The organism is Rickettsiella endosymbiont of Aleochara curtula (assembly GCF_964030935.1).
Lineage (GTDB): Bacteria > Pseudomonadota > Gammaproteobacteria > Diplorickettsiales > Diplorickettsiaceae > Aquirickettsiella.
Genome location: NZ_OZ034990.1, coordinates 288,357 through 346,027, shown reverse-complemented (window position 1 = coordinate 346,027; position 57,671 = coordinate 288,357). Strand labels below are relative to the sequence as shown.

At 38.6% G+C, this 57,671-nt stretch carries 42 protein-coding genes (2 of these 42 cut by a window edge); 15 read left to right on the top strand and 27 right to left on the bottom strand.

Annotated elements, in window-relative coordinates:
- The 6 genes from AAHF87_RS01440 to AAHF87_RS01415 form a co-directional block, all read left to right on the top strand.
- A protein-coding gene (locus tag AAHF87_RS01440) for an ankyrin repeat domain-containing protein (RefSeq protein ID WP_342146507.1) crosses the window boundary here: on the top strand, positions 1–6,534 show its 3' portion. Its footprint begins 702 nt before the window's first position; the window shows 6,534 of its 7,236 coding nt (coding positions 703–7,236); its start codon lies beyond the left edge, outside the window; the stop codon is at positions 6,532–6,534.
- Positions 6,535–6,688: 154 nt separating this feature from the next.
- On the top strand, positions 6,689–7,345 hold the full coding sequence (gene tmk, locus AAHF87_RS01435; protein WP_342146506.1) for a dTMP kinase: 657 nt from the start codon (positions 6,689–6,691) through the stop codon (positions 7,343–7,345).
- A gap of 2 nt (positions 7,346–7,347) precedes the next feature.
- Positions 7,348–8,328, top strand: coding sequence for a DNA polymerase III subunit delta' (gene holB / locus AAHF87_RS01430; protein WP_342146505.1), 981 nt, complete (start codon positions 7,348–7,350; stop codon positions 8,326–8,328).
- Positions 8,322–9,107 carry a TatD family hydrolase gene (locus AAHF87_RS01425; RefSeq protein ID WP_342146503.1) on the top strand — a complete coding sequence of 262 codons (786 nt, stop codon included), beginning with the start codon at positions 8,322–8,324 and terminating at the stop codon, positions 9,105–9,107. The genes holB and AAHF87_RS01425 overlap by 7 nt, the downstream gene beginning before the upstream one ends.
- 42 nt (positions 9,108–9,149) lie before the next feature.
- The gene (locus AAHF87_RS01420; protein WP_342146501.1) at positions 9,150–10,658 is read left to right on the top strand and encodes an adenosine deaminase; all 1,509 of its coding nucleotides are present in this window, start codon (positions 9,150–9,152) and stop codon (positions 10,656–10,658) included.
- Between the two features lie 141 nt (positions 10,659–10,799).
- Positions 10,800–11,111: a CopG family antitoxin gene (locus AAHF87_RS01415; protein WP_342146499.1), complete on the top strand. Its 312-nt coding sequence runs from the start codon at positions 10,800–10,802 to the stop codon at positions 11,109–11,111.
- A 23-nt stretch (positions 11,112–11,134) separates the two neighbouring features.
- Here AAHF87_RS01415 and lpxO read toward each other — a convergent pair whose 3' ends face one another.
- Positions 11,135–12,127, bottom strand: coding sequence for a lipid A hydroxylase LpxO (lpxO, locus tag AAHF87_RS01410; RefSeq protein ID WP_342146498.1), 993 nt, complete (start codon positions 12,125–12,127; stop codon positions 11,135–11,137).
- A gap of 205 nt (positions 12,128–12,332) precedes the next feature.
- On the opposite strand from lpxO, the gene AAHF87_RS01405 reads away from it, so the two are divergent.
- Together AAHF87_RS01405 and AAHF87_RS01400 are read left to right on the top strand one after the other, a co-directional pair.
- A complete protein-coding gene (locus AAHF87_RS01405) occupies positions 12,333–16,013 on the top strand; it encodes a pentapeptide repeat-containing protein (RefSeq protein ID WP_342146497.1) in 3,681 nt (1,226 codons plus the stop codon).
- Between the two features lie 82 nt (positions 16,014–16,095).
- The gene (locus AAHF87_RS01400; protein ID WP_342146496.1) at positions 16,096–17,598 is read left to right on the top strand and encodes an ArnT family glycosyltransferase; all 1,503 of its coding nucleotides are present in this window, start codon (positions 16,096–16,098) and stop codon (positions 17,596–17,598) included.
- Positions 17,599–17,734: 136 nt separating this feature from the next.
- Here the strand turns inward: AAHF87_RS01400 and folE are convergent, their stop codons facing one another.
- From folE to AAHF87_RS01380, 4 genes are all read right to left on the bottom strand, one after another.
- Positions 17,735–18,274, bottom strand: coding sequence for a GTP cyclohydrolase I FolE (folE, locus tag AAHF87_RS01395; RefSeq protein WP_342146494.1), 540 nt, complete (start codon positions 18,272–18,274; stop codon positions 17,735–17,737).
- Between the two features lie 33 nt (positions 18,275–18,307).
- Entirely contained in the window at positions 18,308–19,210 is a 903-nt protein-coding gene (locus AAHF87_RS01390) for a MetQ/NlpA family ABC transporter substrate-binding protein (protein ID WP_342146493.1), read from the bottom strand.
- 85 nt (positions 19,211–19,295) lie between these two features.
- A complete protein-coding gene (locus AAHF87_RS01385; RefSeq protein ID WP_342146492.1) occupies positions 19,296–19,949 on the bottom strand; it encodes a methionine ABC transporter permease in 654 nt (217 codons plus the stop codon).
- Positions 19,927–20,973 carry a methionine ABC transporter ATP-binding protein gene (locus AAHF87_RS01380; protein WP_342146490.1) on the bottom strand — a complete coding sequence of 349 codons (1,047 nt, stop codon included), beginning with the start codon at positions 20,971–20,973 and terminating at the stop codon, positions 19,927–19,929. The genes AAHF87_RS01385 and AAHF87_RS01380 overlap by 23 nt, the downstream gene beginning before the upstream one ends.
- Positions 20,974–21,461: 488 nt before the next feature.
- On the opposite strand from AAHF87_RS01380, the gene AAHF87_RS01375 reads away from it, so the two are divergent.
- The 4 genes from AAHF87_RS01375 to AAHF87_RS01360 all read left to right on the top strand — a co-directional run bounded on the left by AAHF87_RS01375 (position 21,462) and on the right by AAHF87_RS01360 (position 26,411).
- Positions 21,462–21,884, top strand: a complete 423-nt coding sequence (locus AAHF87_RS01375; protein WP_342146488.1) for a response regulator — start codon at positions 21,462–21,464, stop codon at positions 21,882–21,884.
- A gap of 301 nt (positions 21,885–22,185) precedes the next feature.
- Positions 22,186–23,025, top strand: coding sequence for a DNA replication terminus site-binding protein (locus tag AAHF87_RS01370; RefSeq protein WP_342146487.1), 840 nt, complete (start codon positions 22,186–22,188; stop codon positions 23,023–23,025).
- Positions 23,026–23,181: 156 nt separating this feature from the next.
- Positions 23,182–23,958 carry a hypothetical protein gene (locus AAHF87_RS01365; protein WP_342146486.1) on the top strand — a complete coding sequence of 259 codons (777 nt, stop codon included), beginning with the start codon at positions 23,182–23,184 and terminating at the stop codon, positions 23,956–23,958.
- 185 nt (positions 23,959–24,143) lie between these two features.
- Positions 24,144–26,411: a hypothetical protein gene (locus AAHF87_RS01360; RefSeq protein WP_342146485.1), complete on the top strand. Its 2,268-nt coding sequence runs from the start codon at positions 24,144–24,146 to the stop codon at positions 26,409–26,411.
- A 27-nt stretch (positions 26,412–26,438) separates the two neighbouring features.
- Here AAHF87_RS01360 and mutM read toward each other — a convergent pair whose 3' ends face one another.
- The 3 genes from mutM to AAHF87_RS01345 all read right to left on the bottom strand — a co-directional run bounded on the left by mutM (position 26,439) and on the right by AAHF87_RS01345 (position 29,581).
- The gene (gene mutM / locus AAHF87_RS01355) at positions 26,439–27,254 is read right to left on the bottom strand and encodes a bifunctional DNA-formamidopyrimidine glycosylase/DNA-(apurinic or apyrimidinic site) lyase (protein WP_342146483.1); all 816 of its coding nucleotides are present in this window, start codon (positions 27,252–27,254) and stop codon (positions 26,439–26,441) included.
- A 69-nt stretch (positions 27,255–27,323) separates the two neighbouring features.
- Positions 27,324–27,914, bottom strand: coding sequence for a hypothetical protein (locus tag AAHF87_RS01350; protein WP_342146482.1), 591 nt, complete (start codon positions 27,912–27,914; stop codon positions 27,324–27,326).
- Between the two features lie 47 nt (positions 27,915–27,961).
- The gene (locus AAHF87_RS01345) at positions 27,962–29,581 is read right to left on the bottom strand and encodes an anthrax toxin-like adenylyl cyclase domain-containing protein (protein ID WP_342146480.1); all 1,620 of its coding nucleotides are present in this window, start codon (positions 29,579–29,581) and stop codon (positions 27,962–27,964) included.
- Between the two features lie 365 nt (positions 29,582–29,946).
- Here AAHF87_RS01345 and AAHF87_RS01340 point away from each other — a divergent pair, with 365 nt between their 5' ends.
- A complete protein-coding gene (locus tag AAHF87_RS01340; RefSeq protein ID WP_342146479.1) occupies positions 29,947–30,156 on the top strand; it encodes a hypothetical protein in 210 nt (69 codons plus the stop codon).
- A gap of 150 nt (positions 30,157–30,306) precedes the next feature.
- Positions 30,307–34,113: a hypothetical protein gene (locus tag AAHF87_RS01335; protein ID WP_342146477.1), complete on the top strand. Its 3,807-nt coding sequence runs from the start codon at positions 30,307–30,309 to the stop codon at positions 34,111–34,113.
- Positions 34,114–34,350: 237 nt separating this feature from the next.
- On the opposite strand, the gene AAHF87_RS01330 is transcribed toward AAHF87_RS01335, so the two are convergent.
- The 3 genes from AAHF87_RS01330 to AAHF87_RS01320 form a co-directional block, all read right to left on the bottom strand.
- Positions 34,351–35,451 (bottom strand): ankyrin repeat domain-containing protein, encoded by a 1,101-nt coding sequence (locus AAHF87_RS01330; RefSeq protein ID WP_342146475.1) that lies wholly within the window; start codon positions 35,449–35,451, stop codon positions 34,351–34,353.
- Positions 35,452–35,576: 125 nt separating this feature from the next.
- Positions 35,577–37,628: a hypothetical protein gene (locus AAHF87_RS01325; protein WP_342146473.1), complete on the bottom strand. Its 2,052-nt coding sequence runs from the start codon at positions 37,626–37,628 to the stop codon at positions 35,577–35,579.
- 322 nt (positions 37,629–37,950) lie between these two features.
- Positions 37,951–38,646: a hypothetical protein gene (locus AAHF87_RS01320; protein WP_342146471.1), complete on the bottom strand. Its 696-nt coding sequence runs from the start codon at positions 38,644–38,646 to the stop codon at positions 37,951–37,953.
- A 174-nt stretch (positions 38,647–38,820) separates the two neighbouring features.
- On the opposite strand from AAHF87_RS01320, the gene AAHF87_RS01315 reads away from it, so the two are divergent.
- On the top strand, positions 38,821–40,401 hold the full coding sequence (locus tag AAHF87_RS01315; protein WP_342146470.1) for an ABC-F family ATP-binding cassette domain-containing protein: 1,581 nt from the start codon (positions 38,821–38,823) through the stop codon (positions 40,399–40,401).
- On the opposite strand, the gene AAHF87_RS01310 is transcribed toward AAHF87_RS01315, so the two are convergent.
- The 16 genes from AAHF87_RS01310 to potA all read right to left on the bottom strand — a co-directional run.
- Positions 40,388–40,870 carry a GNAT family N-acetyltransferase gene (locus AAHF87_RS01310; RefSeq protein WP_342146468.1) on the bottom strand — a complete coding sequence of 161 codons (483 nt, stop codon included), beginning with the start codon at positions 40,868–40,870 and terminating at the stop codon, positions 40,388–40,390. The two genes, AAHF87_RS01315 and AAHF87_RS01310, sit on opposite strands and share 14 nt — an antisense overlap.
- 15 nt (positions 40,871–40,885) lie before the next feature.
- On the bottom strand, positions 40,886–42,046 hold the full coding sequence (gene lapB, locus AAHF87_RS01305; protein WP_342146466.1) for a lipopolysaccharide assembly protein LapB: 1,161 nt from the start codon (positions 42,044–42,046) through the stop codon (positions 40,886–40,888).
- 150 nt (positions 42,047–42,196) lie between these two features.
- Positions 42,197–42,487, bottom strand: coding sequence for a LapA family protein (locus AAHF87_RS01300; protein ID WP_342146464.1), 291 nt, complete (start codon positions 42,485–42,487; stop codon positions 42,197–42,199).
- Positions 42,488–42,564: 77 nt separating this feature from the next.
- A complete protein-coding gene (rpsA, locus tag AAHF87_RS01295; RefSeq protein WP_342146462.1) occupies positions 42,565–44,184 on the bottom strand; it encodes a 30S ribosomal protein S1 in 1,620 nt (539 codons plus the stop codon).
- Between the two features lie 75 nt (positions 44,185–44,259).
- Complete coding sequence (cmk, locus tag AAHF87_RS01290) at positions 44,260–44,982, bottom strand: (d)CMP kinase (RefSeq protein WP_342146460.1); 723 nt, start codon at positions 44,980–44,982, stop codon at positions 44,260–44,262.
- Positions 44,973–45,761: an orotidine-5'-phosphate decarboxylase gene (pyrF, locus tag AAHF87_RS01285; protein ID WP_342146457.1), complete on the bottom strand. Its 789-nt coding sequence runs from the start codon at positions 45,759–45,761 to the stop codon at positions 44,973–44,975. The genes cmk and pyrF overlap by 10 nt, the downstream gene beginning before the upstream one ends.
- Complete coding sequence (locus tag AAHF87_RS01280; RefSeq protein ID WP_342146456.1) at positions 45,762–46,229, bottom strand: SPOR domain-containing protein; 468 nt, start codon at positions 46,227–46,229, stop codon at positions 45,762–45,764.
- Positions 46,230–46,322: 93 nt separating this feature from the next.
- Positions 46,323–48,680, bottom strand: coding sequence for a multicopper oxidase domain-containing protein (locus tag AAHF87_RS01275; RefSeq protein WP_342146454.1), 2,358 nt, complete (start codon positions 48,678–48,680; stop codon positions 46,323–46,325).
- 125 nt (positions 48,681–48,805) lie between these two features.
- On the bottom strand, positions 48,806–50,557 hold the full coding sequence (locus tag AAHF87_RS01270; RefSeq protein ID WP_342146453.1) for an ABC transporter ATP-binding protein/permease: 1,752 nt from the start codon (positions 50,555–50,557) through the stop codon (positions 48,806–48,808).
- Between the two features lie 179 nt (positions 50,558–50,736).
- A complete protein-coding gene (locus tag AAHF87_RS01265) occupies positions 50,737–52,077 on the bottom strand; it encodes an NCS2 family permease (RefSeq protein WP_342146452.1) in 1,341 nt (446 codons plus the stop codon).
- 219 nt (positions 52,078–52,296) lie between these two features.
- Positions 52,297–53,577, bottom strand: a complete 1,281-nt coding sequence (gene folC, locus AAHF87_RS01260) for a bifunctional tetrahydrofolate synthase/dihydrofolate synthase (protein WP_342146450.1) — start codon at positions 53,575–53,577, stop codon at positions 52,297–52,299.
- On the bottom strand, positions 53,564–54,457 hold the full coding sequence (accD, locus tag AAHF87_RS01255) for an acetyl-CoA carboxylase, carboxyltransferase subunit beta (protein WP_342146449.1): 894 nt from the start codon (positions 54,455–54,457) through the stop codon (positions 53,564–53,566). Before accD ends, folC begins: the two co-directional genes overlap by 14 nt.
- A gap of 194 nt (positions 54,458–54,651) precedes the next feature.
- Positions 54,652–55,686 (bottom strand): spermidine/putrescine ABC transporter substrate-binding protein, encoded by a 1,035-nt coding sequence (locus AAHF87_RS01250; protein ID WP_342146448.1) that lies wholly within the window; start codon positions 55,684–55,686, stop codon positions 54,652–54,654.
- Positions 55,687–55,688: 2 nt separating this feature from the next.
- Positions 55,689–56,462 (bottom strand): spermidine/putrescine ABC transporter permease PotC, encoded by a 774-nt coding sequence (potC, locus tag AAHF87_RS01245; protein WP_342146447.1) that lies wholly within the window; start codon positions 56,460–56,462, stop codon positions 55,689–55,691.
- Positions 56,440–57,306, bottom strand: coding sequence for a spermidine/putrescine ABC transporter permease PotB (potB, locus tag AAHF87_RS01240; protein WP_342146445.1), 867 nt, complete (start codon positions 57,304–57,306; stop codon positions 56,440–56,442). Before potB ends, potC begins: the two co-directional genes overlap by 23 nt.
- A protein-coding gene (potA, locus tag AAHF87_RS01235) for a spermidine/putrescine ABC transporter ATP-binding protein PotA (RefSeq protein WP_342146443.1) crosses the window boundary here: on the bottom strand, positions 57,296–57,671 show its final stretch. Its footprint extends 722 nt past the window's final position; 376 of the gene's 1,098 nt are visible here — the last part of the coding sequence; its start codon lies off the right edge, out of view; it ends in the stop codon at positions 57,296–57,298. The genes potB and potA overlap by 11 nt, the downstream gene beginning before the upstream one ends.

Here is a 57,671-nt window from a genome sequence, read left to right as displayed (position 1 = left end):
GATGGGGAAGCTGCACTCAACTTAGCGGTTAGTTATTGGGAAAAAGATGAAAAAGAAGATCCAAAAGTCCAAGTCGAAATGGAGATAGAAGAAGAGATTACGGATATGATTATTGAGCATGCAGAAGCTAAACTACCCAGTCTGCTTGCAATAGAGGAGCTCAAATTTGGAAATACCGCGATCCATACCGCAGTTATTTGCAGTAATTATAAGGTTTTGAAAAAAATTTTAATAAAAGGCTATAAATTTGATAGTTTAAAAAACTTAAGTCGTCAAAATTATAAGGGCAATACCCCCATCCACGAAGCGATTAACGAAGCTTGGCGAGGACCTAAGATTTTAGGGCTTTTAATGAGCATAGCGATGCCAGATGATTTAGTCATAGTTAATTATGGGGATTTATCCGCCAATCGTCCATGCGAAACTGCAGAGCAAATGGCAGAACGTTTATTTCAAGAGGCAAACTCAGTCAAGACTTTAGTAGAAAAAGTCGAAAAAGCAACGACAGACCTAGAGCAGTTTATCGATGAGTCGAATGAAATTATTGAATTGGATGAAATAGATGTACCGGCAGAAATTGGACTATTACTGAAAGCGATGCGTGATTTAAGTAATAGTGATCCACTGGATGACAAGCTTTCGTCAGAAAATGGCGAACAAGCACTGGCTTTATCTCTAGAGATAGATAATTTTATTATTGAATTAGAAAAGTACGACGTGGAGGGATTGGTTGAAAAGGCACGTGAACAAATAGAAAAATACGAGCGCGACGCAAGTTGGTCAATACAGGATGCAAAGGAATTAGTTACTATGGCAACCATGTTGGGTATAGGAAATTTACATATCCCCAAAGAACAGGATGTCAATCAAGCGAATTTATTGGAAAACGATGCTAATAAGTTGGCGGCTAGCGCACGAAAGCTATTCGAAAGGTACGATCAGGGTGAGCGTTTGTTGAATTTTTCTTTAGATAAAGCAGATGAGTTGGTTTCAAGTGCTCGTACCTTAATTGCACCTATTAAACGATTGGAATTCTTTCAGAAAAGTTATCTTGATTCATTAAACAATATCAAACAAGAAAAATTTCTTGCTTGGCAAGCCCAACAAGAACAATTACCCCGGAGTTTTCCAGATTTAAAAATCGTCGATACTAATTTATTAAATCGTCCTAATCCTGCAGAACAAACTTATACTCACCCGGAATGGTGGTACAACGATGGAGTAACTAAGTATAACGATAGGAATTATTTAGGGGCGATACAGAGTTTAGAAAAATCAGTCAGGCTATTTAAATTGAATAATTACAATCAGCATTTTTCACTCGCTCAAGCTCATTTTCAGTTAGCCTATGCGTATCTTAATGCAAATAATGATCTTAATGTTCAAACCAACGCAATACAAATTGAAAATAATAATATAAATGCACAAATAAATTTAGAAAAAGCCATCGACATTTATTTTTCTTTAGAACAATATAAATGGCTTGAATCTGCCTTTCAGGTTTTAGCAAAGACTTATATTATAAGTGAATTCAATGTTGCGAATTACGAGCAGCAAAATCGCAATAAATTGTCATTGTTTTCGGATAGTTCGGAAGAATTACATGGACATTTGGCATTAGCTGGGCTTTATAAAGAGCTTCGAGAACAAAATTTTGCATCGAGCTCTTTTTCGGTGGATGATTTATCGATACGAGAATCTTATCATTATCATCAAGCCTATAAACTCACGCAAGGTAAGTTGGATAATTCTGCTCATGTGGTTTTACAACGTGAAATTGGCATTGCTAACAATGCTAATTTAGGTACGTATAACATTCAACAATGTATCGCTGTTGTAGCTTTTGAGCCACAGAGTAAAAAAGTGGTTTTGTCGCATTTTGACAAATTTTCTGGACCTGCTAGTTTTATTGAGCAACTTGCCAATCAATTTCCAGATCAGGCCCCAATCCATTTATACATTAGCGGCGGCAGAGATCGCCAGTCTCCGGCTAAAACCACCATTCCAAGTTTTATTTCAGATAATAATAAGGAACTCGTTTTAAAACAAATATACCGAGCAAATATCGAGACTTCATTAGACGGTAATCCTGAAAATGGCCGTTATAAGATTAAAGCCTGTGATGTAGGCGATAGACCATCACCTCAAGGTATTGTTTTTGATGTGCAATCCCAACGTTTGCTCCATGCTACGCCTAATTTTGCGGATAACAGTATTGAATCAAGAGCGGTTAACTTTATGTTGCAAAGGGCTAACGAAGATTACATACGTCCATTAAATCCGGTTGATTTTACTCAAAGCGAAGCTGAACGAACCATAATATTTTCACCAGAAGATCAGGATAGAATACGTAGTCAACTCAGGGACTCCACTATTTATTATGCTAACTATCCTCAGAGCAAAGCGTGGGAACACGATCAAGTATTTTATCCATTAAAAATGGTGAATAACAAGATAGCGGCAGTCACACCCACGGATTTTACTACGGGTGTGTTAACAGAATATCGAACTCAGTTCATCAATTCTCTGTATGGTAATTCATTATTATCGAATACTCTGCAGGTAGCTTTAAGATCGAATACGCTTGATCTTGAGGAAAGTTTGAACGCGCTGCAGGTGGCTGATCCTAACAACTTTTTGGATGATGAAGACATGAGTCAAGTGTTGCGATGTCTTGGCAACCGACGCAGACGCGATGCGGGTCTTTGCACATTAGATAGTGAATATTTGCTTGAAGGCTTAAAAGAGTTATCCGAAAGCAAGCAAGCTGAAATTTTAGATCACATAGCTACGCGTAAGGTGGCTGGCGTTAAGCAGGAAGAAATAGCAACATTAGTGCGTAACTATAAATGGTTGCAGCACGTGCAAAAAGTAAGCGATATTTCTTCGAAAACGATGGAGATTTTTTTTGCTGGAGATGCAGCAATCGATTTTTTTGAAGGCGACAAAAGCAAAACTGCGATATATGTTAATTTAAAAGCGCTAGAGGTTATCTCAAAAAGAGCTTCACGCGGTGCAGGCGTGGCATTGAACATGTTTAATGCCTATGAGGATTTCAGTAATTTGTTAAAGCATAGTAATAATACCGCTGCGTGGCTAAGGTTTGCGAATAGTGGAATGCAAACCGTTGTGGATCTCGGTAGCTCGGGTTTAAAGGCGGCTGAAGGAGTTTCTGAGACCTTTGCAGCACTGGAAGTTTCTGCGGCATTTGAAGCAATTGGCGGCACTGTGGTGACTGTACTTATACTGGCTGATAGGTTCTATGAAGCAGGAACAGCGGTGGAAGATGAAGAAGATCTTTTACGAAAAAATTTTTCTTTTGGAACAAAAATTACAGAATTTGTACGTGCTGTTTTTGGTAGATTTTCCGAGTACCAAGAAAAAATAGATGATATAGCCGAATACCAAAATCTCATCCCGCAACTGCAGGAGTTTTTAAAAAATCATACAGAGGTTAGGCACTTTGTATTCCCAGCTATTGTGAAAACAGGTGAGAAGTATTCATGTAGAAGAACCAGAATGCTACAAAGACATTGCAAATCAATATACACGCCAATTTTTGATCTGTTTAAAGATCAGAGGGTAAATTTTTCAGCCAAGCAAAGCGGATTTAAATTAAATAACGAAGTACAGAATGCCCTTCCAAGCGGTGAATTTGCTTGCTTACCCACCGGGAATGATATCTCGCTTGCGATTGAAGGCGCTTATCGTTGTGATGGCGCCTTTGCGTTGAATAACGTAAATGGATCCATCGCCTATTTTAATCTAATGGAGGGAAATGATCGGGTGATAGGATTTAAAAATCTTTCCAATATTTTTATTATTAATGATGGTTCGAAAGCTTATCAAGGAGGAGATTTAGAGGATCAATTTGTATTGGTTGGAAAACACATCGTCACGGCTATTCAGCCAAATACTGAAATCGAAGGTATAAACGGGGGCAAAGGTCTCGATACTTTACTTTTGCAGCAGTTTAAACCCGAAGTGGATTACATTGAATTAAATTTAGCGGGGTATATGAAATATGCGGATAGCGAATTACGCGTGAGGAGTATTGAACGCGTTGTTGGTGGTGCTATTCCTCTTGGCGTTACTGTGGCTTGTGATACTAAAGAGATTGATACAGCAGCAACAGGTGTAGCCAAAAGTCCAGATTCTATTTTTATTCCCAGCAATCCGAGTTGCGATTATGACTTGAAAATGGATTTACGTCCCTATATGAGCGTTACGAATGAAGCAGAAAGGGGTCATTTTGTTTATACCGTTACACCGGGGCAGGGGAATGTTTTAGTTAACTTAGCGGCAAATACACAAGCGCTTGCAGCAAGCAGCATACATCAAATTGAGTTTAATGCGACGCTGGCAGAAGTGAGCGCTATAAGCTTTCCTGCTCATTTAAGTGAAGGGTCAGCACGAGCTTTACAAATACAGATAAACAAATCCTTGCCAGATCAGTCTACAGAAAATTTCATCTTTGTATTACATACTCAACAATTTGAAACCGTATTTATTCGCTTTATTGATCAAGGTAGGCTTAAAATTGGCCATAAAAATTCCTATTATGTTCGTCTTGGTTTAAACCAGTTTCCCAGCGAGATCATTGATTATTACGCGCCGTTGATGAGAAGGCTTAATCTTGTCGGTTTTTTCGTCACAGGTACGAATGAACATATTTTGATAGGCCATAATAAACATGCAGTGATGCAAAATAATCCTAACGTATTTCGAACGCATCTGTGCGGAAACGGAGGTGAAGGAATATTTAAGATCAAGTCAGGAATGTCTAACTTACGCTTATCCAATTTACCTATCCCTCAAGTCGATATTTATGACATTGGAGATGGAAATATTAATATCTTGGACTTTAGCTCGGTTGCGCAACAAGTAGAAGCGCAAATGAATCGAACTGTCCAATTATTTTTGGTGACGCCAAATGCTCAAAATAATTTGGGTGATGATTTGCTATTAGTACTTGGCATCCCTTCCAGCAAACCTCATCAAATAACCCCAATTGCTACGGTAAATATACCCAAGGCTTTTCATCACTCCCAGCATCATTGGTTTAAAAAACGTCTTCATATTATTTTAGGGGATAAAAATAAATTGCTACAAATAGATGGTCGACATAAGCATCTTTTCTTAAAACCCGTTCCACGTGTTTCACCTGTTCCATTAGTCCTGGATAAAAAATTAGAAATAGTTAGGGTGAATGTTAGCAAGATTGAAACCAACAGCACAGTTTTTATTCCTCAAGCCTACACAGCGGGTGCTTTTTTCCAACAGAATAAAACTAGTTTAATATGGACGAATATATTCACTAATACGATTAGCGCAAATTATACGGCGCCTTTTACATTGATAATCGATAAATTTTTCCAAGAGCTTATGGAAACTTTATCTTTGCAGTTTACGGATAAGAGACTAGCGTTAACCAATTCATCAGCGGAGATTAATAGGTTAGCAAGTTTTGAAGAGGCGAAGAATGCGTGTCTCGGTAGCAAACGCCAAGAATCCTTAGCGATTATAAATTCTAAGCAACTTGCTTCACATTCAACTCAACCGACTAATGTAAGTGCGATTGAAGTAAGTTCGGATCAGGAGCTTTATCTAGATAATGATATTGATGGTAGTAATGCAACTTCCATAGAAGATCATACCGAAGACTATTCAAATGAAGAAAGGAATGATATTGATTTCGAAATTAGACAGCGTCGTTCCATCGAGCATTTAAATGGACATAGCACAAACAATGCGGGTGCGAGGCAGTCGGGTATTCTCCAGACTATGGTTAATACGTTTAAAAATTCGCTGCCTAATCTTTTTTCAAATAATGCGCAGAGAAATAGTCGAGATAAAGCCTTAGAGATGGCCGCTGACTTTTACGATAAACAGGATCAAAAAAAGATACCCGTTCTAAAAAAAGTGCCTAAGAAATCTAAAAAGACTGTTGAACCGATACAAATTAAGCCCATCCAAGCGGATAAAACTAAACATTTTGCACCAACTAGGAAGTTAGCAAAAAATTCGGCGTTACTTAACAAATCCCATAAAAAGCTTGAGCCTTTACAAGTTTCTACTAATACAGCAAAACCGCGTTCATTTTTTCCTGATAAACAAGAGCAAATTCAGCCAAGGCATGCTCTGCGAAATAGTAGAGGCAATAATCAAACTTTCTATGTTAATCAAACAAGTAAAAATAACGTGTCTGGCGCGAATTTAGTTAAAGCTATAGGAAATAAACCGGAGAATTTCTCACGCTCACTATCTTTAGCTCAAGCTAGGTTAGCAGATAATCAATACCGACATCAGCAACATAATCATCAGCAGCATAGTCGTCAGCAGACAGGGAAATCGGGTATATCCAAAGTTACAGCGATTGGCGATATACCTGGCTTACTGTTGTTGGGTCATTGTATGTTTATAAGTAAACCGCAAACATCTTTAAACCCTAAAATAGTACGTTTTCATCAGCAGAAGGAAAGAAGAATCTGTAAACAACAAGGACCTCAAAAATTGTATATACCGACCAGATAAACTACAAAGCAGGAATCCCAGCGTTGCGTCGCAGCGCTGGGATTCATAGATTGCCGCGCGGTATTCACTCGCCATGACGGAGCTTTTCTAAGCACTATTCGCGATATTCCTACGATTATGCGTATAATTGCTGAAATATTTTATCGGAAGTGTTATGCAAATCACTCAGGCGCGTTTTATCACCTTAGAAGGTATAGAAGGGGTAGGGAAGTCCACGCAACTTAAGTTTGTTGCTGATTATTTACAGCAAGCCGGCATCGCACTGACCGTCACGCGTGAACCAGGCGGCACAGAAGTGGCCGAAGCCATCCGCGCTTTAGTGTTACAATCCGATTTTGCACCGGAAACCATCATTCCTGAAACAGAACTATTATTATTTTTTGCTGCACGCGCACAACACATACACTATGTGATTAAACCGGCCTTACAGCGTGGTGATTGGGTGCTGTGTGATAGATTTACCGAAACCAGTTATGCTTATCAAGGCGGCGGTAGAGGCATCGATCTCGCCTTTATTCGGAGTTTACAGTTGTGGGTACAACAAGATTTAAAAGTGGATACGGTGTTATTACTCGATGCGCCGGTCGATATTGCTTTACGGCGTACGCATCATCGAAAAGCCGTGGATCGCATTGAAGCAGAAAAACAAGATTTCTTTTCGCGTGCGCGTGCCAGCTATCTAGAACGCGCCAAACAAATGCCTGACTGTTATCATGTGATAGATGCGAGTCGTTCATTAAAGGATGTGCAAAAACAAATTAAGCAAGTCTTGGATCAACGCTTAGTACTATGGGTAAAATCGGATGAATAACGATGCTGGCTAACTATTCGACGCCTTTACCATGGCATATTCCACAATGGCAACAGCTTTATCGTTGTCATCAAGAGCGTCGTTTACCGCATGCCTTGTTGCTGGTAGGGCAAAGCGGCTTAGGTAAAGCTTTGTTTGCGACAAATTTTGCCAAAACCTTATTATGTAAACAGCCTGTGCAGCAGTTTGCATGTCAGCTTTGTTGCGATTGTGCCTGGGTGGCAGCGGGTACACATCCGGATCTGTGTCTGTTGGCTACAGAAAAATCTAGTCAGGGGATTAAAATTGATCAAATACGTACAGTGATCGAAAAATTAAATCACACCAGTCAAGCGGCCTATAAAATTATTCTGATTAATCCAGCAGATAGTTTATTGGTGGCTGCTAGTCACGCCTTATTAAAAAGTTTAGAAGAGCCCAGCGAACGTACCTTATTTATTTTACTGACTGAAAAAATTGAAGGTTTATTACCCACTATCCGCAGCCGTTGCCAAGTGATACGTTTTGCGACACCCGAAAAATCGCTAGCGACGGCTTGGTTAGCACAGCAACTCCCGGCGTCAACACCACTGGATAAACTACATCATTTATCGTCCGGAGCACCGTTACTCGCATTAACGTATGCGCAGCAGAATTATTATCTGTTTTATACCGAATTATTGGCATCATTAGCACATTTATTCGATCAAAAACTGGATCCGATACTCTGTGCTGCGCGTTATGTGAAAACCGATGTGCAGCAATTATTGTCTACCTTATTGAATGTCGTTAGCGAATTGCTAAAATGCCAGTTACTGAATGGATATACAGCCATAGAAGACGCGCTGGCGCAGTTAGCGACGTGTTTGTCGACGGATTTTTTGCTACAGTATTATGAGGGCTTAGTGCTATTACGCGCGCACACGGCTAAAATTACGCTGAATCTATCTTTAATGTTAGAAGATCTGTTTGCTCGTTGGGCTATACAAGGTAAATCATGTTAGTTGACTCACATTGCCACCTGGATCGCTTGGATCTAAATTATTTTAAAAAAGACTTAGGTGCCTGTCTGGACTTTGCTAGAGAGCAAGGCGTCGGCCATTTTCTGTGTGTATGTATTGATTTAGCCAATTTTCCAGCGGTGTTAGCGATTGCTGAGCAATTTAAAGATGTTTCTGCTTCAGTGGGTGTCCATCCCACCGAACAAGTTGCTGAAGAAGCGACATTAGATGAATTGATTAAGCTTGCACAACACCCTAAGGTGGTGGCTATTGGTGAAACCGGTTTGGATTATTATCGGGAAAATACGCAACAAGAATGTCAACAGCAGCGTTTTCGTCAACATATTCGTGCTGCCATTGCCGTGAATAAGCCGCTTATCGTGCATACACGGCAGGCGCGCGAAGATACGCTACGACTCTTAAAAGAAGAGGGCGCCGAGCAAGTGGGAGGTGTATTACATTGTTTCACTGAAGATTTAGCTATGGCTGAAGTGGCTATTAAAGAGAATAATTTTTATGTTTCTTTTTCCGGAATTTTAACCTTCAAAAATGCAGCGGATTTAAAATCTATCGCGCAAAAATTGCCTTTGGAACGTCTGTTAATTGAAACCGATGCGCCTTATTTAGCGCCGCATCCGTTTCGTGGTAAGCCGAATCAACCTGCGTATGTGCGTTATGTTGCCGAATTTTTAGCCGAATTGCGTGAATGTTCCTTAGATGAAATTGCCGAACAAACCACCATTAATTTTTTTAATTTATTTAAGCAAGCACAACGAAATTAGCTCGTCACTGGATAGACGTTTATTTTTTAAGAGAGACGTTTAATGATGCGCATACTTACTTTTGTCATATTGTTATTTAGTTTTAGTCTATGCGTGGCACAAACCGATGCGTCACTGGCAACGGCTGCGTATTTTGATTCAATACAGACACAGCCAAAAAAATTAAGCGTTTTTTTGCAGGCGATGCCAAAAGGCGGTGATCTACATAATCATCTTGGTGGTGTGAGTATGGCAGAAAATATGCTGCGTTATGCGAAACACGATGCTTTGTGTGTTAACGCCAACAGTTTTGCTGTGCATAGCGATCTGAATTGCCCGAAACAATACTCAGTAGCTCAGATCCAAAAATTTCCTTCTTTATACAATCAAACCATTGACGCCTGGTCGATGCGACATTTTCGACCCGGGAAAGAATCGGGGCACGATCATTTTTTTGCGACGTTTGAAAAATATTTACCTATTTTAATGAAGCATCGTGCCGAGATGGTGGATGAAGCGGTGCAAAGGGCCTGCCGAGAAAATCTGTTGTATCTGGAACTCATGATCATGCCAGATGATGATAAATCGGGATTATTAGGCAGTAAGTTTGCCTGGGATGATAATTTAACTTGCTTACGTGAAAAACTTTTAAAAACAGGAGTTATCCCTATCGTGTCGGATATTTCCAAGCAATTCGATGCTTACCAAAAGCACATACAAGGATTTTTGACGGGGCCCGGTAAGCAGCTGTGTCCCGATTTTAAATTACGTTATTTATATCAAGTGTTACGCGAACAGCCACCAACACAAGTGTTTGCGCAGCTATTAACCGGTTTCGAATTGGCGAACCGCGATCCACGTGTCGTGGGTATTAATTTAGTGCAAGCGGAAGATGGAAAAATATCCATGCGTGATTACACCTTGCAAATGCAGATGCTAGGATTTTTACATCATATCTATCCCCACGTAAAAATTAGTTTACACGCCGGTGAATTGGTGCCTGGTTTGGTGCCTATGAGTGGTTTACGCTTTCATATTCGGCAAGCAGTAGAGCTTGCACACGCAAATCGTATTGGTCATGGTGTAGATATTCGGCATGAAGATAACTTCATGCAATTACTGCAGGAAATGGCTAAAAAACAGATACTGGTCGAAATCAACCTCAGTAGTAATGCCGCGCTATTAAACGTCAAAGGGCGACAGCATCCGATATTGCTATATAGACAACATCACATACCGGTCGCTTTATCCACGGATGATGAAGGCGTATTAAGAACCAATCTGACCGAACAATTCCAATTAGCCGTGTCAAACTACCATTTTTCCTATTCAAGCTTAAAGCAATTAGTGCGTAATAGTATTCAGTATAGTTTTTTACCGGGAGCGAGTTTTTGGCAAGATGCCAATTATCAGCATCCGGTTTCGCCGTGTAGAGATAGCTTAAGCACCGGTAAGTTGTCTGCATGTTGTCAACGTTTTTTGGCTAGCAATGAAAAAGCTGATAGCCAATGGAAATTAGAACAACAATTTTTAAAATTTGAGCAAGCATTTATGAAATCGCATTGTCAGTAACTGCTTTATTTTATGCCAATATAAATATCAACCACGGCATGATTAACATCACTCGCCCTTTGATCGTATACTTCAAAATCAGCAATATAGTTACGCTTTCCACCCAGAACTTCTTCTGACATTATTTACAAGGTAAAAAGCATGAAAAAGACAAAGAGTAACAGGCTTGATAGTAAGCTAGATAAAGAAGAACAAGCCATGAGTGATGCTATTGATAAGGCTCTTGACCGCGGAAAACTAAAAAGTATTAAAAATCTCAAAAAAGAAATGAATTTAGCTAGAGAAGCTGCTGCTAACTTTCAGCGTAAGGATGCTCGGGTAACACTTCGTCTTTCAAGTGGTGATTTGGAACGTCTGAAACAAAAAGCAGCTTATAAAGGCTTGCCTTATCAAACCTTTATTGCCAGTGTTTTACATGAATACGCCGCAGGACATTTCATAGAAGCGGCTTAAAACTTAGATACAATTTAGTCCGATTACAGTGCAAAAAAGAGGGCAGAAGCGATGCCACCAAATAAGGTCCATTTAATCAAATAATAAGTAGGTTTATTCCATTGTTTAATGCGTTTGCCGACGCGGCGGATAAAATAAACATATTTAAAGATGCGATTCACACCACCCGTATCATCGGTTTCATCATTCGGTGCGGCGGCAGCGCTCATTAAATAACGGCCCATTAAATAATTAAACTTTTGTGCCCAGCGATATTTTAAGGGTCGTTCAATATCGCAAAATAAGATTAAACGATTTTGACCGCTGGTGTTTTCAGCATAATGAATATAGGTTTCATCAAAGATGACGCCTTCGCCATCGCGCCAACTATATAATGTGCCGTCAACATTGATATGGCAACGATCATCATTGGGTGTCATGAGACCTAAATGATAACGTAAGGAACCGGCGTAGGGGTCGCGATGTCTGGGTAAACGACTTTTATCGGGTAATTCCGCAAACATGGCGGCTTTAACTGAGGGCAGGGTTTTTAATAACGCGGTGGTTTTCGGGCAGTGAATCGCGGCCGAAGGATGATGGCTGCTATACCACTTCAGATAAAAACGTTTCCAACCGGTTCTGAAAAAAGAATTAAATCCGGCATCATCATACTTTTTAGAGGCTTTAACGTGTTGTTGAGCTAGAAGATTCATGCCTTCTTCACGAATCAACTGCCAATTTTGACCTAATATTTCTAATTCAGGAAAAGCTTCCAATTTTAGATAAGGTGTACTGGGTACAGCTGAAAACAGGTACATAAAGGTATTCAGCGGTGCAAAAAAAGTCGAATGATCAGAAAGCTGGCGCCAAAATGTATATCGCTCTTTTCCACGTCGATGGATATAATAAACACTTAAAAAAAATAAAAAAACCACGATATATTTCATTGGCGCTTCTTTCCCGATTGCCCCAAAATGGGCAAGCTTATAATATAAGTTAAGCTGAAGAAAATAAAGAATAAGCGTTTTTTTCATCATCCATATGGTTCTTATTTAACTCAGAAATAATAGATTATATATTTAATTTAGATTAAAATAGATCTTATCTTTTAAAAGTTATTGATACCTTAGTGTGAATAACCTAGACTGTCTGAGTAATTTCGTTTTTTATAAAAAATTATTTTTTCAAGTTTATTTATTTTTTAAATAAAATTTATTTCCTACAAATATAATAAGGACATATATGCCCACGCTAAGTAGTTTAGAGAAGATAACCACTTCCAGTTTTTTTTCTAATGATTCTTTTCCAAGCATGTCGACGGAGTTGTTTTTACAATTATTGTTTAGCGGTAAAAAAGATTTTAGAAAATGGGATTTAGGTGAGGTTGATTTTGCTCAAATCCATCAAGATGCTAAGCAAACTAACAGAAATATTTCTATTTTTTCAGGGCTAGATTTTTCTGATGCTATTTTCCCCATGCTACTAAGGAATTTAGATTTTTCTGGCTGTAAATTCATCGGTGCCAATTTAGAAAAAGCGGATCTGAAACAGAGTGTTTTAAATTCAGCAGACTTATCGCATGCGAATTTAAATCAGGCTGAATTATCAGACGCGGAATGTATAGGGGCGAATTTTTTTAATGCCACGTTAAAACATGTCAAAGGAACCCATGTAAGTTTCAGTAAAGCGAATCTTAAACAAGTTAAGCTGAATGGTGCTTATCTATTTGAATCCGTTTTTATCGATGCGGATCTCGCTAATGCTGAACTGAGCTTTATTAATTTAGAAGGATCCGATCTGACGTGTGCTAATTTATTTCAGGCAAAGGTTGACAATGCTAAACTTATTGAAACCATATGGTTTGAAAGCTATTTAAAAAATGTAAATTTCAGAAAAAGTGATTTAACTGGCGCTATTCTTGCAGCTACCAACTTACAAGAGGCACTATTAACGAGGGCTAACTTGCAACAGGCCCAGTTAATGGACGCTGATTTATTTGGAGCTGATTTACGTGACAGTAATTTGCGGAAAGCTGATTTATCAAGAGCTAACCTAACTAAAGCAATTTTTCATTTTGCAAATTTAGATTATGCGAACTTAAGAGGTGCTAAGCTCAATGGAATGAGTTTATTGCACACTAATGTGACGGGAGTTAATCTAGAAACGACACCCATTGATCAAGTAAATTTAAATCATTGGCGACCTTGGTATGGTCCTACTTATGCCTGGTCCTTGGTAAAGGAAGAAAATCTCAAAAAATATCCGGTTCGTATACCCATTTTTGCATTGACCTCTCAAGAAAGTCCAACTGCTTTTCTATCTCGATGCTTACCTACGCAGTGGGATCCACTCACCGATTGTGAAATTTTTTGGAATGATGTGGATAGAGTTGTTGCTAATCATACTTGTGTTATCGATCAGATCGTTGTGAAAAGCGAATCATTGATGAGTGAAATTAGAAATTCAAAGGAGACTAAACGACAACAATGGTTGCAATTGGCTGAAGCAGTTAAGCTTACTGGAAATATAAATGTTGTTAATACGGTAAAAGATTTAATTAAATTTGAAAAAATTGCTGTGTTACTGCCTAAATATAAGCAGTATATAGTGAGTCGATCAGAAGAATTGAAAAATTCCACAACAGTGAAAAATGCTTTTTTAAATTTTAAGGAAAAAACCATCTTACACCGTGAGTTATTATTTAACAGACCTATAGATTTAGAGCCACTATCCGAAAACAATAACACGGCGCTTATTTTTAATACCACGCTTTTTGATATAAACACTTTTTCTATAACAAAAAATAATGCTTCGTATGCTATCAGCATTGATTTTTTGTCTAGTGAAATACGGGAGCTGTTAGAAATCACGCAAGCTATTTCTATTTATAAATGGTTATCAAGTCCGGAAACTCTCTTTTTTTATCAATTGAAATCAGATAGTAATCTTATAGAGTCATCAAGAAATTGGTTAAGAGGTACGCTCAATGCCTCTGAATATTCACGTATGTTGATAAAATATCCTGAAATTTTTAATCCTTGTCAATTCAGTTGTAATAACTTGACGATATCGAATCCAACGCTTATTCGCTATATGCTGACTCAATTAGTGAGTCCAACGAATTTCAAAAGACCTATTGTTAATGTTGTAAGAAATGTTAGTGCAGTTTTGCCCTACAAGACGGTTTTAAAATTTAGCCATGCTGAACTTATGCTTGAGGATGAGCAAAACTGGCTGGGCCATATTACCAGTCATCTATCTATAACAGAGATCATCGATAGCTATTTGGGCCTGGTAAATCGTCTAAAAATTAGCTTAATGGTGACTAACTCTGCTACGCATGAAGTGACTATGTTCGGCTCTAACAAAGACCAATGGATGCATAATTCTCTTACTGACGATTGTCATATTGTAGGCGATGGAAAAGTGGTGATTTCTGGGTATGACAGATTTAATCGCACTCAGTTACCTTTACCCGCGGTTACCTTGTATGGATCGAAAGAAACGGGTACGAGGTTGATAGATTTCCAAATATTAGCACGACAAATACAGGAAAATTTTAATTCAAGCTTATCTGTCAAGTTAGTGACAGATAATAATGACCTCATTATTCAGCGTTTTTTTCAGATTTCTAGCCAAACAACTAAAAAAAATATATCGGTTATTTCTATCCATTTAAAAAATGCTTTAGTCGATCGGTGGTATCAAAATTTGGAAATTATTCTCAATACAGCAGCGACAAAAATAACCGGTCGTGGTTTGAAAATGCAGATAAAGCCAACTCCCTGCTTGTTTCCTGCGAGTAATAATAATGTTGATTTTCTGAGCCTGGCAAGATTAGAAAAAAATAGCGCGGTTATTATACCGGCCCGGATGGATCAGGATTCATTTTTTCGTATTGAAGATGGTCTTACTATTACTAATGTACTTACCCGTGGTTTAGAATCGGAAAAACCTTACTTTCTGGTTTTATGGGATTTATACAAACAACCTGAAAAAGCTACGCATACACTGGAGTTTACCAATAAAAAAGTAGTTCTTGCCGAGAAATTAAATGAAATTTTTAATCTCAGCGAAGATTGGGATTATAGCTTAAACCAACATAAAAAGAACTTATATGCCATGGCTACTCAAGTTGGCATCCGCGATGGTTATGTCATGAGAGATAAAGATGCGTGTCGTGAAAGAAAATACTTAAACAGTTATGATACTTATAGGTTTAAACGTTCTGCTCTTCTCGAACAAACAGCTAAAAAAGTAGATCATGCTATGAAGTCTAATTTAACAAAAACCTTAACTGAAACTGACCTTGTGCTTTATTCTAAAAAGGCTAAAAACGATTTAGAAAAAATAGAGATTATGCTACCTTTGCCCGTGTCAGCGTGGATAGCAGGACTTATTTCTGCCCATTTTGACCATGTCGTTGAAAGCTACCAAGAAAAATGTCCCTCGCTTCCAGCTTACATGACGTATGGATTTAAACCTTTTCTATCCGCCTTAATAAGTTCCGCATGCAATTATGTCTTATTTGATCAAGACGAAGAAATAGAAGAAAAATTCGCAAGATTTTTTACTTACTTTATGCTCAATTTTTTAGGCGTTATTGCCGGACAGCCTTTGACACAAAAGATCGCTGAAACTATCCATAATAAATTGATGTGTTTTTTCGTGCAATCTTTAACGTGGGCATTATTATGGAATCCCAGTTTATTTGCCAGTGAGTACCTAGAAATAATTCCTGTGGTTTGTATGCAATTACTCCAAGGATTATTTTTTAAAACCGGCGAAGAAACATACACACTAGCAAAAAAAACTTGTAATTCTCCGAGTAGCTTCTGGCGTAAAAAAGCACCAAAATCAGCAGACGAGGATCAAGTGTTAAATAATGGAGAAATTGAACAAGTGCAAGTAGCGTTTGCCTAAAGCCCTGTACTTGTTTTTATATTTGGCTAGGGTTAGTATCGGCATAGTTTCTTTTATTTACAATATCAACTAAAAATAACAAGTGAAACACTCTATTTCTCCAGTAACCCGCGTTGCTATAGCGCTTTTTTGCGTACTCGCCATTAAATTCCTATTGGCCTGGTTTATTCCTGTTACCGCGGATGAAGCCTATTATGCCATATGGGGTGCTTATCTCAGTGGCGGCGGCTATGATCATCCGCCGATGATAGGGTTTGTGTTATACCCGCTGTTGCAATTCGGTCATCATGCTGTGACGCTACGCCTACCGGCACTCTTCACGAGTCTTATATTAGGTGTCGTGACCTATCTATATCTAAAACCAGAGGATCCAGAGCGCGCGGCTTTTGCTAGCATCTTATTAATGATTGCTCCGATTAGTTTATTCAATATTATTATTACCACCGATACGCCTTTATTTATATTTTCCTTTTTATCGGTCATGTGCGTGTTACAGGCGTTAAGGAAAAATGACGACTGGCGTTGGTTTGCTCTGGGTGGATTGTTTTTAGGTTTAGCATTTTTCTCTAAGTATTTTGCGTGTTTATTAGGCTTAGCCTATGCCGTGTATTTCCTTTTTATTGCACCCAATCGTGCACGCCTTATCGGTTTAGGTTTGTTAGCTTTATTTACTCTGCCTTTCGCCATACAGAATATCTATTGGAATTATCAACATGATTGGTCGAATATTTTATTTAATATTTACAATCGAAACAATGATATGGGTTTTAGTTTTAAGACACTATTGGGATATGCACTTATTTTATTGTACCTCATTACACCGCCATTAGTATTCGCGGTGGCCAAGTTTCCTAAACAGCTATTAAAGCAACAAGCCTTATTTTATTTCTTTTTTATACCACTGTTAATATTTTTCTTGTTGAGTAGTGTTAAACCCATAGGGTTACATTGGCCACTTGCATTTATTCCTTTCATTTATGTTTGGGCTGGCAGGTATTTGACGACCGAAACACTCAGAAAACTATTGAAATTTACACTTTATTGGACCGGCCTACAGCTGATATTGATTATTAGTTTATTGCTTATTCCACTCAAATCGATACAACAACGGGATGTTTTCACTCTAAACTATAATAAGATCGTCTATTTTTTTCATCATAAGACCATTAATGACTTGCTGAAAGCAAAATATTCGCAAGCAATTATTTATGCTAGCCCTAATTACGCGGACGCTTGCTTATTTTTTTTCGACACGCATGATTATGCTTCGGTATTCTTAAAAGGTTCTTATCATGGTCGTGAAGATGATTTAATTACCAATTTCAAAGATTTTGAAAATAAAAACTTTTTAATTTTTTCACGTACACCGTTGGTTTATAAGGATTATAAGCCTTATTTTCAGCATGTGACGTTGCATACTTTTTATTATAAAGAGGCTGCTTTTTATTATTTGGTCGGTACCCAATTTAATTATCCGGTCTATCGGCAAAACATATTAAAGGCGATTAATGATACCTATTGGATCGACCCGCCGTATTTGCCGCATGCACCGAGTTTTTTCTACTTAAAATACTTTAAAAATTAAGGGCCCCGTCATGGCGAGGCCGAAACGTTAGTGAGGCCGTGGCCATCTAGTTGGATTGCCGCGCGCTATGCGCTCGCAATGACGATTAAGATTTTCTGCGCTCGCAATGACAAAAAATTTGCTGTGCTGCGCAAATTTAGACGACTAAGCTTAAGAACTCTGATCGTGTGCGTAAATCTTGTCGAAATAGACCGAGCATCACCGAGGTTTTCATCGAAGCCTTTTGTTTTTCAACGCCACGCATCATCATACACAGATGTTTGGCTTCAATAATGATAGCAACGCCTTTGGCATCGAGTACTTTCATCAAGGTATCGGCGATTTGACGCGTTAAGTTTTCTTGAATCTGTAAACGTCGGGCATAAAAATTAATAATCCGCGAAATTTTTGATAAGCCGATGATTTTTCCGTTCGGAATATAGGCAATATGACAGACGCCGATAAAAGGTAATAAGTGATGCTCGCAAAGCGAATATAATTCTATGTCTTTGACTAAGATCATTTCTTCCATCGCTGAACGAAATACCGCGCCATTTAAAAGCTCATCTAACGATTCACGCGAACCGCTGGTTAAATAGCGTAAAGATTTAGCGACGCGTAATGGCGTGTTTTTTAAGCCTTCACGCTCAGTGTCTTCTCCAAGTGCGCTTAAAATTGCTTTAATATGCTTTTCCATCAGGTGTCTTCTTATTAAGTTTAATTTCGCGAGCTACTTCCAAGCTGGAATGGCTGACCCATGAAATAATTTATCGGCGGCGGCTAAAACCTCAGGGGAGTGTATGGCCTTAATTAAATTAATAAATTTAGGATTATTTTTAGCGCTTGCTTTAATGACTAATAGATTAGCATAAGTAGAGTGTCGACCTTCACTAAAGAGCGCGTTTTGCTGCGGATAGAGATGCGCGAGTGCAGCATAGTTAGCATTTATCACTGCTAGATCGACATCAGCCAGTACACGCGGCAATTGCGCGGCGTCTAGCTCTTTGATGTCTAATTGTTTGGGATTATGCAGGATATCGGCAGGTGTCATCAATGTGCCTTTATGCGCGTCCAGTGTCACTAGGCCAACTTGACTGAGTAATAACAATGCGCGGGCTTCATTGCTGGGATCATTGGGAATCGCCACGCTGGCATGCGCTTTTAGTTCGTTTAAATGCTGGATTTTTACTGAATAAATCGCCATAGGATAAATAAATTCTTTGGCTATGGCGACCAATGGATAACCGCGGTTCTGAATTTCGTCGCTTAAAAAAGCTTGATGTTGAAATAGATTGGCATCAAGACTCCCATCGTTTAAGGCTCGGTTAGGCAGCGAATAGTCAGAGAATTCAATAATTTTTATTTTTAAGCCATAATCGCGTTGCGCCACTTGTTTAGCGACTTGCATAAGCTCGGTTTCTGGTCCGCTAATCGTGCCTAAACGAATTTGATGTGGATTTTCACGCTGATGGCAAGCGCTTACGCTTAATAGGCCACTTATCAATAAGGATAACTGCATGAAATGAAGAATTTTTTTTAGCATCTTAAATAATTCCAAGGCAAAACTGAGTAAAAAATTTTTATGGATGGCCACGCTCATTCGTTCGTCATGACGTTTATCTTTATTCGTCATGTGCGAGTCATAAGCCAATCTCGTCATTGCGAGCATGTAAAGCAAATCTCGTCATTGCGAGCGCGTAGCGCGCGGCAATCTAAACCTAGTGATGGTTTAAACGTTTTGCCCAATAATCTCCTAAATGCTGTATGCCTTGTACTAAGGCGATAAGGATCAGGATAGTCATGAGCATCACGCCCGCATCAAAACGTTGGTAACCATAGCGTATCGCTAAATCACCTATGCCACCACCCCCGACCGCTCCTGCCATGGCAGAATAACCTATTAAAGTAATAAAAGTCGTGGTTAACGTGCCTACCATACCCGGTAGCGCTTCTGTCAGGAGAATAGCAGGAATTAATTGCCAGGTCGTGGCGCCCATAGCGAGTCCGGTCTCAATTAAACCGGCGGGCAGCTGATTGAGATTATTTTCTATCATGCGTGCAAAAAATGGCACGGTGGCTAAGGTTAAGGGTACGATAGCAGCGCTCGTGCCTATCGATGTCCCGACTAATAAACGCGTAAAAGGAATAATAGCTAACATTAAAATAATGAATGGAATTGAACGTGCTATATTAACCATTAAAGATAAAGTTTTGTTAAGTAATGGCATCGGCAATAAATTGGTTTGACGCGTGCTAAATAACAATACACCCAAAGCTAATCCGAATAGCAGTGCCAGTAGACCTGAGACCAACACCATATACAGTGTTTCTCCAGTGGCGATGAGTAATTCAAACAATAGATTCGTCGACATAACCCATAATCTCTACATGAAGTCCTTTATTAATTAAATACTGTATCCCTTCAGGTAAAGGCGCTTGATCCCCCATGACTTCGACTACCATGATACCTAAGATTGTTTCTTTAAGACATTCAATATTGGCTTGTAAAATATTCAGATGGATACCCATTTCGCGCATAACATGGGCGATTAAAGGTTCAGCGGCAGCATGTCCCTGAAATATTATTCTGAGTACGGCGTGGCTACACGCTTTTTTTTGTGCATGAAGCCGTTTTTGTAATAGGGGAGGTAATTCATGTTTTAAACCCACACTAACGAATTTCTGGGCTAAGCTTGTTTTTGGGTCAGTGAAAAAACTGACGACATCGGCGATTTCAATGATCGAGCCTTGATCCAGCAAGCCAACCCGGTCGCAAATACTTTTTACAACATCGATTTGATGTGTAATTAATACAATGGTAATCCCTAAGCGCTGATTAATATCTTTTAATAATTGCAGAATAGTTTGCGTGGTGTGTGGATCCAGCGCCGATGTCGCTTCATCGCAGAGTAATACTTTGGGTTGACTGGCGAGTGCACGTGCAATAGCCACGCGTTGTTTTTGACCGCCGCTGAGTTGTGACGGATAAGCATGCTGCTTATCGCTTAAACCAGTAAGATGTAATAATGGAGCAATGGCCGCTTGAATTTCTGATGCTGAATAATGGGCAAATTTCAATGGTAAAGCAATATTTTCATACACCGTTTTTGCAGTCAGTAAATTAAATTGTTGAAATATCATACCTATCTGTCGTCTGACTAAGCGTAAATCGGCAATCTTCAATGAGCTTAATTCTTGCTTATCAACCCAAACTTGTCCTTGGCTAGGTCTTTCTAACAGATTGATACATCTTATCAGTGTACTTTTGCCGGCGCCGCTTTGGCCGACAATACCAAATATTTCTCCTTGGCGAATGCTTAGATTAATGTTGCGTAGGGCATAGATAGGGCGGTCTAAACTATTATAAATTTTTGCGATATCAATAAGTTCTATCATCTTTTAAGTGGTATTCCGCTAAGAGGAGCGAGTCTCAAAGGTATTATCGGTACTTAGATAAAGAACGCAAGAAGAAGTTGCCTTATACTGTATTTTATATTTTTCTTTTTGAGTGGCTATCTTATTGAGTTCTCTTCGTGAAATCAACGCTATGACTCGATTGAGAGCTAAGCCTCTAAGAAAAAAATGTATGTTTTTAACTAATAACTAAGTTACCTATCACTTTTTTTAATAGAAAAAAATTTTTATATTTATTTTTTAAAAATATATGAAAAAAAAATTTAATGACTTGACACGCATCTTTAATGTACCTAGCATATATCCCAAGAAGATAAATTCAGTTTAAATTAACTTAGAGATTGTCGATGCGTAACCGACAACGCTATTATAAAATAAATTACAATCGATTTTTTTGTTATTAATCTCATTTAATACTAGAAAATAATGTGTGCATTAAAAAATAAAATTAAAAATTAATGGATGATTTTATGAATAATTTAGAAAAACAACCTGCCTTAGAAGAACGTCGTGCCTTACTCATAGAGGATGATATTTTTTGCCAAAAGGTACAAAGTCATTGTCTTCGTGAGTTGGGCTATACCGTAGAGGTCGTAAGCAATGCTGCAACGGCAATTGAACGCATAGAACATTATGTTTATAAGCTTATCGTGTTAGATTTAGGCTTGCCTGATCAATCCGGTGAATCAGTTATACGTGCGACACGTGAGTTTGCGACCAATCTGGAAACACCGTTGATTGTCGCTACCGCCCATGCCGATGGACCTATGCAACAAAAATGTCTGTATTTAGGCGCTGACGTGGTGTTCATTAAACCTTTTAATAAGCAAACCCTAGCCAGGGCCATTGACTTTTGCCATTCTCGACTGGAAGAATTATCACGATTTAATTAGATTTAATTTTTAAAGGGACTGGGATAAAGACTAATACACATAGTTTATCCCATAACCAACTATATAGATTTACACTTGTATTTTTCTTCAATCCTATATTGTTTATTTAAAAGTGGTTTTAATCTATATCAACATCAACCCTTTTTAAGCGACGAAACCTGCTGCATCGACATTATTATATCTTGTCAAAAAGACGTGATTAATAGTTAACATTTGATATCATAGTAGCGTGCCATGTCTTTTTATGGGTTATGGGATAAACATAGATAATATCTAGCTTGCTTTTTTCTAAGGAGATGCTGTGTTAATAGATTTTGCGCCGCAATTCGTTAGCTGTTTTACAGCGTTATTACAAACCATCAATATCTGTAATGCACATATTCAAAATGAGCTCGGAGAATTACCACTCTGGGTAGATAATGGTAACGAAGTTTTTGTTAGGAATCGGGATAAAGTCACCTTTGCCTTAGCAAATTTTTTCCCAACACCCGGTTTATCGCCACAGGAAACCTTTAAATGCCCAGGAGTTGTAGCGGGCACGCCGCAAACCTTAGCGTTAATTGACAAAGTTAACCGGTCTAAAACTATGTTTAAAGAACTAGTGCGTGTTTGTCAGCAAAGCTCAGACCAAGATATGACTAAATTTATTCGTGACAGCTTAGCGCACGCTGGTTATCCAGGCGTAAAACTGAAACAGGTTTTTCGACATATTATATACGTAGCCTATCATCCGCGACGCGTAGCATGGACTAAAGGTAAACACACTACGAGCAAACAATTATCCAAACAAGCTTCAGAAAAGCTATTGGATAAAGCAGGGCAGGGCTTACATATTGATATACAAAAAGCAAAATTAAGTGGTTTACCGCATCACACTAAACTCATTAAGCACCGCGCGATTAAACCTGGTTGGGTGGTGAATATCGGTGCGTTTAAAGAAAATAATTGCTCAGCTTATGAAGATATTCGAACTGCTTTGCCTTTATTTTATTTACATGATCAAAAATTGCCGAATCCTATTGTTTGTTTTTCTAAACCTCGGGAACAAAAACGCAAAATGCGTATGGACAAACAAATTGATTCGGTAGCTTTTTTGCCGTCTATCAGTGTGTATCGATATAAAAAAGAAGTCGTTAATTAACGACTAATTAAATATCGGCATACTCAAGCTATTCATTGAATTATCTAACTATTGCACTTTATTTTTTAACATGTTTAAATTTATTGACTTTTTAATTTTTTATAAATAATTAATTATTATCTGAATAAAAATCTCAAAAAAACTGGAGAAAATATTATGCTTGCAGCGTTAAACGCAGAAACTAATAAGCAACTTGAGGATGAAGCGCAATCAAGAAAAAAAATTGTCGGTGAGCAACGTGAAATTGAGGAACAATTAGCCGCTGATAAAAATGGGAGAGCGATCTTTTTTGTAAAGTTTCCATTAACACCACTGTATATCTCTCCGGATGCCGTGCAATTCAACGAGCAAAGTAAATTATATGAATTAAAACCAGACCACCCAGATGCTATTCCAGCGGGACTCATTCCAGAGGAAAAGTTAAAAGATCCAGAACAATTATCCACGGTACTCGGCCGCGTTTTAACATTAAAGAAGTTAGAAGAAAATCCCGTCATCATCTTCTATGTCAAACATAGAGAAAACGTTGATCGAACACAGTTTGACGTGTTTTGTAAAAAGCGCCCAAACTTTGTTTTACAACAAATTGATGAAGCTAAAGATTATACACCTTTCATAGGAAAAATTTCTGAAGCAACGTATGCTTACCGTGATAAAAGCGAAGCGTCAATTAGGCAATGTATTTTTGCAACACAAATCATTGATCCCAATCGTCCAAGTGCTTGGCAGAGATTCGAAGGTAAGAAGACACAAGAACCTATTGCTGATTTAAACAAGCTTCTGCTTGCCTATGATAAAAACCCGATTGAAGAGATGTCTGCTTCTGTTTCACGTGCTCCCGCTCGTTTCTTTTCACCTCAATCAGCTAACCAAGCAGCTACCAATCCTAGCTCAACAGAATCCTGTCCATCCTCTACGTGTAAATCTAAATAATATAGTGAGGAAATAAGTTACTCAAAGGCTTATTTCCTTGCTTTAGCACCCCAATTTCGTACCCATACTCAATCTTCCTAAGAAAGATTTAATTTTACCTTAAGCTATCGGGACTACACTTAATAGTATACGGAAGCATTAAGGAGTGAGTTACGCTTTGAAATTTTTCTATTAACGGGGCTTATATGCCATTAGATTCAATAGATCCAAAAGTTTTAGATGCATTTGATAAATTAAACCGAGCTTTGGAAAGTAAAGATTATAACAAAATTCTCAGTAATTTACGTCGAATGGGTCGGCCAATTAAGCAGGCTTGGCATGCTAAACTTTTGCAAGAAAAAGATGAAATCACTCAAAAAAATAAATTTACTTCGAATGATAAATTTAAAGCGTTTTTAGCCGATAAAATTTATGAACTTAATATACCTGAAGAACATATTCAATCCGTGCCAGAGCCGATAAACTATCTTAAAAATCAACTAGCTGAGTTAGCCATTTTTTTAATGATATGGAAAGAAAAACCCTCTGAAAAAATACAATCTAAAACACCAGAAAATGTAAATTTTACCCAAGAACCTGGAATAGAACAAACAGCTTTATCTACGCACGAATATCAGAAAAATAAATTCAAAGGACCTGTAGATAAAGATGATCGACATGCTATTAATATCGCTCTACAAGCGATGGCTTTTATTCTTTGCCGGCAAGCTAATGAATTTATTCAACGAGAAGAAATTTTAAATAATTATCCTAAAGATTTTGCATTGAAAAACAGTACTAATGCCTTTATAGCATCAGAGAGCAAAGAACAATTAATCAGTTTTATTTTCATTCATCTATATAGAATGGATAAGTTTAAATCTTATCGATATGAGAAAACCATAGATCCTGGGTTTTCTTTAGATAACAACGAAAATACTCAAAAACAAAAAATTGAAAAGATCGGACTCGCAATTTCATCTTTTTTAACACCGAATAAAAAGAAAAAATTTCTTAAATATGCCGGTATCTTGCTGGCTTTCATTGCATCCTTAGCCTGTGGCCTCACAACCGGTGGCGCTATTTATTTACTGGGACCTGGTTTGCTGGCATTCGCTATTTCCTTAGGAATATTGACTCTCTTAGTTGGACTTACCTTTAATCGTAGTTTCACCGGCATTGCTATAGCATTAGTGTGCGGCTTAGCCATGGGCGGTGCTATTTTTTCATTAGGTCTTTTACTGGCTCCTGGCTTAGGTTTGCTAGTGAGTGCTATTTGCTTAGGCGGACTGACTGGCTTTTTTGGTTTTACCGCTAATTTTGGATTTTTTTCAAAAAATTTTCCTGACTTTCTCCTTAGCTTAGTAAAAAAAGGGGGTATCAGTGAATATATTGATATTCATGATAAGCGTAAGCAATTTTCTGCAACTTACAAATATCTGTTAACACCTTTAATAATATTTGCTTCGCTAACAGTAGGGGCCGGAACTACGGCGTTAACTTATATCACTATTTCAAGCTTATTTGTGAAGCTTGCCCTGCTATTACCGGTACTAGCAATAATCTGGCCACCATTGCCGGTGATTATTGCTGTTGTTTTAGCGGCAGCCGTTGGCACCGCCTTGACTGTCGCAGTAATGACAGCTTCTTTAGAGGCTTTAAAAAAAGTGGCTGCCTTAAACCTCGGTTTCATAGCGCTGTGCCAGTATACCTATAAGAATTGCTTAGAATGGTTTAAGAACTTAAAGAATTTAAAAACACATGAAATAGTCGGTTTAGTCATTCTGTTATTACTACTTCCTGTTGGATTTTTCGGTTTAGGTTACTTTCGCTATTTTGCAGGCGTAGATTTATCGGTGTTTATTGGAATAACCGGTGCTATCGTTACCGGAGTGGTGGCTTATATTGCACAAATGGCTTTTATTGGTTTATCCATTAATAAGCTAAAGAATGCCATCATTAGACCTTCTGCTTCTGCTAATGATTTCCCAGCGCTAACTGTCAATGCCGCTGGTAACGGAATATTGGTTTACGATGGTTCTCCTGTGTCGCTTTTTGGAATGATAGCTTGCATAATTAATTCTTTTAGTGGGAACATGTCTGAAACAGATATGAAAAGGCAGCAAAGAAGACAAGCAACAGATGCACTTGCTAGCAAGATAACATTACTTTTTAATAACCACGCTGAAAGCGGCGAAGCATCTGCAGCAACCAGTCATTCTGATTCGGGACAAACATTAAAGCCACTCGCACCCTCTGTAAATAATAATAGTTATCCACAGGAGCCTAAAAGTCCAACTCCCTCAACTCACTCAGAAGATGGAAGTATGCTAGAAAATATTAGTCGACCGGCGGCCAATTATTCAAATAGCTATGGTTCTAGCTCTTCGCATCATTTTAAATCAGTGCTTCTTACAACACCGGCTGAGGGGGCTAAGGCTGCAGAATTAAAACCCAGTGCTAGATTCAAATAATGGCGTTAATGTTATGATTTTTCTGTATTAACATTGACATTGTTGGCAATACACACTGCTACGTTGGCCGATACGTATCAGTTGTAAGGTTGTTTGACAGCTTACACAGGGGAGTCCAGCGCGGCTGTATACATTTAATTGTTGCGTAAAATAACCCGGTTTGCCATCACTGTTTAAAAAATCTTTTAAAGTACTACCGCCTTGTTTAATCGCTAAACGTAAAATAGCTTTAATCGCTTTAACCAATAGTTTTAACTCGCAGAGTGAAATTGTTTTCGCTGCTCTTAAGGGATTAATTCCAGACTTAAACAACGCTTCGATTGCATAAATATTACCCACACCGACGACGATGCGTTGATCCATAATCGCCGATTTTATCGGTAACTGTTTATTAACTAATTGCTGTATTAAATACCGCGCAGAGAATTCACGATTGAGTGGCTCGACACCTAAATTTTTCAGTAATAAATGTTGTTTAGGATCATCTTCTATGAAAAGTAATGCACCAAAACGGCGCGCGTCAGTAAAGCGGAGTAGGGTGCCATTATTAAAGACGATATCCACATGATCATGTTTATCCGCTTCGATAAACTTATCTAAGATACGCAGCCGTCCAGACATGCCGAGATGGATGAGTATATGTCCTTGAGTAGTACTTAATAGCAGATATTTGCCGCGCCGGCTAATCTTAGTAATTGCAAATCCAACTAATTGGTGTAGATCTTTTTTAGGAATAGGCCAACGTAAATTAGGTCTACGGATTAGAAATTTTTGTATAATTTCATCTTGTATCGAGGATTGTATGCCTCGTAACGTGGTTTCAACTTCGGGTAATTCTGGCATAGGATGATGGCTAATATTATTTTAGAGAATACTAGCAAATTTAAGGCTGACTAACTAATTTTTGATAATTTACGTAGAAAACTTTTTCTCCGGCGGATCAGGAAATATACGCTTATATAAATCCCCAAAAGAAACTCCTTTTTCAGGGCCATCAACAATTTGTTTTGCTAATACGCTGGGATCTATTTTATCTCTTAAACTTGAGTATTCACTCAGTATTTTATTACCCACTTCAGATGTTAATAGATAATATAAAGTCCCTTCATGTGTGTCTTTGTGCACAAATTGCTTAAGAAGATTCTCCGATAAATTTTCACCGATAAGATCACATAAGGACTGGTTTTCATTTAAGATCTTCCTGCCTTCGGCACTGGAAAGCAATAAATAACTAACTGAATAGACCTGTTGCCTATCTAAAAATTTTTGGCTAAAGGTCTGGTTAAGCGTAATTTTATCAAAGGCATCTAGATCAATTAAGTTATTGAATATTGTTTCAATTTTATCGGTCGATATCGAAGTAGATCTCCATAAAAAATAGGCTATTAATTGCGACGTATTTTTTAATTCCTTCCTAATTAAATGCTTGTCGGTATCCGACAAAGGCGCAGTGGCCTTTAGCAAACCAAAAAGTGAATCACGACATGATTTTTCTGTTGGCATAAGGCCTTTCCCATATTTTATTTACTATTATTCTTACTAAATCTATCCTAACATTTTAAGGTTACCCTATGAATCTCAGTTTCTAGACTATTTTTAAATTCCCCTAAATCATTTTTAAATTTCTCTATGTTTAGTTTGTTATCATAAATATTGTTTTCAACTAATTCAAAATAGTTCTGTATAATATTAGCATCTTTGTTCGGAAAAATATCTAATATAGTTAATATTTCATAAAAATTTTGAACATCATTTCTTAACGTATTACTCATTGTGATTAATCGATCAATATTTTCGCTGGATAAAGCCTTATATTTTAGTAGGATTTCTAAAGAACGGCTTAATTTAACGACCAACGTTGAATTCACAAATAGACTCGATTGAATAATATCAAAATATCTTTCAAATAGAACAATATTTTCAAAATTTGCTTGTGTCATTATTCTAAATAAATTGGTTAATTCCTTTACAAAAGTGGTATCAGATAAATCGATAGATTTAAACATTTCCATCAAAGTCTTATCAAAATTTTCTGGGCCTATAGCTTTGCAATAAGCTATTTGGACTTTATGAAAGAAATAATTTCTAATCGCCGCCCATTTAATCGGCAGCTCCCATAGGGGGTTAACCTCAATCCGGTAATATCCAATCGCATTTAGTTTATTAATGAAATTTACAAACTGCTCAGTGTTTTCAATCATGAATATCGTGGAATCAAAACCTTCCATCGGAGGAATGATTGTGGTGATAGGATAGTTAGCTTCTGGGTTACTCATTGGAGATCCTGCATCATCATTATGATGAATACGGTTTAAATATTTACCTTTATTTAGGGCTATATTTAATCCATCAATGTGTGTTTTTGTTATAGGCGCAACATTTCCAAGCTCTTTATCTTCTCGATCAAAAAAAGCTTGTGGATTATCGTTTGAACGTCTTTTCGCTTTAGGAGACAATTTTCGCAAGCGATTTGCAGGGGTAATGTGTGGGTTGAGTCGGATATTATCTTGTGAGTAATTTTTCCAAGGATGAAAAATAGCTAATAAATCATAATCTGCAATAAGCGGTTTTTTTAGATCTGTGTCAGCTAAAACATAGAAAGGTTTTTTTTCAGAGGTGTAGATTTCATATTCTATTCCTGATTCAGCATTTACTTTTTTAGCGTAACTTAATTCAAATTTACTAGCATGTTCATGGGCATGAGGGTGAGGGCAGTAAATAACTAAATATTCGCCTTCTTTTTTCGCTTGAGGAAATATAATTGCTTTTTTTATTAACTCTTGAAAACGTTGTTCAGTTATTCTTAAATGTGTCGATTGCGCGTTATGTTTCTGAATGCAATCTTGAACTTCTTTATTAGCTTTTTCAATGACATCATCATTCGCACCCACCAATTTACTGAAGTGTTGATTAATAGAAATAAATCCTATCCATAATCCCCACGAAGCAGATTTACCTTTAATTTTAAAATTTTTAGTAGGATATTGGCTAGCTTCATGAAAAGTTTTGGTCAGCGGTTCTACTGGCCGAAATAGCAAAATCACATCTTGATCATCAGCATATTTTTCAAAAACTAGCAAATCTTTTTTAGGAATACCTTGATTCTTATGATGAAAAACATTGTTTAATTCGGAAGAATTATTTTGAAAGATACCTAAAGAAAAAGGCATATTAAACTCCTTTAAGAAGATTTTTTATATTTTTCTTTTTATTTAACTTTAGTATAAATTAATATTATTAACACTTAATTAAACAATTTTAATTAATTAAAAAACTAAATTTATAACAAGAGAAACTAGCCAGAAGAAATTTATTTCACAGAAAATCAATTCAAAAATTATAAAATACAATGTAAGGAAGTCTTTGCATCATTTAATGAAATTCTATGTATAAAAAATAACGTGGTGAATAAGGAGCTCACTTATCCATTAAAAAAACCAGAAATTAATAATTTTCAACAAGCACAACAAATGTATTGGTATCAATTTAATGCTTATATTAAAAAAACACAGAGAGTGAGGGCACACGTTGTTATATGAATTTTTTATTAAAACCTGAAGAGCTTAAACCGTGCGAAGCGAGTAACAGAATGCATAAAGTAATTAAACAAACCAACCATCTCATGGGGACTTTCGGTCCGCTGCTAGGTTTTTTAGAAGATAGAAGTTTACGTAAAGCAATAAGAAGCTTTGATGTTAACTATTATGAACATCAAGCCCTACTGCGTGGATTAATGAGATTATAAGTTTGCTCGCCACGAAGCAATGTCTGAAAAATTAGCTATAAAAACGTATGTTGATGCGTTTTAATTGAGCGTTATAGCGATTTCCTATTATTTTTTTTTTCAGTTGCTAAACTTCAAAGCTGAAAGACTAAATTTTTTGATAGGAAATCCATGAGCAGTTATAAGCGATTGCTAGCGTTAACCATCGCATTTAGCTTGACGAATTCAGGAACCGCCACTGCTGCTTTGCCGCCGCGGCTATCCGCCACCGCTTATGCCAGTGATTACACGGTCGGCGCGGCGGATTTGATGTGGCCGATGGCAGGGGACCCGCAACATAATTTTTATCTAGACCCTAACGTTGCTTACGGAACCGATAACCAAGGCTACGCAGATTTAGGTCTAGGCTACCGTTGGATAAAAAAGGATGCCGCTATCTTCGGTGTCTATTTATTTAGTGGCTATACCCACATTGATAATAATGCGCGTTTATGGGTGGCTAATCCGGGTATAGAAGCCTTAGGATCGCGTTGGGATGCGCATTTGAATGCGTATTTCCCCATGGGGGATCGTCACACAACGGTATCCATTTTCCCCAAAAATTTCTTTTTTACGGGGCATTCGCTGTTTTCTGATCTTAATAACCTGTCTCAATACGCGGGTGCGGGCGGGGATATCAGTGTCGGTGGTCAACTATTCCCCCAGTCTCCAATCAAAGCGTATGTGGGTAGTTATTTCTTTAATCCTGCACAAACCAATAATATCTGGGGTGGCGCAGCGGGTTTGGAATATTGGTTAGATAATAATATTAAAGTCTTTGCAAGCTATACCTACGATAGTTTACGTCATAGTACTGCGGCTTTTGGTATCGGTGTTGAATTAGGTGGTACGCACACCACACGTATCAATCCCACATTAGAAGAGCGTATGACCGATCCGATAGGGCGTTATTTGGCTGATCTAGGTCGAGGTTCTGCTATTCCCAGTCGCTTAAAGGAGCAACCCATACTTAACACCTTCCATTTATATCAAAATAACATTGCTTTCTTCAATCAAAGCGGTGCGCCTAACAATGGTGGGCTAGGCTTAACCTTAGCGAATTGCACATTTGAGAATCCCTGCGGCCCGATTGATTTCACCAATCAGGGGACAACCACTTTAAACAGTTTACTTCCCAGTACGCTGTTCGCTTTTGAAGACGGTGCTTTTGCAGCGACGGATGTCCCGGGCGGGAGCAATCCGGTTATTGTGAGAACCGGCCAATCGATAACTTCGATAGGTCAGGCGCCAGCGACGCTCGTAGGCGGGCTAATTTTAGCAGGCGATAATTCGGTGAGCAGTATTAGTTTACAACCGACGACGAGTACCGCAACCGGGCCAGGAATAAGCGTTTTAGCAGGAATTAACCAAATTATCGGTACGCAAATTGGAAGTAGCGCAGCGCCTTTTGCAACCGGCCTGCTGACTTCAGGTAGTAGTCTAACGGATATCAGCAATAGTGATATTTTTGCATCTTCCATCGGCATACAAAATCAAGACGATGCGTTTACTGGTATAACCGCGAGTAGGGTAGAAGTAGATGCAGGGGCGAACCCCGGCATAGGCATAAATTCTATAGGCAGCAGTTTTACAGGCTTATTGGGTGGCAGTGTGGTGACTGTGAATGGAGGGGATAATTCTATTGGCATACGATCGGCAAGTAGTAATCCTACCTTAGTCGAAGCTAGTTCAGTCAATGTAACAGGAGGAGCCAGTACGATAGGAATCGATTATTTAGGTAGCGACGGACTCAGTTTACAGAACGCTTCGATTAATGTGACGGGCGCTAATAATTCGAGTGGTGTGCAGGTTGATGCTGGCAGCAGCGGTGCGGTAAATCTGACCCGTAGTCCAGTGACGGTCAATACGGGCAGTGCAACCGGTGGTACGGGGATCAATATTGTTTCGGGGAGTGCTAGCAATGTGACGCTGAATGCGAGTCCGATTAGAGTAACAGGTGGAACCAGTACGATAGGACTGAATAATTTAGGCAATGGAACCACTAACCTTGCTAATGGGAGTGTAATGACCGTTATGGGCGGCAATAATTCCATGGGTATTCTGAATTCATCTTCCTCTGCATTGACTATAGAGAGCAGTTCAGTAAATGTAACGGGTGGAACCGCTACCAATGGACTGAATAATTTAGGTAATGGAACTACTAACATTTCCAATGGCAGTGTAGTGAACGTTACAGGCGGCAATAATTCCACGGGGATTGTGAATTCATTTTCCTCTGGGCTGACGATAGCAGACAGTTCAGTGAATATAACGGGAGGAACGAGCACCATTGGCATCGATTATTTGGGAAGTGGTGGAATCAGTTTACAGGGGAGTTCGATTAATGTGACCGGCGCTACGAATTCGAGTGGAGTGCTCGTTGAAGCAAGCAGCAGCGGTGCGGTGAATCTGACCAGTAGTCCGGTGACGGTAAATGTAGGTAGTGCAACAGGAGGGACGGGAATCAATATTGCTATGGGTAGTGCTAGCACAGTGACGGTGCATGCTAGTCAGATTAAGGTGACGGGTGGAGATAATACGACAGGAGTGAATAATGCAGGTAACGCAACCATGAGTATTACTAATCAAAGTACGATTACCCTTACAGGCGCCAATAATTCCAAGGGCATTGTGGATTCATCTTCCTCCCCGATGACGATAACAGGCAGTTCCGTGAATGTAACGGGTGAAACCAGCACCATTGGCATCGATTATTTGGGAAGTGCTGGAATCAGTTTGGGGGGCACTCTTATTAATGTGACGGGCGCTAATAATTCGAGTGGTGTAGTGGCTGAAGGTGGTAGTACTGGTGTGGTGAATCTGGCCGGTAGTCCGGTAACACTGAACCTAGGTAGTGCAACCGGAGGGACGGGGATCAATATTCTTACCGGTAGTGCCAGCACAGTGACGGTGGGTGGTAGTGCGGTTAATGTCACAGGTGGAGATAATACGATAGGACTGAACAATTCTGGCAATGGCAGCACGAGCCTTTCTAGTGGAAGTGTGGTGAGTGTTACAGGCGGTAATAATTCCACCGGTATTGTTAACTCATCGGTTGGTACAATGACAATAGATAATAGCTCAGTCGAAATTACCGGTGGGGCAGGTTTATTTGGATTGAATAATTTAGGGAGTGCGGGCATTGTCAATATATCGAATGGAAGCCGTATTACTCTGGTAGGAGGTGATAATTCCACGGGCATTATGGATTCATCCTCGACACTGATGACGGTTAACAACAGTTCTATCAATATTTTTTCAGGAACGAATGCCTTTGGAATAGATTATTTGGGAAGCGGAGGGATAAACCTGACAGGAAGTATGGTGAATGTGACCGGAGGTAATAATTCAACAGGTTTCCTATATGGTCCTGGTATAGGTACAGGTACTGTTAATATAACGAATAGTACATTGAAAGTTAATACAGAAAATAGCAATTTTGCTGCGGCGGGGCTTAACCTTTTTCCTAGTGACAACAGTCAGATTAATCTCAATGCGAGCAACGTTAACGTGACAGGTGGCGGTAATACGTCAGGGGTTATACTACAAGGCGATTCAGAAACGATTATCAATAATGGAAGCTCAATTTCTGTTGTGGGAAACACTGGTTTTACCTTCGGTGTGGAAGCGTTTAATAATAGTATTGGACCCATCACCAACAGCTCAATCATAGTCATGCAATCAGGGAATGGAACCCCTATTGGAATCGACGCTCAAGGGAATAGTCTAGTAACCAATACCATGGTCGATTTATTTGTGAGTGCTAATAACAACACGCAAGCGGTAGGAGCACTAACCACAGTGAATGCTTCAATTGAGTTTAATGACTTTTCCCACATCACGGTTGTTGGAAATCCTAGCTCGGTAATAGGATTGGGTAACGTAGTTACCGGCGAGACGACGGTTTGCACCTTAAATGGAATATTTGTTGTTTGTTAATCGTTTTGACTGATAGGCTGATAGGATCTGAATGCACCGGACTTGAATTCAAGTTATAAGAGCAACTTGTTAAGTTTTTTTGATTCGTTATGCAACATCCGATAATAAAAGTTATCGGATATATAGAAGCCTCTTTTACGCGCATTCAGATCATATGCAGCCCTTTTTTAAAAATTTCAGCCATTAATTTTCTAATTCAGGGATAAAATAAACAATGAAGCAAGTAACCTTGTTTCACTACATGCGTAACTTTTGCATGCTATGACTTAATTGATTTTGATTAGCCGGCTCCGGATCTAAATTTAAAATAAAACTATACCTATCGGGATAAGTCAGGATACTTTCATTGCCACGTTGAGTAGAGAAAGAACATCTTTTACCATTATCAAAAAAATTACCTTTTCTAAATTTTCTAAAATTATGATTGAGCTGAGTCTTTATATTGCATATATTCAGTTCATATTCAGTTTGAAATGTCATTAATATAGGGCAGTCAGGTTTAATTAGCTTTGGAAATACCTGATTTACTATTTGGCAAAATATATGCTGTCTACCGTTGCTCTCGGTGAAATCTCCATTACGCATTATCCCAAAATCAATAGCGTGCGACGGTATAATTACGCTCATTTCACTGGAATTAGAGGCATCCGCACAAAAGAATCTCACATTTTCATACGCTTTATACCTAGCTCTGTTGTCTTCAATTATAGCGTTGTTATTATCTATGCCAATATAATTAATTTTCTTATTATGATGTTGAAAATAGAGGATTAAAGGTAGGATCTCATTAGAGATACCACAAGCCAAACTAAGAATTGTAAAACTATCTTCGTGTTCTTTTTTTGGAAAAAACTCAATCAGTTTTAATCCATCTATAATTGAATATAAACCCGTTGCTATTGCTGATTCACCCTCAAGTTCCGAGGGTAAAGTAATTTTTTGGCATTCTTTTTTTAATATAGAATGCATTAAACTAAAATAGCAGGAACCTTCTTTGATTAAGCCTGCATGAAGAGAGTTTAAATATTCATCACTTTCTCTAAATAAATCACACGGCTTTTTTTTTATTTTGTTTACAGAAAGATAGTTCGCGCCATATTGGATTAACAGCTGAATAGTTTTACTATAATCTGCAGAATTACCTTTATATATTTCCACTGCCTTAAAACAAGCCCAATGCAAGGCTGTATTTCCGTTAGAACTTTGACTATCTATATTAAACCTTGAACTTCCATTATTCCTATTTCCATCTAAAATTTCTTGAACTTTTTCAAACTCCCCTTTTGCGGCGTGTTTACGTAGTAAAAGCTCCTCATCGTGCGAGTTATTCTCTAACATATTTTATTCCCTAAATTATTTATATACGTGGATTCAGGATCGATTGAGTTCTAATGTTCAAAAATCTATCAACAACTTCATCTAATACGCATCAATCACAGGCAATTGTTCCCATAAAATGTCTGCTATACACCTACGTTATTCGAGCTTGAAAAGGCCGGTGAAAGACTCGAACCTCTACCATCATAATAATCAAAGGGTCGCGGTGGATGAAAAAATCTACTTTGAATCGAGCCTCCTAAAGCTCTTGGAGGGAGCAAACGCGTCGTTTCTGAAGAAGGTCCCGCTAACTCAGCGTCATTTATTAGATTAGCATCACGCTCTTTCATTAAGTTTACAATATCTAGCTTTTGTATAATTTCACAAACCGCCTTATATTCCTGACAAACTTCTTTCAAGCTAAAAGATAAAATTAATTCCGGTTCTGTATCTAAATAATTTATCAATGCTTCGATATGCTCGAGGCTATAATTTTTGTCCTCTAATTTACCTAATAGTTTTAATAGGCTTTCATCGATATTTTCCAGGGATGCTGCTTCTTTACGTATTTTTATTTTAAAGCTATCTGTCAGTTGAATAAGTGTTACACCAAAATTTTCCAGATCGTGTTTGTCTTTAATATTCAAAATATTTTTTAACTGATCGGTTGATGCTTGCGCTAAGGAATCTAATAATAATGGGTGTTGTATCAGTTGGATACTATCTTGCATTTGGCTTAACGCTTCATAAAGTCTAGCCACTGTTTGTGTGTCTTCAGCGCCGCCATATTGTGCAAATTTACTGAGCACATGACTAAAGAAATCCATAATGGCATTAAAGCCTAAAAAAGTTAAACCGGTTTTAGCTAAATCGAGTAAATAAGGACGCAAAAATTCCAATTTATCATTAAAATTATCATTAATTAATTGCGCCCCTGCGGCATAAGAAAAAGCCGATAAATACATCGATATCATAATCAATAAGACCGATGTTTTTGGATAAAGTTTAAAAGCCATAGGGACTTTAACCGTATCATCTTTCCATGCAGTCAAATAATCATAACTATTTTGTAAAGCATTTCCGCCAAAAAATGCTAATAACACACCTAAACAATAAATAGAAGGCGCTGAAATGACCGCGCCGGATACTGGATTGCCAGTCAATTCAGTCATTTCGTTATAGGTACCACCCCAAAACCCCGCACAAGCTAATATCACCCAAGATGCACCTGGTATATAAACTGCTTTTCTAAAAAAGTTATTGATGCTGCCGGATGAAGAAATAGTTCGATTCAACGACATCACATGTAAACGATCGAGTAGTTTGGTTAATAATTCTAAGGGTGCCTGCTCTGTTTCTTTAATGTCGCGAATGTCATTTTTTACTTCATTACTATAACTACACCCTGCAAAGCTAAAGCCATAAATACTTAACAGCCTTTGTCCTAGAGCTAAATGATCAATCAAGCGTTGCTTAATCCTTTGAAAAGGTAAATTTATTTGCGCTTCTAATTTTTTTTCTTGTTTTTTTTCTTCGGTTTGTAGCGCATTAGATATTACGTGATAAATAAATTCTAAAGGTAAAAAAGGTGCGCGATATAACGAATTTTTTAACGCCAACTTGAAGGGTAATAAATGTAATAAGGTATTCGTTACCCCCACAATAAAGGCTTGGGAAATGATTAACATCTTAGGTAAACCGGGTATTGGGTTAACACAAGTGATTATCATAAAAGGGATAGAAGCAATAAACGAACCTGCGAAGGTCACTGTATTTTCTGCTAGTTTTTGCTTGACACTTAAAGGATATTTTAAATAATCCTTTAACTTAATTGGAATGAATTCTGCCTTTTGCCGATCAAAAAATGCATTCGTTGCCGATATTAATATCCCCACTGCTACCAACATCGTACCTGTCAAATGATTTATAAGAATAAAATTACAAGGGATGTCCTTATAGGTTGGATCAGCGCAAATAGATTCGGCATACGCTTTCGCAGGAACGTAATAGAATATTACACCAAAAAAAGCGATAACAGCTAAGCCGGATTGTTTAAATACTTCATCGGCTAAGCGACTATGCCCTTCCCCGTCCAGGTAATATTTAATAACCGCATTTAATGCATTATTGTCTTCCTCTATATTAATAAGGAGGGAATTCTCGAGTTCTGTGTCCTCACCGTTAATTGATAATTGCATATCCATCTCCTTTTTAAGATTTTTTTTATATTTTATTGAGAGGTTTTTTGTTTTTTAATTTTAGCGTTTAAAATAATTTTCAGCTTAAAATATAAGGCAATAAGTTTTAGGCTGAAACTAATTTAGACGATTAATGGGTGAAATAATTTCCCTATATTAATTAATGTTATTTAGTTTAAAAATATTTGTTTATAAAACTAATATTTTTATTTAATGCGAATTGACTGTATACGATCGTAGCTTATTTAGAAATTAATCTAGCATAACTTTTTGATGATTCCAATCTGTTTTTTAAAAAATATAATCATGGTGTTTAGATTTTTTATGCAGGATTAACAGAAATTATCGGCTTTATAAAATTAATTTGTTCAACATTCTCAGCTGAACAAATGCGTCTACGATTTTGGAGAGTAAAAAATTGTGTCACCTGCTTATTTGCTTGAGTGGTAGTGGGTTGGATGAAAGAATCAATCGTATCTAAATAATCCTTATAAATAATAAAGGCATCTAATAATTTGTTTTCCAATTGCAATTGAACTTTATGATTAATGTTTTTATATAAAAAATAGCCCACTAATATACCGATACTGATAGCAATCAGCATCTCAACACCGATAATCAATAATATACTTAATAATGCTCCGCCCAAAATAATACTTAGATTGGGTATTGCTGCCATTATCACCCAACCCGTGAAGATGGAGCCTAAGCTGGCATAAGCCATATAAAAATAAAGGCTTTGTTGTTCTTGTATTTTGCATAGATAGTTGATCAGAAGATTAAATAATCTTTGTTGATCATAATCACTCAAATCATCGTTTGATCTTTGCAGTATCTCTAAACTATTTTCAATCAATTCAAAATTATAATGTTCAGATACGAGTGATAATTTTATACTTAGCTTAAAATGCGTGGCGGTAGCACTATCGGAGGAAAGGAGAGAAAAGATACCGATACGCTTGCACCCTTCCCTATATCTTATCGGTAAAGCATAATCCTGATTTCCTACTGCATTCATGTTAAATCCTTATAAATAAAGATAATCCAAACTGCGAGCCTATTATTGATCGATTATTAGTCGTGCGTATAGGGTCATAAGACTGACATTTTTAAAGGCTTACGCACAGAAAATTCGCCTTTTCAGTAAGACCCGTATACTATCGGCAAAAATTAAATTTTTGAGCAATAAAGTATGATATCGATTAATCAACTCAGCATGGCGTATGGCGAAAAACTGCTATTTTATGACGTTAATCTCATTTTATCGTCACACAGTCGTTATGCCTTAGTCGGTGCGAATGGCGCGGGTAAATCTACTTTTTTAAAATTACTTACCGGCGCAGAGCAACCCATCGCCGGTACACTATCCATTCCTAAAACCGCCAGTGTGGGATGGTTGAAACAAGATCAATTTCGCTACGAGAATACACTGATTATCGATATCGTGTTACAAGGCAAACCTGCCTTATGGCAAGCCATGCAAGAAAAAGATAAATTGCTACACAGTGATCTGCATAACCCAAAAAACATCAATCGTTTAGGTAAGCTCGAAGAAGAAATTGCGCGTTTGAATGGTTATAGCGCTCATGCTTTAGCCGCCAAATTATTAATGGGTTTAGGAATACAACTTGCATACCACGAAAAACCGTTAAGCACGCTATCGGGCGGCTTTAAATTGCGAGTTTTGCTGGCACAAGCCTTGTTTCAAGAGCCTGACATTTTATTATTGGATGAGCCGACTAATCATTTGGATTTTATCTCCATCGTCTGGTTGGAAAAATATTTAAAAAATGAATTTTCAGGTTTGTTACTGTTTATCTCGCACGATGTCGAATTCATCAATCGCTTGGCGGATCAGATCCTGGATGTCGATTACGGTGAAATACGCCAATATAGCGGCAACTATGAAAAATTTCTTGCGGAAAAACAATTAATTATTGAGCAAAAACTCCAAGAAAAACGTAGTGTAGAACTTAAAATAGCGAGCATGCAAAGTTTTGTGGATAGATTTCGCGCCAGTGCTAACCGAGCGAAAATGGCCCAATCACGTGTGAAAATGATCGCCAAAATGGAAATTCCAGATATTAAACAATCTTCGCGATTATCCCCAACATTTCAATTCAAATCGATACGCCCTTCTGGAAAATGGGTGCTACGCGTTAAAGCATTAGCGAAAAACTTTCAAGAGAAAAAACTTTTCCAGCAGCTGAACTTCGAGATAAAGCGTGGCGAAAAAGTAGCGATTATGGGTGAAAATGGTATTGGTAAATCAACCTTAATTAAAATATTACTCAACACAATTCCATCTGACCAAGGCAGTGTTGAGTGGGGTTATGAAACGCATACCAGTTATTTTTCACAGGACCATCATGATTTACTGAATAAACATGCAACCGTTTTAGCCTGGTTAGAACAATATTCCACTGGCATCAGTGAGCAATCGATACGTAAAACCCTAGCGCAAGTCTTGTTTAATAAAGAAGATGTTCTCAAAGATATTTTAGCCTTAAGCGGCGGTGAAGCGGCCCGCTTATTATTGGCAAAAATGGTATTAGAATCGGCGAATGTCTTAATCCTGGATGAACCCACCAACCATCTCGATATTGAAGCAACTGAAGCGCTGGCGAGTGCCTTACGCAATTATCCTGGCACATTACTCTTCGTGAGCCACGATCGACATTTCATCAATAAAATAGCGGATCGCATTTTATTCATTTCACATGAAAAGAAGTTACAAGATGTTAAACGATTAGATGCGATTAATTTAGCTTAATCGCATTTTTATTCTCTCTTCGCATTACCCATTCCCATACTTGGGTGTTTTCACAACGTCGGCGTTTTTCTTTCCTGAAGCCATGTTGTTGATAAAATAACAAGGTACGCTGGTTTTGTTCATAGACAGCCATCCAAAGTGCAGGTCTTAATTGTTTGGCATGATTAAGCAAAGCAACACCATAACCTTGGCCTTGTTTGTCAGAGCGAACAAATAAGGCCGATAATTCATCGGCATGCAAAGCGCTAAATCCAAGTACTTCATGATCGACTTCCAATACCCAACATTCACAAATCGGTAAATAATCATTTAACATCGTACGTAGTTGTTCCTGCCAATAAGTCGCTGCAACAAAAGGATGTGCCTCAAAACTCCCCTTCAGCCATAAATCGCCAATAATAGGAAGATCATCGGCTAATGCCGGACGTATCGTAAACTTTTTTGTTGAGTCAAATTGAGTGTGAGTCATTTTTTTTATATCTTTTCATAGTGGTTTTATTGTACTCCAACTACGACACGCCGGGCATAGCCAATCAAGCATTTTGCTATTAAAACCACAGCTTAAACAACGATAGACCGGTTTATTTTCCATCAATTTTTTAATCAGATCTTTTAAGCTAGTTAAATTACTTTTATCCGTCAGAAAACAATTTTCTTGTGCTAAATGTAAATCAACTAATTGATATAAGCCAGGCAATGAAGGCTTAGCTTGTAATTGCCGCGTCAAAAATTGAAGTGCTTTATCATTATCATTTTCTTGGATTAATTTAACGATAGCCAGTGAAATGGGTGTCTGTGCATGCTCGTTGAGTGTTTCATGCAAATAACCTAATAACCCTATCGTTCCTGAATGATGTTGTAAATAACATTGATTAAGTGGTGCTAACGTTTCAGTAATATAATCCGGATCTTGTTTTTTTATTGCTTGATAAATAGTAATCGCTTCTTCCCATTTTTCGGCAGCAATGGCCAATTTTCCTTTAATAAGATTAGCTCGAACACAGTTCACATCATATTTTAGCGCCTGCTCTAAGAGTTTAATAACTTCTTTTTGGCTGGCTTTGGTATTGAGTAAATTCTGTGCTAATTCGCAATGATAATGCGCAATATTTTTAAAAATTTTGTTATCCCATTTCGAAATTTTTTTTGCTTGTTTTATGGCGATTTCCCAACGCTTTTGTTGTTGGTAGATTTCTAATAGATAACGCACAGCAATACGCGCGTACTCGCTATCGTCATGATGGATCACTTCAAAAAATAAGCGCTCTGCCCTATCTAATAAACCTGCGCAATAATAATCTCTGCCTAGGGCTAACAAGGCTTGTAATTTTTGTGCATGCGCGAGATTAGGTCTGGCAATCAAATTTTGATGAAGCCGGATAGCGCGATCGATTTCACCACGCCGACGAAATAACACACCTAAGGCTAAATGGGTTTCCACGGTTTCTGTATCTACTTCGAGTATCTTAATAAAGGTATCCACCGCTTTATCTGACTGCTCATTGAGCAAATAATTTAAACCGCGTAAATACTCACGATTGCATTCGTTTTTTTTACTTGAATTTGAATTGGAAAATTTACAAAAAGCAGCATACCAACCGGAAGCGGCGGCAATAGGCAGCAATAAAAACAGTAACTCCAGCATAATTACGCTCAATAGGATACACCCTGTCATTGCTAGCGCAAAGAGCATTAATCGTCATTGCGAGCGCCGCAGGTGCGCGGCAATCCAGGAAAAATACCGATTAATTGTGGATGGCCACGCTCATTACATTCGCTCGCCATGACGATGGTATTAATGTTGATCTTTAAACGGTAAAGCTCTTAAATTGCTTAGTTCTTTTTCGACTAAATTTAACCGATGTCGTAAACGCCGATTAACATATTTAAGTTTTATATACGTAATAAAAGCCGTTAATAAGCCTAATAAACCGCCCACAATAAAACTAAGTATGGTTAATAAAGACAGCGGTAATCGCTTAGTACCCAAATAATAATTAACACTGACTAGATCGGCATTCAGACCGGCAAAAATCAGCCCCAATATGAATAATACTATCAGGAACAAATATGTTATGCATCGCATAGACTTACCTACTAATTAGAAGGTGTCTTCAATAAAAGACACCTTCTAGCCCCATGCTGATTTGCTTAAGAAAAAGCTTATTTAGTGACTACTTTTTCTTCTAAAGGAAGTAAAGAAAGTGAAATGTGACGATTTTTTCGATCAAGATTTAAAATTCTTGCTTCGATTTCTTGTCCCACTTCAAAATTTTTCCCCTCTTCACCGCACTCAGTCGTTTTAAGTTGAGCTTCGATATTATTACCTAAATCAACTTTCATTCCTTCGTCGTTAATTTCGGTTATTTTTCCTTTGACCATTTGATCTTTAGTATATTTATCAAAAGGATGCGATGATTCGGTATCCAATTGTTTAATACCCAGCGAAATACGTTCGCGTTCAGGATCGATGGATAAAATGATCGTTTCTAATTCATCACCTTTTTTGTATTTACGCACCGCTTCTTCGCCCGATATATTCCATGCGATATCCGATAAGTGGACTAAACCATCGATGTTACCGGGTAAGCCGATGAAAAGACCGAAATCAGTGATCGATTTTATTTTACCGGTAATACGTTCGCCTTTAGCATGCGTATTCGCAAAATCTTCCCAAGGGTTAGACTTACACTGCTTAATACCTAAAGAAATACGACGTCGATCCGAATCAATATCTAATACGACGACCTCAATTTCCATGCCTGCTTGAACGATTTTATTTGGATTAATGTTTTTGTTGGTCCAATCCATTTCTGAAACGTGGACTAAGCCTTCAACACCTTCTTCTATTTCGACAAAACAACCATAATCAGTGACATTAGTTACTTTACCTTTTAAGCGTGTACCGACAGGGTAACGTTTGACTAAGTCTTCCCAAGGATCGCCGACTAATTGTTTAAGCCCTAATGAAACACGGCCTCTGTCTCTTTCGATTTTCAATACCACGACTTCAATTTCATCGCCTATGGTTAATACTTCACTGGGTTGCTTGACGCGTTTCCACGAAATATCGGTCACGTGTAATAGACCGTCGATGCCACCTAAGTCGATAAATGCACCGTAATCCGCTAGGTTTTTTACGATACCTTTAATGACTTGACCTTCTTCTAATTCAGTTAATAACTGTTCGCGTCCGGCTTGACCTTCTGATTCAAGCACCGCACGCCGTGATAAAACGATATTATTGCGCTTAGGATCAAGCTTAATAACTTTAAATTCCAGATCTTTACCTTCGATAATACTAGAATCACGTACTGGACGTACATCAACTAAAGAGCCAGGTAAGAAGGCACGTAGATTACCGATTTCCACCGTAAAACCACCTTTCACTTTTCCTGTCACTTTCCCGGTCACTACCGTATCGGCATCGTGTGCACGCTGTAAAGCGGTCCACATTTCTGCACGCTTGGCTTTTTCACGTGATAAACGTGTTTCACCAAAACCATCTTCTAAAGATTCTATACTGACGTCAATTTGGTCGCCCACTTTGACTTCTAATTCACCGGCTTCATTATAGAATTGCTCAATGGGAATCAAGCCTTCTGATTTTAAATTCGCATTAACAACAACACGGTCTTTTTCGATGCGGACTACGGTTCCGGTAATAATCATCCCGGTGTAAAAAATACGCTCGGAGAAATTCTCCTCCAGTAACTGTGCAAAACTCTCACTCATAGTGTTATATCGCTTGTTCTTTTTTAGAGAACCATGGTTATGGCGCAATACGCGCGGTTAAAATTTGGGTGTGTCATCATTCAGCGAATGACAACACATCCAGCATTAGGCCAATTTTCTAGCCTAATGCCCCCTGTTACATTTTTTCGTGCTAAGTTGTGACAACAACTTATCTTTAATAAGCTGTAGCACTTCTTGAATGCTTAAGTGCGTCGTATCGATATTAATAGCTCCCTTGGGCGCTATGAGTGGCGCTATTGGACGCTGTCTATCTTGACGATCCCGCTGTTCAAGCTCTGCTCGCACAGCGTCAAGGCTAACATGCTTCCCCTTTGCCTTCAACTGTAAATAACGTCGTTTAGCACGTTCTTCTAGGCTCGCTTCCAGGAAGATTTTAAGCTCCGCATCCGGGAAAACCACACTACCCATATCTCGGCCGTCGGCCACCAAGCCCGGGGCGCGGCGAAATGCCCGCTGGTAGGCGAGTAAGGCCTGCCGAACCTTAGGATAAGCCCCTAATTGTGAGGCTAATTGGCCGATTTCTTGCGTGCGTAGGCTATCGGTGATATCGCGCTGCTGCCAAAAAATCCTCAGCATTTGATCGGACGCTCGTACACTGAAATTAAGATCTAAGTCCGCCACTAAAGGAAGTAATTTATCTTCATCAAAAGGTGTCTGCGTCGTTGTCGCAATCCAAGCGGCGGCACGATAAATGGCTCCGCTATCGAGGAAATGCCAAGCCAATTCTTGGGCTAATAAATGACTAATCGTACCCTTGCCAGAACCACTCGGACCATCGATCGTAATCACCGGAATGAGCGATGTTTTTTCTGTGCTTAACAACATGATAAATAAGCCTTCCAAGCCGATTTCCGGTAATGATGGGCGCTCGCCGCCGGATCGGCCGCTTGATAAATACCACGACCCACAATAATGATGTCCGTGCCATTTTTTGTAATGGCTTGTTCAGGGGAAATATAGTGTTGGCCGAGACCATCATCCGCAGCACTCGCATCGAACTGTACGCCTGGCGTCATGTGTATCAAGCCAGGATTTTCTGTTAATTGATGCTGCGCAATAAAGCCCATAACAAAATCGGGATATTCTTCAGCCATAGCAAGACTCGCTTGCGTGTAAGCCCCCTTAGCTAAGGAACCTGCTGAACTCATTTCTGCAAGCAATAATAAACCCCTTTTTTTAGCCAAGCCTACTTCTCGCAAACCTTGAATAACGCCGGGGCCAGGTACCGTGTGTGCATTAACAATATCGGCCCAATGGGCGATTTGGTAGATACCCCCAGCATATTGTTGTTTGACGGTATGACCAATATCAGCAAATTTACGATCTTCAAAGATTAAAAACTGATGTTTATCCGCTAAATAATTAAGTTGCTGGATAAAATCGACACTGAAATCAGACAGAATATCGACATGCGTTTTTAATAGACAAATTTCATCCCCTACTATATCCGCTAAATTCAGCAAATCAGACGTAAGATTAACATCGGCAGATAAACAAAGATTTGTTTGTTTTTCCGCTATCAGTTGACATAAACGTTGCGCACTGGCGTTTAAGCAAACAATCGCGCGCTCAGCAAAACTTAATTTTTTAATTTTTTTTGACATTTATGGGTTAAGTAAAGGATCAAATGCAACAATCTGCGTCGTCAGATGTAGCTCGGTATTGAGTTGCTCGGCCACTTGCTTCATTTGTTCCGGTTTAATTTCTGGCCCTACAAAAACACGTGTCAATACGCCCAATAAACTTTTGTAGGGACGACTATAGGCATTAAAGCCTTTACGGCGTAAGGTTTGCACCAGATTCTCAGCTTCTGCGGGATCTTTGATATCAGGTAATTCAACTACCCAGGCTTTTGCCGGCGTTAAAGGAAAGTTCAGCAAACTTTTCATGCTGGCTTTACTGGAAGTTAAGCGTAATAACGCTGCAGTAGGCGCGACAGGTACGGTGGGAATAGTAAACGATAGCACGTTTTCCGCACGATAATCTTTCATCCACAGCGGCACAAAAATAACCAACAAGGCGGCAATAACAATAATAGTAATAAAACTAGCGCGTTTAAATGAAAAATCCACAAGCTATCTCAACAAATTTATTGATGAATTATACCTATAAGACAGGAATTTGCGAATGGTAGCAATAATTTTTTTGGCAGTGTTTTTTTCAAACTAAAACAATAACGACAATCCTAAGCTGTAGGTATTATCACTGGTGGGAAGATTATTTTCTTGAAACAACTGCTTGGTATTGCCGTAATTACCGGTATGTTGATATTGTACATACACCGCCAGCGTAGGATTAATTTGATAATAGGGTCTTAAAGTTAACTGTAACTCATTGACTCCACTACCTACTAAATCATGTGCGACGGTTTTATTCGCAAATAAAGCTTCTATTTCCGTTTGGATAAAGAAATTATGTGCAATTTGCGTATCGCGGGTTAAATCCACATTCAGTTTACTGCTGCCATTATGATAATAAGCACGAATATCGGTTTGAATAAAATAGGGTGTTAATCCTTCAATACCGATACCTGGCTGAAAATACGGCGTCATGGTGGGGCGATACATATAATTCACACCGCCCTTAATCGCCCAGAATTGACTAATGGCATGCCAATAAAAGATATCTAGATTTGCATTGTCAATAACACCTTGGTTGATTTCAGCTTTTTCCAAATACAGTTGCAGTTTATTATTATCCCCGCCAAACATACCTTTATAAGTAATTTCTTGATCGTTATTAATTAGATTTTGATTAACATCCAGTAGATTCGCCGTAAAAAAACGTGGCGCATGATCCGAAGGGTGATCGATTAAGTTTTGATCGACAGGTAGATGCTGGACACGGACTATCGCTTGATTGGTATAAGCTAAGGGTTGGACGATAGTTTGCGGACGTTGGTTTGCTGGTGTCACGTCAACTAACGTCGTGTATTGAAAAACCCGCGCCATGCCCGCTGCCATATGATAAAGCTGATGACAATGAAAAAACCATTGCCCACTCGCATCGGTATCAATATCCACCACCACCGTTGCCATTGGCGGAACAACAACCGTATGCAATAAAGGATCGTAAGCACCATGACCGTTACGTAAAATAAACCAGTGTCCATGAATGTGCATGGGATGATCCATCATCGAATGATTGGTAAAAACCACGCGATAACGTTTACCTGGTTTAAATAAAATCGGTTGAGCATTATTTAAGGTCACGCCATTAATAAACCAAATATAACGGTTCATATAACCGGATAAATCCATGTGTATGGTTTTTTCTATAGGTTTATCGGGATTATTAGTCTTAACGGCAGCCATCATTTTTTGATAAGAAGAACCCATCGTTAAACTTTTCATACCCGACATGGAATGTGTATTCTCCATGTTCATGCCGGGCATATTCTCAGCGGTGTTCATAGCGGGCATTGAGACTGATGCCTGCATTTTCATGTTGCCCATCATCATTGGGGCAGGTTCCGGAAAAAGTTTGACGTTTTGAATATTGACCGACGAATACGGCGTCGTAGTGAGCACTCCAATCGCTCGCCCTAAGGTATCTATTGATTCAGCATAAATAATCGTGTTGCCAGGCTGTTTAATCCTGACTAAAACATCATAGGTTTCACCGGGCTCAATTTTGAAATGATCGACGAAATAAGGTTTAATATTATTTCCATCAACTTGAACCAATTCCATCTTGCCTTGATTAAGTTTCACATTGTAATTAGTACTCGCCCCTGCACCAATAAAACGTAAGCGAACTTTATCCCCTACCTGCACCTGTCGTGTCCAAGGGTGTTGATTCACCTGTCCATTCAGTAAATAAGCATCGTAAGCGATGTCACTAAAGTCATAAATATTCATACGACTTGTTTGCATCATTTTGTAACTACGCAGTAATTGTTGGCGTTTTAAAGGTGTAGCATTTCTATAATCGCGAATAAACTTTAACAGTGAAGGTTGTAAAGGGAAACGGGAATCGTAATAGCCGTCGACCTTTTTAAGATTGGCATAAATTTGTTCTGGAAGTGTATTACTCCAGTCAGATAACACGATGACAAAGTCTTTATTGTAATAATAAGGTATGGGTGTTTTAGGCTTAATGATAATGCCACCATACAAACCTTGCTGTTCCTGCAGACCGGTGTGTGCATGATACCAATAGCTACCAGATTGTTGAGGCGTAAAACGGTAGTGGAAAACACCACCCGGTGGTATCGGTTGTTGGCTCACGCCGCTGACACCATCCATTTGCCAAGGAACCAACAAACCATGCCAATGAATACTCGTACCTACACTGAGTCGGTTATAAACATTGATGATGACTGCCTGACCTTCTTTGAAATGTAGAATAGGGCCAGGAATTTGATTATTAACGGCAATCGCTACTGCCGGTGTTCCGGTAAAATTGACCTGCTTATAGGCTACCGTTAAATTGATAATCTGTGTTTTGGCATCCGCTTGATCGACAAATAGCAGTGCTAAAATAAGGGTAATACTATAAACCAATCGAATGATACGCTTCATATAGAGCTTTATAGTTAGAGATGGTCTAAAAAATATTAAACTTTAGCTTAGATTTAGAGTCAAGCGTTCTTTTCAAATAGGCTCATGATATCAAGCCTAATTTTGGGTTTTTCCGAAGTAAACGTTCAAACTACTTCGGGCGCGCTACCCGCCAACAAAGATGATGGCTGCTTTTGAGTAAAAAGTAATATTTTACTGTGAAATTGCGCTAGATCGGCCCTGTGTCCAATACTAATCAAACTAGTATGCGGTAAAAGTAAACGTAAATTTCGATACGCATTAATTTGCGAAGCTGCATCTAATGCGGATGTGGCCTCATCCAGAAATAAGATATCCGGTTTATTGATAACGACTCTAATCAATGCCATTAACTGCTGCTCGCCAGGCGAACAGATTTGCTGCCAAGACTTAATCTCATTTAATTCAGTTTGAAATTTTGCTAAACCAAAACATCGGAGTAATTCTTTTAACTCACCATTCGTCACTGAATGTTGATTAGGATAGATAAGACTATCTTTCAATGTTCCTAATGGGAAAAACGTTTTTTGTGAAAGAAAAAAAGTCTTTTTATCTTTAGGAAAATAAATAGACCCTTCTGCAAAAGGCCAAATTCCAGCCAGTGCACGAATCAATGAACTTTTACCGATACCTGAGCGGCCTTTTATCAAGTAATTCTCGCTTAAATCTAAGCAGAGATTAATAGGACCTAACAATCTTTGTCCATCTGGTAGAAACAAGTTTAAATTTTTAAGCGTAATGTGATAACTATAGTTTTTTTCTTGAATGATGAGTTTGTTAGGTGATGCATTAGCCTGTTCGATAGCGTTATTTAACTCGGTTAAACGCACAATAATTGAATTCCAATCTGCTAATGAAGTATAAACCTGCATCAAAGTAGTAAATGAAGCAACCACACTACCAAATCCCATCGTAATTTGCGTTAATCCTCCAAACTGTATTTTTTTACTTAAAAAAAGTGGTATAGCAACCAGCGTTGCAATGGGAATGCTGGCTAAATTAAAACCCATAGCGAGAAAGGTTAAGTGTTTTTTTAAATGAATAATATCGATAAAATTATGATAAATTTTCTCAAACAAACCATTAAATTGACTGGCTTCTGACGTTTCTCCGCGTTGTAAAGCGATCTCATCTCTGGACTCACGAAATTTTATCAATGCAAAACGAAAGTTGGCGTTATAACGTTGCTGATGGTAATTATAGCTTATTAATTTTTTGCCAATGCGATTCGTTAGCCATATACCTAAACCGCCAAATAAACAAGCCGCCCAGAATAAATAACCCGGTATTAGAATATTAAGATGCCCTAACGGGATGTTAAAATGGCCGCCAGTTCGCCAAAGTATCATACCAAATGAAATAAAAAGCGTGAATGATTGCAAAACTTGAAACGTTATCCCTAAAGTCAATTGAGTGAATTGATCCATATCTTCACTGATACGTTGATCGGGGTTGTCTATTTTTTTATTTAAAAACTGAAAACGATAATAATTTTTATTCGCTAACCAATTGCGTAAAGTATTTTTTGTCAACCATTGGCGCCAACGTAAAGCAAGTAAACCATTCACATAAAATGCAAAACCATAGGCTAAAAGCATGAATGTAACAACCATGCCGGTTAACATTAAATTTTGCCAAATCAATGGTTTATTAAAATTTTGCAACGCATTAAAGACATTTTTACTGCAATAGCTTAACCATACATTACCTTCCACTGCGGCGAACGTAAAAAATAAATTTAAAAAAAGTAAGCAATAGGCGAATTTTTTCTCTTCAGATTGCCAATAAGGCTTCAGTAAGCGCCAAAAGCTCAGCCAGAATTGCTTATTAAATGTTAAATGCGAATTAGATTTCTTCATATTATTGGTGCTGCCAGATGCCCTTTTTTCTCATTAAGCCATACATCGAATGCGCAGCTGCTAGCACTAGCAGCTTACGGGAAAGCCATAGCTAAAGCTACTTAAAATGCGCAAAAAAAGAACATTTAAGTTTTAAAAGATATAAATTTATCTATAAATATAGATAATCTAGATTAGATTTAAATAGCCGAACCACTGATATAAAATAGCACTAATATCACTGCAATCAGCACCGTTCCCGGGGTGAGCTGTCGCCATTCTCCCGCACAGAGGCGACCTATTACCAGAGTACTAAATCCTAGCATAATACCCGTCACAATATTACAGGTTAATACAATAAAAGCCGCGCATAATAATCCCGATAAAGCATCGACAAAATCAGCAAAGTTTAGTTTGGATACATTACTTAGCATCAATAAACCTACATACATTAAAGCCGGCGCCGTAGCATAAGCGGGCACTAAATAAGCCAAAGGTGAAATAAATAACGTCAGCAAAAATAACAGCCCCACTATGGTTGCCGTCAAACCGGTTTTCCCGCCTACGGCTGTACCCGCAGCTGATTCTATGTACACCGCCGCCGGTGAAGCACCGATTAAACCCGCAAAAATACTGCTCACAGAATCTGCGGTTAAAGCTCTCGATTCATTTTTCATCGGTTGATTGGCCTGTAACAATTTGGCCTGACTGGCTACCGCATGTATCGTACCAGTAGCATCAAATACCGCGGTCATGACTAACGCTAAAACACTAGGTAATACGCTAAGATGCAAGGCTCCAATAATATCTAAATGCAAAAATAACCCTGCGGTTTTTGCGTTAAATAAATGCGGCACTGCAAACAATCCGTGATATTTAACCTGTGGATCGAGCCACAAACCCAACACCGAAATAAATAGGATCACCCATAGCACCGCCCCTGGAACACCTCTTCTTTCCAAACCAAAAATCATCGCCAACCCTAGCAACGTCATCAGTGCAGGAAAGGAAGTAAACATGCCTAAATGCAGCGGTAAGCCTTGCTGCGGATTTTTAATGATTAAACCAATGCTGGTGGCGGCAATCAATAATAAAAACAAACCTATCCCTATCCCAATACCACACGCCACACCCTGAGGTAAATTACGCAAAATCCAGGCACGTATTCCGGTTATCGAAATGAGTGTAAACAAAATCCCTAACCAAAACACCGCACCTAAAGCCACAGCAATACTCAGATGTTGAGTTAAGACGATACTGAAAGTCGTAAATGCGGTAAGCGAAACCGCACAACCTATCGCCATCGGTAAATTGGCCCATAATCCCATCAACAAAGAACCAAACGCCGCCACCAAACACGTGGTAATAAACGTCGCTAACGGCGGAAAACCCGCCAGCTTTAACATATTAGGGATGACGATCACAGAATATAGCATGGCCAAAAAAATAGTTAAGCCAGCCATCACTTCCCGCTGCACAGTACTACCACGTGCGTGAATATTAAAATATGTGTCTAGTAAGTTTTTCTTTGGCTTGATCATGTTTATCCTGCAAAAATAGAAGTCTCGCGAATAGAACCTACATGTCATTGCAAAGCGTGGCAAACCCTGCCATTGCGAACGTGTAAAATATTAACCGTCTGCGAGCACCGCAGGTGCGTGGCAATCCATGGATGGCCGCGGCCTCACTCACGTTTCGGCCTCGCCATGACGGTGATTTTTAATTCTACAATTGAATTCGTTACCTTTTTATAAAAAAAATTAACCCTCTAAATAACGGTAGATCACCGCTGCCGTATGGAAAGAACCAAAAACCAGCAGTCGATCATTTTTTTGTAACTGTCGATAAGCCTGTTGAAAAGCTCCATCAGGGGATGAAAACTCTAAAATGGTTTGGCTAACTTCAAGCTCTAATAATGCTTGTTTTAATTGTGTTGCTTTCGCGCCGTTTTGTTCAGCCAGATCACAGACATACCAATGATCCACATGATGCCTTAAAGGGCGCAAGGTATTACTAATATCTTTAGTAGCCAACATACCCGCTACGGCATAGGTATTTCCTAAACAAGGAGTATTCGCCAAACGTTTTGATAAACATTCCCCACCGGCAGGATTATGTGCGACATCAATAATAATTTGGCGGGCATTTTTTTCAATGATTTGAAAGCGACCGGGTATAAAAACCCGCTTTAAACCTTCTTGTATGGCCAGGGGTGTAATAATAAAATACTCGCCGAGTAATTCGACAGCTTGCAAAACTGTCGCAGCATTCTGTAAATCGATGTTGGGTAAAGGTAAATCACGCAGAGTCAGTTGTTGACTGATCCACGACCAGGATTGTCCCTGCATTTTATAATCAAATTCTATGCCTTGCCGATATAAGGGACTGGCTAAAGATTGGGCGGTGTTGAGGATAGATTGCGGCGGCTCAAAGTCGCCACACACACACGGTCGATTCGGACGCATGATGCCGGCTTTTTCAAAACCAATTTTTTCACGCGTATCACCCAGCCAATCCATATGATCTAAATCTATCATGCTGATAATAGCTAGATCCGCATCCACACAATTGACGGCATCCAAACGACCACCTAAACCTATTTCTAAAATAATTGCGTCTAATGCGGCTTGTTTGAAATAACATAAAGCAGCTAAGGTTCCAAACTCAAAATAAGTCAACAAAATATCACCGCGGGTTTTTTCAATATCTAGAAAAACGCGGCATAAGTCTTGATCGCTAATGCACTGCCCGGCAATTTGGATACGTTCCTGATAACGAATAAGATGCGGTGAAGTATAGGTACCGACTCGGTAACCGGCTGCACTTAAAATAGCGGCAGTCAAAGCAACATTAGAGCCTTTACCATTCGTTCCAGCAACCATCACCACCGGACAATTAAAGTTTAATACTGCTAAGCGCTCTGCAACGTGTGAAATGCGTTTTAAACCTAGATCAATACTGCTAGGATGACAAGCCTCAATGTACGCTAACCAATCGGATAATGTTCGAGAATCTAAGCTTAATTCATTAGAGATCGTCATTGGCAATGGCTGTGAGTGAATAACGTCCTTGATTCGCTGCCATCAATTTATTTAATAACGAAGCAATTTTATCTTTTAATTCCCTTCTGTCGACGATCATATCGATGGCGCCATGCGCTAACAAAAATTCACTACGCTGAAAGCCTTCGGGTAATACTTGACGTACGGTTTGTTCAATAACCCGCGGGCCGGCAAAGCCGATTAAAGCTTTAGGTTCTGCAATAATAACATCACCGAGATTTGCAAAGCTTGCCGATACACCACCCATGGTCGGATCGGTTAACACAGAAATGAACGGCAATCCTTTCTGCTTAAGCTTAGCCAGAACGGCACTGGTTTTTGCCATCTGCATTAATGAAAATAAACCTTCCTGCATCCGCGCTCCACCACTCGCCGAGATACAGATAAAAGGAATATCTTCTTCTATCGCCCTTAATACACCTTGCACAAAACGTTCGCCTACTGCAGCGCCCATCGATCCACCCATAAAATCGAACTCAAACGCCGCGCAAACAACGGCCCTATCCTTTAATTTTCCTTGCATGACTAACAAGGCTTCTTTTTCACCGGTTTTTTTCATGGCCGATTGCAAGCGATCTTTATATTTAAATTGATCTTTAAATTTGAGTCTATCCATTGCTTCTATTTGACTGCCTATTTCTTGCCCGGTTTCAGGATCTAAAAGTTGCGCTAAACGTTTACGCGCTTTAACCCGATGATGATGATTACAGGTGGGACAAACCATCAGATTTCGTTCAAATTCCGCACGATATAAGACTGCGCCGCAGGAATCACATTTAATCCAACTATTTTCAGGAACACCCGTGGTATTGCGAACCACGGTCTGAATTCCTTTAATGACTTTTTTTAACCAACTCATAAGTTTCCTATTAACCCCTCACCCGCTAATTAAATCTTTTCTTCTTAAACCTTTAGTATATACCGTTCAACTATGCACAGTACAAAAATTAAAAAGCCCGTCATGGCGAGGCCGAAACGTCAGTAAGGCCGTGGCCATCCATGGATTGCCACGCACCTATGGTGCTCGCAATGACGATTAATTGATAATGCGCCTCAACCACCAATTTTCAACAATTCCCAATAATGTTGATAAATACTTTCTGCGGCCCCAACATCAACTTGTACCACACTACGCTGTAAGGTCTTTTTATCAGGATAAATCATGGAATTATTCAAGATGGCCTTCGGCATTAGTTTATACGCAGCAAGATTAGGTGTCGGATAGCCGGTCGCCAAACTCATTTTTTTAGCAATATCCGGTCTTAATATAAAATTGATAAAAATATAAGCATTATTGACATGGGATGCGCCGATTGGAATCGCCATACTATCGATAGAAATCACAAAGCCTTCTTTAGGATAAATAAAACGTAACGCAGGATTTTCTTGTGCCGCTTGATAAATATCACCATTCCAAGCCATACCGACACTTAAGTCTTCATCAATGAAAAGTGATTTTACCCCATCGTTATTAAACAAGCGTACATTCGGCATTAATTGCCTTAATTTGAGATAGGCCAAACGTATATGCTCCGGATCGATGTCATTCGGTGAATAACCTAACACCATCAATGCCATGGAAAACACTTCATGCACATCGTCTAATAAAAGTAATTGTTTACGGTAACGCGGATTCCAAAAGTCTGCCCAGGCTTGTAATTGTTGTGCGGAATGAATCTTGCTATTAACAACGATACCGGTTGAAGTCCAAAAATACGGAATACTATAACGATTATCTGGATCATAGGATTTATTCAGTAACGCCGGATTTAGATTTTTAAAATTCGGTAAACGAGATTTATCCAATGCTTGTAACATGCCTTGTTGGCGCATGCGATCGACAAAATAAGTCGATGGCACGATAACATCATAGCCGGTATGCGGATTCGCTTTAAGCTTCGCATACAAAGTCTCATTACTGTCATAAGTCGTATAATTGACTTTGATTCCAGTCTCTTGAGTAAACTCTTTTAATACATCGCCGGAGATATAGCTCGACCAGTTATAAATATTAACGATATTTTCTTCTGCAATCGCAGGTCTAGCAAGAAAAAACAACCCCAAGATTAAGAAGCAAACCAGACGCATAATTATTGTTTGACCTTTTTAGGTAAGACGAGTTGGAAGGCCACCACGATAAATAAGGTAATCGCAAACATCACTGAACACAGCGCGTTCAATTCCGGTTTTAATCCTATGCGCACTAAGGAATAAATATATAAGGGTAAAATTTGAAAATCGGGACCGGTGACAAAAAAACTAATGATCACATCATCGAGTGATAAGGTAAAACTTAATAACCAACCTGCTAAAATAGCCGGCCATAACATAGGAATAATAATCCGCCGAAAACTCATAAAGTCATTCGCACCTAAATCACGCGCGGCTTCAAAAATATTTTTATCTAAACCAGTCAAGCGACTATAAACCGTGACCGCCACAAAAGGAATACAAAAAGTAATATGCGATAATAACAATGACCAAAAACCTAAACGCATGTTCAGTAAAAAAAATAGGATCAACAATGAAATCCCCATGACGATATCCGGCGAGACTATCAATACAAACAATAAACCATGCAGTAAATGCTTACCAAAGAATCGATAACGATACAGACAGGTTGCCGCAATCGTACCTATCAAGGTTGCAAAACTTGCCGCTAACACGCCCACTTCTAATGAATGCAACGCGACAACCGCAAGATTGCTATCATCACCTAATTGTTTATACCAATCTAAAGTAAATCCATGCCAAAGCAATGAGTAGGTTGAATTATTAAAAGAATAAATAATCAACAAAATGATAGGAAAATAAAAAAAGCAGTAGATCACTGCCAAATAACTAAATCTCGCCAATCGGTTCATCGTAATATTGTCCAATTTTATTGGCACGTCGATAGAGTAACAACAGTACACCCATTGCTAACGTCAGCACCATACTCACCGCAGAACCCAAAGGCCAATTATGCGCGGATAAAAATTCATTTTGAATAAGGTTCCCCACCAACAAGGATTTTGCTCCGCCCAAAATATCCGGAATATAAAACATACTCATCGCTGGCAAGAACACCAAAATGATGCCGCCCATAATACCCGGCAGCGTTAAGGGTAAAATCACGCGCGTCAAAATAGTTAGGCTATTTGCTCCCAAATCACGCGCTGCATCAATAAATTGTGTATCTAATTTTTCGATATTGGCATACAAAGGCAAAATCATAAATGGCAATAAGCTGTATACCAAACCAATAATCACTGCGGTAGTGGTATATAAAATGGTTAACGGGTGGTGAATGATGCCGAGTGAAAGTAGTAAGGTGTTTAACAAACCTTTTGCTTTTAATATTGAGATAATCGCATAAGTACGGATTAAGGAACTGGTCCAAAAAGGAATGATCACTAAAAATAATAATAAACTCTTATATCTAGAATCGAGTCGCGCTAACAGATAAGCAAACGGATAACTTAGTATTAAGCAAATTAAACTACACAGTCCGGCTACACAAAATGAATGCCAAAATACCTTAAAATAAATAGGATTTAATAAAGCTTGATAATTTTGCAGTGAAAATTTCCAACGAATAAGATTGGCCGGATCATTTTCCAGTAAACTTATTATCAATACCAGTAGCGTCGGCAGTAAAGCAAATACAGACAACCACAGCCAAATGATACCTATGGTACTTCCTTTAAAGAGGCGATCAACTTTCATCAGGTAAAATTACCTCCCATCCCGGAATCCAGTGCACCCACACCGACTCTCCACTATGGAAATCTAATTTTTCATCGTCTTCATTGAAAAATTGTGTGGCGGCCAATAAATTTTGACTTTCCAAACGCACCATCAGATCCACGGTAGAACCTTTGTAAATCACTTGTTCAACCACACCCGGAAACATTTGCGACGTATCGGTGACTTCAGCCGGCGACCAAACCTCTAGATCTTCGGGCCTGACTAAAGTATAGACCTTTTGACTCTTGGAAAAATGGCGTCGATTTTTTAACGTAAACTCTTTACCTTCAATCACCGCATGAAACACATGTTCATCGGCAGAAATAATTTGTGTTTCGAAAATA

What these genes read in the sequence shown, in the direction of transcription:
- folE (WP_342146494.1), bottom strand. Translation starts at nt 18,274, where the DNA reads ATGGAAAAGCATATTAAAGCAATTTTAAGCGCACTTGGAGAAGACACT.
- AAHF87_RS01405 (WP_342146497.1), top strand. Translation starts at nt 12,333, where the DNA reads ATGCCCACGCTAAGTAGTTTAGAGAAGATAACCACTTCCAGTTTTTTT.
- AAHF87_RS01270 (WP_342146453.1), bottom strand. Translation starts at nt 50,557, where the DNA reads ATGAAGAAATCTAATTCGCATTTAACATTTAATAAGCAATTCTGGCTG.
- AAHF87_RS01380 (WP_342146490.1), bottom strand. Translation starts at nt 20,973, where the DNA reads ATGATAGAACTTATTGATATCGCAAAAATTTATAATAGTTTAGACCGC.
- AAHF87_RS01390 (WP_342146493.1), bottom strand. Translation starts at nt 19,210, where the DNA reads ATGACGAATAAAGATAAACGTCATGACGAACGAATGAGCGTGGCCATC.
- AAHF87_RS01310 (WP_342146468.1), bottom strand. Translation starts at nt 40,870, where the DNA reads ATGACTCACACTCAATTTGACTCAACAAAAAAGTTTACGATACGTCCG.
- cmk (WP_342146460.1), bottom strand. Translation starts at nt 44,982, where the DNA reads ATGTTGTTAAGCACAGAAAAAACATCGCTCATTCCGGTGATTACGATC.
- AAHF87_RS01315 (WP_342146470.1), top strand. Translation starts at nt 38,821, where the DNA reads ATGATATCGATTAATCAACTCAGCATGGCGTATGGCGAAAAACTGCTA.
- AAHF87_RS01330 (WP_342146475.1), bottom strand. Translation starts at nt 35,451, where the DNA reads ATGTTAGAGAATAACTCGCACGATGAGGAGCTTTTACTACGTAAACAC.
- potB (WP_342146445.1), bottom strand. Translation starts at nt 57,306, where the DNA reads ATGAAAGTTGATCGCCTCTTTAAAGGAAGTACCATAGGTATCATTTGG.
- holB (WP_342146505.1), top strand. Translation starts at nt 7,348, where the DNA reads ATGCTGGCTAACTATTCGACGCCTTTACCATGGCATATTCCACAATGG.
- AAHF87_RS01335 (WP_342146477.1), top strand. Translation starts at nt 30,307, where the DNA reads ATGAGCAGTTATAAGCGATTGCTAGCGTTAACCATCGCATTTAGCTTG.
- AAHF87_RS01365 (WP_342146486.1), top strand. Translation starts at nt 23,182, where the DNA reads ATGCTTGCAGCGTTAAACGCAGAAACTAATAAGCAACTTGAGGATGAA.
- AAHF87_RS01420 (WP_342146501.1), top strand. Translation starts at nt 9,150, where the DNA reads ATGATGCGCATACTTACTTTTGTCATATTGTTATTTAGTTTTAGTCTA.
- tmk (WP_342146506.1), top strand. Translation starts at nt 6,689, where the DNA reads ATGCAAATCACTCAGGCGCGTTTTATCACCTTAGAAGGTATAGAAGGG.
- AAHF87_RS01345 (WP_342146480.1), bottom strand. Translation starts at nt 29,581, where the DNA reads ATGCCTTTTTCTTTAGGTATCTTTCAAAATAATTCTTCCGAATTAAAC.
- AAHF87_RS01360 (WP_342146485.1), top strand. Translation starts at nt 24,144, where the DNA reads ATGCCATTAGATTCAATAGATCCAAAAGTTTTAGATGCATTTGATAAA.
- AAHF87_RS01275 (WP_342146454.1), bottom strand. Translation starts at nt 48,680, where the DNA reads ATGAAGCGTATCATTCGATTGGTTTATAGTATTACCCTTATTTTAGCA.
- potC (WP_342146447.1), bottom strand. Translation starts at nt 56,462, where the DNA reads ATGAACCGATTGGCGAGATTTAGTTATTTGGCAGTGATCTACTGCTTT.
- lapB (WP_342146466.1), bottom strand. Translation starts at nt 42,046, where the DNA reads ATGCTGGAGTTACTGTTTTTATTGCTGCCTATTGCCGCCGCTTCCGGT.
- AAHF87_RS01350 (WP_342146482.1), bottom strand. Translation starts at nt 27,914, where the DNA reads ATGCCAACAGAAAAATCATGTCGTGATTCACTTTTTGGTTTGCTAAAG.
- AAHF87_RS01415 (WP_342146499.1), top strand. Translation starts at nt 10,800, where the DNA reads ATGAAAAAGACAAAGAGTAACAGGCTTGATAGTAAGCTAGATAAAGAA.
- AAHF87_RS01375 (WP_342146488.1), top strand. Translation starts at nt 21,462, where the DNA reads ATGAATAATTTAGAAAAACAACCTGCCTTAGAAGAACGTCGTGCCTTA.
- AAHF87_RS01265 (WP_342146452.1), bottom strand. Translation starts at nt 52,077, where the DNA reads ATGATCAAGCCAAAGAAAAACTTACTAGACACATATTTTAATATTCAC.
- AAHF87_RS01300 (WP_342146464.1), bottom strand. Translation starts at nt 42,487, where the DNA reads ATGCGATGCATAACATATTTGTTCCTGATAGTATTATTCATATTGGGG.
- folC (WP_342146450.1), bottom strand. Translation starts at nt 53,577, where the DNA reads ATGACGATCTCTAATGAATTAAGCTTAGATTCTCGAACATTATCCGAT.
- AAHF87_RS01325 (WP_342146473.1), bottom strand. Translation starts at nt 37,628, where the DNA reads ATGCAATTATCAATTAACGGTGAGGACACAGAACTCGAGAATTCCCTC.
- pyrF (WP_342146457.1), bottom strand. Translation starts at nt 45,761, where the DNA reads ATGTCAAAAAAAATTAAAAAATTAAGTTTTGCTGAGCGCGCGATTGTT.
- AAHF87_RS01320 (WP_342146471.1), bottom strand. Translation starts at nt 38,646, where the DNA reads ATGAATGCAGTAGGAAATCAGGATTATGCTTTACCGATAAGATATAGG.
- mutM (WP_342146483.1), bottom strand. Translation starts at nt 27,254, where the DNA reads ATGCCAGAATTACCCGAAGTTGAAACCACGTTACGAGGCATACAATCC.
- AAHF87_RS01385 (WP_342146492.1), bottom strand. Translation starts at nt 19,949, where the DNA reads ATGTCGACGAATCTATTGTTTGAATTACTCATCGCCACTGGAGAAACA.
- AAHF87_RS01250 (WP_342146448.1), bottom strand. Translation starts at nt 55,686, where the DNA reads ATGCGTCTGGTTTGCTTCTTAATCTTGGGGTTGTTTTTTCTTGCTAGA.
- AAHF87_RS01340 (WP_342146479.1), top strand. Translation starts at nt 29,947, where the DNA reads ATGAATTTTTTATTAAAACCTGAAGAGCTTAAACCGTGCGAAGCGAGT.
- accD (WP_342146449.1), bottom strand. Translation starts at nt 54,457, where the DNA reads ATGAGTTGGTTAAAAAAAGTCATTAAAGGAATTCAGACCGTGGTTCGC.
- lpxO (WP_342146498.1), bottom strand. Translation starts at nt 12,127, where the DNA reads ATGATGAAAAAAACGCTTATTCTTTATTTTCTTCAGCTTAACTTATAT.
- AAHF87_RS01425 (WP_342146503.1), top strand. Translation starts at nt 8,322, where the DNA reads ATGTTAGTTGACTCACATTGCCACCTGGATCGCTTGGATCTAAATTAT.